The organism is Mycobacterium sp. IDUB_17 (assembly GCF_055419465.1).
Map to the genome: position 1 here is coordinate 1045219 of NZ_JBVAXS010000002.1, position 56100 is coordinate 1101318.

58 protein-coding genes and 3 tRNA genes (2 of these 61 cut by a window edge) are annotated in these 56100 nt (G+C 66.0%); 39 read left to right on the top strand and 22 right to left on the bottom strand.

The features are described 5' to 3' along the window. Positions 1–242 carry the 3' end of a PEP-utilizing enzyme gene (locus ACZYZ7_RS12250; RefSeq protein ID WP_463741006.1) on the top strand. It extends 1966 nt beyond the left edge of the window, so 242 of the gene's 2208 nt are visible here — the last part of the coding sequence; the start codon falls outside the window, past its left edge; its stop codon occupies positions 240–242. Positions 243–261: 19 nt separating this feature from the next. Here the strand turns inward: ACZYZ7_RS12250 and ACZYZ7_RS12255 are convergent, their stop codons facing one another. Next, entirely contained in the window at positions 262–1512 is a 1251-nt protein-coding gene (locus tag ACZYZ7_RS12255; RefSeq protein ID WP_463741007.1) for an MFS transporter, read from the bottom strand. Then, positions 1509–1985, bottom strand: coding sequence for a MarR family winged helix-turn-helix transcriptional regulator (locus ACZYZ7_RS12260; RefSeq protein ID WP_463741008.1), 477 nt, complete (start codon positions 1983–1985; stop codon positions 1509–1511). Before ACZYZ7_RS12260 ends, ACZYZ7_RS12255 begins: the two co-directional genes overlap by 4 nt. 133 nt (positions 1986–2118) lie before the next feature. On the opposite strand from ACZYZ7_RS12260, the gene ACZYZ7_RS12265 reads away from it, so the two are divergent. Continuing rightward, on the top strand, positions 2119–2958 hold the full coding sequence (locus tag ACZYZ7_RS12265) for a hypothetical protein (RefSeq protein WP_463741009.1): 840 nt from the start codon (positions 2119–2121) through the stop codon (positions 2956–2958). Positions 2959–3031: 73 nt separating this feature from the next. Here the strand turns inward: ACZYZ7_RS12265 and ACZYZ7_RS12270 are convergent, their stop codons facing one another. From ACZYZ7_RS12270 to ACZYZ7_RS12285, 4 genes are all read right to left on the bottom strand, one after another. Then, positions 3032–3742, bottom strand: a complete 711-nt coding sequence (locus tag ACZYZ7_RS12270) for a crotonase/enoyl-CoA hydratase family protein (RefSeq protein ID WP_135452792.1) — start codon at positions 3740–3742, stop codon at positions 3032–3034. Between the two features lie 23 nt (positions 3743–3765). Next, positions 3766–4617 carry a hypothetical protein gene (locus ACZYZ7_RS12275; RefSeq protein WP_135452793.1) on the bottom strand — a complete coding sequence of 284 codons (852 nt, stop codon included), beginning with the start codon at positions 4615–4617 and terminating at the stop codon, positions 3766–3768. Positions 4618–4687: 70 nt separating this feature from the next. Then, positions 4688–5677 carry a phospholipase effector Tle1 domain-containing protein gene (locus tag ACZYZ7_RS12280; protein WP_463741072.1) on the bottom strand — a complete coding sequence of 330 codons (990 nt, stop codon included), beginning with the start codon at positions 5675–5677 and terminating at the stop codon, positions 4688–4690. A gap of 240 nt (positions 5678–5917) precedes the next feature. Further along, positions 5918–6643 (bottom strand): MBL fold metallo-hydrolase, encoded by a 726-nt coding sequence (locus ACZYZ7_RS12285; protein ID WP_463741010.1) that lies wholly within the window; start codon positions 6641–6643, stop codon positions 5918–5920. 170 nt (positions 6644–6813) lie between these two features. Here ACZYZ7_RS12285 and ACZYZ7_RS12290 point away from each other — a divergent pair, with 170 nt between their 5' ends. From ACZYZ7_RS12290 to rplA, 13 genes are all read left to right on the top strand, one after another. Further along, entirely contained in the window at positions 6814–7263 is a 450-nt protein-coding gene (locus tag ACZYZ7_RS12290) for an RrF2 family transcriptional regulator (protein ID WP_463741011.1), read from the top strand. Next, on the top strand, positions 7260–8495 hold the full coding sequence (locus ACZYZ7_RS12295) for a globin domain-containing protein (protein WP_463741012.1): 1236 nt from the start codon (positions 7260–7262) through the stop codon (positions 8493–8495). Before ACZYZ7_RS12290 ends, ACZYZ7_RS12295 begins: the two co-directional genes overlap by 4 nt. A gap of 110 nt (positions 8496–8605) precedes the next feature. Continuing rightward, positions 8606–8678 (top strand) — tRNA-Thr (locus ACZYZ7_RS12300). Between the two features lie 39 nt (positions 8679–8717). Then, a tRNA-Met gene (locus tag ACZYZ7_RS12305) sits at positions 8718–8791 on the top strand. 45 nt (positions 8792–8836) lie between these two features. Beyond that, the gene (gene rpmG, locus ACZYZ7_RS12310; protein WP_003881823.1) at positions 8837–9004 is read left to right on the top strand and encodes a 50S ribosomal protein L33; all 168 of its coding nucleotides are present in this window, start codon (positions 8837–8839) and stop codon (positions 9002–9004) included. Between the two features lie 9 nt (positions 9005–9013). Further along, entirely contained in the window at positions 9014–9478 is a 465-nt protein-coding gene (gene hadA / locus ACZYZ7_RS12315; RefSeq protein WP_135452797.1) for a (3R)-hydroxyacyl-ACP dehydratase subunit HadA, read from the top strand. Next, positions 9478–9906, top strand: a complete 429-nt coding sequence (gene hadB, locus ACZYZ7_RS12320) for a (3R)-hydroxyacyl-ACP dehydratase subunit HadB (protein ID WP_135452798.1) — start codon at positions 9478–9480, stop codon at positions 9904–9906. Before hadA ends, hadB begins: the two co-directional genes overlap by 1 nt. Positions 9907–9920: 14 nt before the next feature. Beyond that, positions 9921–10430: a (3R)-hydroxyacyl-ACP dehydratase subunit HadC gene (hadC, locus tag ACZYZ7_RS12325; protein ID WP_135452799.1), complete on the top strand. Its 510-nt coding sequence runs from the start codon at positions 9921–9923 to the stop codon at positions 10428–10430. 177 nt (positions 10431–10607) lie between these two features. Beyond that, a tRNA-Trp gene (locus ACZYZ7_RS12330) sits at positions 10608–10680 on the top strand. A gap of 70 nt (positions 10681–10750) precedes the next feature. Further along, on the top strand, positions 10751–11218 hold the full coding sequence (gene secE / locus ACZYZ7_RS12335; protein ID WP_450071414.1) for a preprotein translocase subunit SecE: 468 nt from the start codon (positions 10751–10753) through the stop codon (positions 11216–11218). Positions 11219–11245: 27 nt separating this feature from the next. Then, the gene (gene nusG / locus ACZYZ7_RS12340) at positions 11246–12049 is read left to right on the top strand and encodes a transcription termination/antitermination protein NusG (protein ID WP_135452801.1); all 804 of its coding nucleotides are present in this window, start codon (positions 11246–11248) and stop codon (positions 12047–12049) included. Between the two features lie 70 nt (positions 12050–12119). Next, the gene (rplK, locus tag ACZYZ7_RS12345; RefSeq protein WP_450071324.1) at positions 12120–12551 is read left to right on the top strand and encodes a 50S ribosomal protein L11; all 432 of its coding nucleotides are present in this window, start codon (positions 12120–12122) and stop codon (positions 12549–12551) included. A gap of 73 nt (positions 12552–12624) precedes the next feature. After that, positions 12625–13332 carry a 50S ribosomal protein L1 gene (rplA, locus tag ACZYZ7_RS12350; protein WP_044516013.1) on the top strand — a complete coding sequence of 236 codons (708 nt, stop codon included), beginning with the start codon at positions 12625–12627 and terminating at the stop codon, positions 13330–13332. Between the two features lie 73 nt (positions 13333–13405). On the opposite strand, the gene ACZYZ7_RS12355 is transcribed toward rplA, so the two are convergent. The 7 genes from ACZYZ7_RS12355 to ACZYZ7_RS12385 form a co-directional block, all read right to left on the bottom strand. Then, the gene (locus ACZYZ7_RS12355; RefSeq protein ID WP_450071323.1) at positions 13406–14632 is read right to left on the bottom strand and encodes an RNA polymerase sigma factor; all 1227 of its coding nucleotides are present in this window, start codon (positions 14630–14632) and stop codon (positions 13406–13408) included. A 6-nt stretch (positions 14633–14638) separates the two neighbouring features. Further along, a complete protein-coding gene (locus ACZYZ7_RS12360; RefSeq protein WP_450071322.1) occupies positions 14639–15334 on the bottom strand; it encodes a YciI family protein in 696 nt (231 codons plus the stop codon). Between the two features lie 104 nt (positions 15335–15438). Continuing rightward, positions 15439–16299 (bottom strand): cyclopropane mycolic acid synthase family methyltransferase, encoded by an 861-nt coding sequence (locus tag ACZYZ7_RS12365; RefSeq protein ID WP_450071321.1) that lies wholly within the window; start codon positions 16297–16299, stop codon positions 15439–15441. Positions 16300–16483: 184 nt separating this feature from the next. After that, a complete protein-coding gene (locus ACZYZ7_RS12370; RefSeq protein ID WP_450071320.1) occupies positions 16484–17362 on the bottom strand; it encodes a cyclopropane mycolic acid synthase family methyltransferase in 879 nt (292 codons plus the stop codon). 161 nt (positions 17363–17523) lie between these two features. Further along, entirely contained in the window at positions 17524–18441 is a 918-nt protein-coding gene (locus ACZYZ7_RS12375) for an alpha/beta fold hydrolase (RefSeq protein WP_450071413.1), read from the bottom strand. Between the two features lie 9 nt (positions 18442–18450). Further along, entirely contained in the window at positions 18451–19818 is a 1368-nt protein-coding gene (locus ACZYZ7_RS12380) for an ABC1 kinase family protein (protein WP_463741013.1), read from the bottom strand. A gap of 52 nt (positions 19819–19870) precedes the next feature. Continuing rightward, positions 19871–20878: an oxygenase MpaB family protein gene (locus ACZYZ7_RS12385; protein WP_450071318.1), complete on the bottom strand. Its 1008-nt coding sequence runs from the start codon at positions 20876–20878 to the stop codon at positions 19871–19873. A 76-nt stretch (positions 20879–20954) separates the two neighbouring features. Here ACZYZ7_RS12385 and ACZYZ7_RS12390 point away from each other — a divergent pair, with 76 nt between their 5' ends. Further along, positions 20955–21554, top strand: a complete 600-nt coding sequence (locus ACZYZ7_RS12390; protein WP_135452809.1) for a TetR/AcrR family transcriptional regulator — start codon at positions 20955–20957, stop codon at positions 21552–21554. Between the two features lie 13 nt (positions 21555–21567). Here ACZYZ7_RS12390 and ACZYZ7_RS12395 read toward each other — a convergent pair whose 3' ends face one another. After that, positions 21568–22167, bottom strand: a complete 600-nt coding sequence (locus tag ACZYZ7_RS12395) for a DinB family protein (protein ID WP_135452810.1) — start codon at positions 22165–22167, stop codon at positions 21568–21570. Between the two features lie 13 nt (positions 22168–22180). After that, positions 22181–22708, bottom strand: a complete 528-nt coding sequence (locus ACZYZ7_RS12400; protein WP_450071317.1) for a DinB family protein — start codon at positions 22706–22708, stop codon at positions 22181–22183. A 61-nt stretch (positions 22709–22769) separates the two neighbouring features. Here ACZYZ7_RS12400 and ACZYZ7_RS12405 point away from each other — a divergent pair, with 61 nt between their 5' ends. Continuing rightward, positions 22770–23741, top strand: coding sequence for a helix-turn-helix transcriptional regulator (locus ACZYZ7_RS12405; protein ID WP_450071316.1), 972 nt, complete (start codon positions 22770–22772; stop codon positions 23739–23741). Here the strand turns inward: ACZYZ7_RS12405 and ACZYZ7_RS12410 are convergent. Beyond that, the gene (locus tag ACZYZ7_RS12410; protein ID WP_135452813.1) at positions 23734–24282 is read right to left on the bottom strand and encodes a nucleotidyltransferase family protein; all 549 of its coding nucleotides are present in this window, start codon (positions 24280–24282) and stop codon (positions 23734–23736) included. The genes ACZYZ7_RS12405 and ACZYZ7_RS12410 overlap by 8 nt on opposite strands. A 64-nt stretch (positions 24283–24346) precedes the next feature. Between ACZYZ7_RS12410 and ACZYZ7_RS12415 the strand changes: the two genes are divergently transcribed. The 4 genes from ACZYZ7_RS12415 to ACZYZ7_RS12430 are packed head-to-tail and all read left to right on the top strand — an operon-like array spanning position 24347 to position 30779. Then, entirely contained in the window at positions 24347–25099 is a 753-nt protein-coding gene (locus tag ACZYZ7_RS12415; RefSeq protein WP_167857737.1) for an endonuclease/exonuclease/phosphatase family protein, read from the top strand. Between the two features lie 18 nt (positions 25100–25117). Continuing rightward, on the top strand, positions 25118–29245 hold the full coding sequence (locus ACZYZ7_RS12420; protein ID WP_450071315.1) for a glycoside hydrolase family 38 N-terminal domain-containing protein: 4128 nt from the start codon (positions 25118–25120) through the stop codon (positions 29243–29245). After that, positions 29242–29859: a DUF7158 domain-containing protein gene (locus ACZYZ7_RS12425; RefSeq protein ID WP_450071314.1), complete on the top strand. Its 618-nt coding sequence runs from the start codon at positions 29242–29244 to the stop codon at positions 29857–29859. Before ACZYZ7_RS12420 ends, ACZYZ7_RS12425 begins: the two co-directional genes overlap by 4 nt. Positions 29860–29876: 17 nt before the next feature. Further along, positions 29877–30779: an ROK family protein gene (locus ACZYZ7_RS12430; protein ID WP_463741073.1), complete on the top strand. Its 903-nt coding sequence runs from the start codon at positions 29877–29879 to the stop codon at positions 30777–30779. Here the strand turns inward: ACZYZ7_RS12430 and ACZYZ7_RS12435 are convergent. Beyond that, complete coding sequence (locus ACZYZ7_RS12435; RefSeq protein ID WP_135452816.1) at positions 30680–31114, bottom strand: winged helix-turn-helix transcriptional regulator; 435 nt, start codon at positions 31112–31114, stop codon at positions 30680–30682. The two genes, ACZYZ7_RS12430 and ACZYZ7_RS12435, sit on opposite strands and share 100 nt — an antisense overlap. Positions 31115–31187: 73 nt before the next feature. Here ACZYZ7_RS12435 and ACZYZ7_RS12440 point away from each other — a divergent pair, with 73 nt between their 5' ends. The 7 genes from ACZYZ7_RS12440 to ACZYZ7_RS12470 all read left to right on the top strand — a co-directional run bounded on the left by ACZYZ7_RS12440 (position 31188) and on the right by ACZYZ7_RS12470 (position 42721). Continuing rightward, positions 31188–31637: an anthrone oxygenase family protein gene (locus ACZYZ7_RS12440; RefSeq protein ID WP_463741014.1), complete on the top strand. Its 450-nt coding sequence runs from the start codon at positions 31188–31190 to the stop codon at positions 31635–31637. Positions 31638–31890: 253 nt separating this feature from the next. Then, positions 31891–32418 (top strand): 50S ribosomal protein L10, encoded by a 528-nt coding sequence (gene rplJ / locus ACZYZ7_RS12445; protein WP_135452818.1) that lies wholly within the window; start codon positions 31891–31893, stop codon positions 32416–32418. Between the two features lie 76 nt (positions 32419–32494). After that, positions 32495–32881, top strand: coding sequence for a 50S ribosomal protein L7/L12 (gene rplL / locus ACZYZ7_RS12450; RefSeq protein WP_135452819.1), 387 nt, complete (start codon positions 32495–32497; stop codon positions 32879–32881). Positions 32882–33083: 202 nt separating this feature from the next. Continuing rightward, entirely contained in the window at positions 33084–34169 is a 1086-nt protein-coding gene (locus ACZYZ7_RS12455) for an ABC transporter ATP-binding protein (protein WP_450071311.1), read from the top strand. 85 nt (positions 34170–34254) lie between these two features. Beyond that, the gene (locus tag ACZYZ7_RS12460; RefSeq protein WP_450071310.1) at positions 34255–34800 is read left to right on the top strand and encodes a hypothetical protein; all 546 of its coding nucleotides are present in this window, start codon (positions 34255–34257) and stop codon (positions 34798–34800) included. Positions 34801–35212: 412 nt separating this feature from the next. Continuing rightward, positions 35213–38722 (top strand): DNA-directed RNA polymerase subunit beta, encoded by a 3510-nt coding sequence (rpoB, locus tag ACZYZ7_RS12465; protein WP_450071309.1) that lies wholly within the window; start codon positions 35213–35215, stop codon positions 38720–38722. Between the two features lie 45 nt (positions 38723–38767). Further along, complete coding sequence (locus tag ACZYZ7_RS12470) at positions 38768–42721, top strand: DNA-directed RNA polymerase subunit beta' (protein ID WP_135452824.1); 3954 nt, start codon at positions 38768–38770, stop codon at positions 42719–42721. Positions 42722–42837: 116 nt separating this feature from the next. Here ACZYZ7_RS12470 and ACZYZ7_RS12475 read toward each other — a convergent pair whose 3' ends face one another. After that, positions 42838–43407, bottom strand: coding sequence for a CHAP domain-containing protein (locus ACZYZ7_RS12475; RefSeq protein WP_450071308.1), 570 nt, complete (start codon positions 43405–43407; stop codon positions 42838–42840). Positions 43408–43485: 78 nt separating this feature from the next. On the opposite strand from ACZYZ7_RS12475, the gene ACZYZ7_RS12480 reads away from it, so the two are divergent. The 6 genes from ACZYZ7_RS12480 (at position 43486) to ACZYZ7_RS12505 (ending at position 49581) form a co-directional block, all read left to right on the top strand. Further along, positions 43486–44238 carry a deoxyribonuclease IV gene (locus ACZYZ7_RS12480; protein WP_463741015.1) on the top strand — a complete coding sequence of 251 codons (753 nt, stop codon included), beginning with the start codon at positions 43486–43488 and terminating at the stop codon, positions 44236–44238. Positions 44239–44302: 64 nt separating this feature from the next. Continuing rightward, positions 44303–45424 (top strand): phosphatase PAP2 family protein, encoded by a 1122-nt coding sequence (locus tag ACZYZ7_RS12485; RefSeq protein ID WP_450071306.1) that lies wholly within the window; start codon positions 44303–44305, stop codon positions 45422–45424. A 96-nt stretch (positions 45425–45520) separates the two neighbouring features. Then, complete coding sequence (locus ACZYZ7_RS12490) at positions 45521–47176, top strand: acyl-CoA dehydrogenase family protein (RefSeq protein ID WP_135452828.1); 1656 nt, start codon at positions 45521–45523, stop codon at positions 47174–47176. Next, a complete protein-coding gene (locus ACZYZ7_RS12495; protein WP_135452829.1) occupies positions 47173–48087 on the top strand; it encodes a crotonase/enoyl-CoA hydratase family protein in 915 nt (304 codons plus the stop codon). The genes ACZYZ7_RS12490 and ACZYZ7_RS12495 overlap by 4 nt, the downstream gene beginning before the upstream one ends. Before the next feature lies 1 nt (position 48088). Continuing rightward, positions 48089–48820 (top strand): PaaX domain-containing protein, C- domain protein, encoded by a 732-nt coding sequence (locus ACZYZ7_RS12500; protein WP_450071305.1) that lies wholly within the window; start codon positions 48089–48091, stop codon positions 48818–48820. Beyond that, positions 48817–49581, top strand: a complete 765-nt coding sequence (locus ACZYZ7_RS12505; protein WP_450071304.1) for a crotonase/enoyl-CoA hydratase family protein — start codon at positions 48817–48819, stop codon at positions 49579–49581. Before ACZYZ7_RS12500 ends, ACZYZ7_RS12505 begins: the two co-directional genes overlap by 4 nt. Before the next feature lie 77 nt (positions 49582–49658). Here ACZYZ7_RS12505 and ACZYZ7_RS12510 read toward each other — a convergent pair whose 3' ends face one another. From ACZYZ7_RS12510 to ACZYZ7_RS12525, 4 genes are all read right to left on the bottom strand, one after another. Further along, the gene (locus tag ACZYZ7_RS12510) at positions 49659–51305 is read right to left on the bottom strand and encodes a hypothetical protein (protein ID WP_450071303.1); all 1647 of its coding nucleotides are present in this window, start codon (positions 51303–51305) and stop codon (positions 49659–49661) included. A gap of 315 nt (positions 51306–51620) precedes the next feature. Beyond that, positions 51621–52127, bottom strand: coding sequence for a MarR family winged helix-turn-helix transcriptional regulator (locus tag ACZYZ7_RS12515; protein ID WP_286174672.1), 507 nt, complete (start codon positions 52125–52127; stop codon positions 51621–51623). 407 nt (positions 52128–52534) lie between these two features. Beyond that, entirely contained in the window at positions 52535–52951 is a 417-nt protein-coding gene (locus tag ACZYZ7_RS12520) for a DUF3060 domain-containing protein (protein ID WP_450071302.1), read from the bottom strand. Positions 52952–52982: 31 nt separating this feature from the next. Next, the gene (locus ACZYZ7_RS12525; protein ID WP_450071301.1) at positions 52983–53372 is read right to left on the bottom strand and encodes a DUF3060 domain-containing protein; all 390 of its coding nucleotides are present in this window, start codon (positions 53370–53372) and stop codon (positions 52983–52985) included. A gap of 132 nt (positions 53373–53504) precedes the next feature. Between ACZYZ7_RS12525 and ACZYZ7_RS12530 the strand changes: the two genes are divergently transcribed. The 5 genes from ACZYZ7_RS12530 to rpsG form a co-directional block, all read left to right on the top strand. Continuing rightward, positions 53505–54089: a DUF3558 domain-containing protein gene (locus ACZYZ7_RS12530; RefSeq protein WP_450071300.1), complete on the top strand. Its 585-nt coding sequence runs from the start codon at positions 53505–53507 to the stop codon at positions 54087–54089. Between the two features lie 24 nt (positions 54090–54113). Then, a complete protein-coding gene (locus ACZYZ7_RS12535; RefSeq protein ID WP_450071299.1) occupies positions 54114–54623 on the top strand; it encodes a DUF3558 domain-containing protein in 510 nt (169 codons plus the stop codon). 81 nt (positions 54624–54704) lie between these two features. Next, positions 54705–55328 (top strand): TetR/AcrR family transcriptional regulator, encoded by a 624-nt coding sequence (locus ACZYZ7_RS12540; RefSeq protein WP_135452836.1) that lies wholly within the window; start codon positions 54705–54707, stop codon positions 55326–55328. Between the two features lie 278 nt (positions 55329–55606). Next, positions 55607–55981 carry a 30S ribosomal protein S12 gene (gene rpsL, locus ACZYZ7_RS12545; RefSeq protein WP_003881867.1) on the top strand — a complete coding sequence of 125 codons (375 nt, stop codon included), beginning with the start codon at positions 55607–55609 and terminating at the stop codon, positions 55979–55981. Beyond that, a protein-coding gene (gene rpsG / locus ACZYZ7_RS12550) for a 30S ribosomal protein S7 (protein ID WP_003881868.1) crosses the window boundary here: on the top strand, positions 55981–56100 show its start. The gene runs 351 nt beyond the window's last position; the window shows 120 of its 471 coding nt (coding positions 1–120); it begins with the start codon at positions 55981–55983; its stop codon lies off the right edge, out of view. The genes rpsL and rpsG overlap by 1 nt, the downstream gene beginning before the upstream one ends.

The window sequence follows — 56100 nt, forward strand, 5'->3', positions numbered from 1 at the left end:
ACCAACTGAGTCCCGGCGAAATCCTGGTCGCCGACAGCGTCGACGTCGGCTGGACCCCGTACTTCACCTACGCGGCCGCCGTCGTCATGAGTACCGGGGCCACGATGTCGCACGCGGCGATCATCGCCCGGGAGTTCGGCATACCGTGCGTGGTGGGATCGAAGACCGCCAGCCGGGTGCTGCGTACCGGCCACATCGTCGAGGTCGACGGGGCCGCCGGACGCATCGTGCGGGTGGCTTGAGCGTCAGACCGTCAGACCGTCAGACCGTCACCGGATTCGGGGCCGACAGCGCGGCGGGTCGGGCAGCGAGGGTGACGAGCAGTGTGACGGCACCGGCGATGACGAACGCCACCCGCACGTTGAACACGTCGGCCGCGCCGCCCAGCAGCGCCGCCGCGAACGGGCGCGACCCGAGGAAGCCGACGAGCCACAACGCCATGATGCGGCCCCGCAGTTCCTCTGGGGCACGCTCCTGCACGACGGTGCTCAGACCCGTCATCGCCCAACCGAAACCCAGCCCCGCGACCGCGAAACCGGCCAGGGCCAAGGCCGTCACGGTGCCCAGCGCCAGCAGGCCAGACCCGGCCACCAGAAGCCACAGCCCGATCGCCGACACCTGGGCAGCGGGCAACCGTCCGCGCATCGAGGCCAGCACCACCATGCCGACGGCCGCGCCGAGGCCGAACGCCGCCGACAACGCACCCACCAGATGGGCGCCGCCGCCAAGCTCCTCTGCCATCGACGGGGTGAGCGTGATCGACGGATCGGAGGCGAACCCGACGGTCGTCACGGCCAGCAGCGCCAGCAGCAGCGGGCGGTCCCGCCAGACGTACGCGAGCGCCGCGCGCACCCGGTAGTCGCCGTCGGGGCTGCGCTCGGGCCGCGCCGGGAAAGTGACCAGCAGCAGGAAGATCGCGAACACCATGTGCAGGCCCGCGCTGATCGCGAAGCCCGGAGCCGCACCGAGACGAGCGGCCAGGAACGCGCCGATGGCCGGGCCCAGGATGCGGCCGATGGTCATCGGAATGCTGTTGAGCGCCATGGCCGTAGGCAGTTCGCCGTCGCGGATCAGGCTCGGCACGACCGACTGCATGGCCGGTCCTCCGATGACGAATCCGAAGCCCACGAGGGTGGAGCCGACGAGTACCGGGACCGCCGCGGCGGTGCCCTGCAGATCGGGGGACAGGGCCAGCCAGACCGCGGTCGAACCGGAGCCGAGGATGCACAACACCCGGCCCCACAGGATCTGGCGAGCCGGGTTGCCGACGTCGGCCCACTTGCCGCTGGTCGGGCTGAGGATGAGCTGGGGCAGGAACTGTGCGACGCCGACCATGCCCACCATCACCGCCGAGCCGGTCGCGTCGAAGATGACGATGGCCGCCACGATGCCGTGCGTCCACACCGCGACGACCGAGAACATCTTGCCCCAGAACAAGGCGCCGAAGACCGGGTCGAACATCAGCCGGAGGGCACCGCGCGGCTGCGGGCGGGAAGTGGCCTGGGCCGTCACGAGCTGATCCCCCGCTCGAAATCGGAGACCAGCTGCTCCAACAGGTCGACGAGTTTGTCTACGTCGGATGAGGGCCAGTCGGCCACGGTCTCGGCGACCATCTCCTGGCGCCGTCCGGTCACGTCGGCCAGGGCCTGGCGCCCCGCGTCGGTGAGGGCGAGCGCGCACCGACGCTGATCCTCGACGTCTTGGGTCTTGGTCAGGAGACCGGCAGCGACGACATTGGCGACGGTGCGGCTGGCGGTGGAGTGCTCGACCGCCATGTACTCGGCCACCTCGCCGACCGATGCACTCTGCCCGGCCTTCTCCCGTTGCTCGACGGCGCGCAACACCCGCAGCGTCGACAGCGTCGGAACACTGCCCGATGCGTCGATCAGCCGGCGCCGCCATCCCGGGCGCTGCCGGACCGTGTGGATGCGCACGAGAAGCTCATCGAGTTGGTTGTAGCGAGGCACCATATGTGCATAGCACATAGATATATTTGAGGCCGCGGCGCGTGCGTGGCCGAACTGATCCGCGTACGTAGCGCCAGGGCGGAAAAACGGTCGAAAAATCGCCGTGGCGCTACACACGTGAGATGTCGGTAGGCCTCGGCACACTCCGCCCATGGGGGATCCATTCGTCGGAAGCGAAGCGCTGGCGTCAGGTGCTCTGACCCGGCATCAGCTGCGAACCCGGTTCATGGCCGTTCATCGAGACATCTACGTCGCCAAAGGCACTCAGCCGACTGCCCTCATGCGCGCCAAGGCCTGCTGGTTGCGATGTCGCGGAAACGGAGTCTTGGCCGGGTTCTCGGCGTCGGCCTTCCATGGGGCGCGGTGGATTGATGCGGGCCTGCCCGCCTACGTCATCAACAACAACAATCGGAGGCCGGCCCGAGGGATCGTCACGTGGGCCGACGCGATCGCGGACGACGAAATCTGCCGGGTCGGCGATATCCGCCTCACCACACCTGCCCGCACCGCGCTCGATCTGGCCTGCAAGTTTCCCGAAGATACGGCAGTGGCGGCCATCGATGCACTGGCGAGAGCGGCCCGGCTGAAGGTCTCTGACATCGAGTTGGCGGCCGAACGCCATTCGGGCCGTAAAGGCATCAAGCGGGCCCGCGCCACGATCGCTTTGGTGGATCCGGGAGCGGAGTCACCGCAGGAAACCTGGTTGCGGCTCTTGGTCGTTCGCGCTGGTTATCCGCCGCCCCAAACGCAGTATCCCGTCTGCAACGAGTACGGCGTGGTGGTCGGCGAGGTCGATCTCGCCTGGCCTGAGCTGAAGATTGCGCTCGAATACGAAGGGCGCCATCACACCGACCTCGACCGGCTCCGCAAGGACATCGCCCGGGTCGACGAGATGATCGAGATGGGTTGGATCGTCATCCGGGTCACTTGCAGGGACGGTGCCGCCAACGTGCTCGGCCGGATCGCCAAAGCTCGCGCCTCGCGTGCGTAGCGCTGTGGCGGAAAAACGGTCGAAAAATCGCCGTAGCGCTACGTACGCGAAGCCAACGCCCAGAAAACGGGGATCAGCCCGCGAATTCCTTTGCCAGTCCGTCGATTCCAGCGCGAATCGCGGTCAGGGTCTCGGCGCGGGCCTTGAGCTTGCTGGCCACATGTGCACCGGTGTTCAAGGTCGCGGCGGCCTCGGCGGCGACCTCCTGAGCGCGGGACAGGACCGCGTCGGCCTCGACGACCTCATCGAGCCAGCCGCCCGCGATCGCCGCATCACCGGTGAACACCGCGGCCATGGCGATCGCGCGCTGAAAAGCCGCCCGGGTCAAGCGCATCCGCATGATCTCGATGGCCGCGATCGGCAGCGTCATCCCGATCTTCACCTCGTTGGCCTGACACCGCGCAGTCGACGAGCCGACCCGGTGATCACCGGACAGCAGCAGGAACGAGCCCATCGCGATGGCGTGTCCGGTCGCGGCCATGATCACCGGGACCGGGAAACTCAGACACCGCACCGACAGTTCGAAGCCGCCGGCGAGCATGCCCAGCGTCGCCGCCACGTCGCCGGACGAGAACACGCTCAGGTCGAACCCGCCGCTGAACACCTTCGAACTGCCCGCCAGCACCACGGCTTTCACCTCGCCGGCCGCCGCGCCGGCGGCCGCCTGATCCAGCGCCGCGTTGATCTCGGCCTGCATCGCAGGCGACAGTGCGTTGACTTTGCCGTCGTCCATCGTGATCGTGGCCACGGCATTGTTGAGCTCGTAGCTCACCAGACTGCTCATCGCACCGATGGTAGTGAGTGGCCTCAGGCCCGATGACGCCTGCCGGACGTTGCCGCCGGTTTGATCAGATCGGTCTCGGGATCGTCATCGTCATAATCGTCGTCGTCATCGTCATGACTGGCCTCGTAGCGGTCGCGCCAGCGGGACCGCACCTCGGAGCCCAAGGAGTTGATGCGGTTGATCTCGTTCCGCAGCGTCTGCTCGTCGCTCTCCTTGGCCGCGTACTGGAAATAGGTCAGCACGCCGCGCAACAACTCCAGCTTCTGCTTCTCCCGGCGCGCCTGGTCATGCGTGGTCAGCAGCTCCATGCGGTCCACCGGCGGCAGCGTGGCCCAGTCCAGCACCGCGGTGTTGCGCAGCTTGCGGCCACTGGGCTTGCCGGGGGAGCCCGGCTCGTCGTAGTAGGTGACCGCGCCATCGAAGCGGGACGCGATGGCCTCACCCAATTGCTTGCGGTCCAGCGCCGAATCCCACACGATGCGCCACTCCTGCGATGGCGCCAGGTACGGGATCTCGGCGGGCAGGTTCAGCGGCACGATGTCGACGAAGTTGTCGTCATAGGAGCTTTCGTACTTGCCGACCGTCGGCGGGTTCGCGAATTCGAACCGCAAACCGTAGGCCGGCCGTTGCCCGTAATTGCGGACGACCAGCTCGACCAGGTGCCAATCGGCACTGCTGGGCTCCATGAACATCGACACGTTGGGCTGGGTCAGCTCGGCCTGCCGGTCCTTGGCTTTCAGATACTGCCGCCACGCATAGATCAACGCGATGACGACGACGACAATTGCCACCCATGCCGCGAGCGCAGTCCATGCACCCGGTTCGAAACTAGCCAACTCACGCCCCCGCTCCGTGACTGAATCGATGATCCCCACCAAGTGGGTATATCACGGACATTCGGCGCGGGCAGCGGTCCGGCTCAGCAAACTCTGACCAAAACCGGCCTCATGACGCGACGGCAGTCAGGATGTCGCGGTGCACGGTCTCGGTGACCGGTGTGTGCACCAGGCGCTCACCGCGGGCCAGCCATTCGACGTCGGCCCATTCGATACGCGCGGGCAGTCGCCGCCAATAGTGCGGGTGCGAACGGAGATACACCTCCACACTCGCGTGCACCTTGGCGTCCAGCGGCGGCCGGCACCGACCGATCGTCGGCGCGGTCCCGGCCAGCGCATCGAGATCAGTGGGGCAGGCACTGTTGTCGACAACCAGCAGCCCCGCGGCAATGGCCCCGTCCAGCATCCAGTCCAGCGCGATATCGGACAGCGGCCAGCACGCGCCGGTGCCGCCGGTGACATCGCAGCGGGTTCCCCGGAACCAGACTTCGTCCAGGCGCTCGCAGTACCGCATGGTCCGGCGCCCGCCATCCACGCCCACCGCGTGCCGGCCCGATTCCACGGTCGGCAGCGGGCCCATCTGCTGTTTGGTGCCCGGAGTGGCCGTCGCGTTCCACAGGCCGACGAACCGCACCGGGACCGCGGGGTCGCGGTCGCCGACGAGTTGCGCCGCCAGCACCCTGATCTGCCGCCAATCCTGCGGCGTGCGCGGGGTGCGGGGCAGTACGTAGGTGGCGAGCGCGTAATCCAGTACGTCGTCGGAGTGGGCCGGCAACAGGCCGACCGTGCCGAGCAGGGTGGCCAGCTCACCGGCGCGGTGTCCGCCCTCGCCGCCCCCGAACACGAAGATCCGGTCCCCGGGATCCCACGCGTCTCCGAGGAACCGGTACGCCTCGACGATGGCTGTCCGGGCTTCGCTGACGGCGTCGCCGCGGCGGCCCGGCGTGATTCTTCGACCGGGTCGCATCGGCGTGCCGCTGTGATACCAGTTCAGCTGATCGGTGTCGTCCAGCAACCGAAACAGCATCTCGGTATTCGATGCGTCACGGAGTCCGGGATGTTCATCTGTGTGGTCGAAGCACAGCACGATGTTCTTCACGGTGACCCCCGGCGGGACTGTCAACTACTACTCGACAATTGCTGACATTTACTTTGCCGGGTATGGCGCCGGATGTCCTGAGTATTGCACTACTCGAATCGCGCAAAATGGGCCATAGTTCCCCTTGCAACCGTTCAGGCAACGAAATCCGTGGCAGACGGCCGATCCTAAGGCGGAATTGCTCCGTTGCGGCGCCGTTAATTCACTGGATTCCGTATTCGGCCCGCCTGGAACGATTCATCAGCCGCCCATCAACATCTTCCATTGCTCAAGGTTTGACGCCCGATACACGTAGTTGCTGCGTTTGACTTCGTCGAGCGGGGCGCTCGGTGCCTCCGAGTACCAGTGCCCGGGGAAGACGGTCGGGTCGCCGGGCAGCTTGGCAAGCGCCTGCAGGCTGCGGAACATGTCGTCGACATTGCCGCCGGGAAAGTCGGTGCGCCCGCATCCGTCGAGGAACAACGTGTCCCCGGCGACCAGGCGGCCATCCAGCAGGAAGCACTGGCTGCCCGGGGTATGGCCGGGAGTGTGTAGCAGCTCGATCTGCACCGCGCCCACCGAAACCTTGTCGCCGTGCACGTGCCCCGTCAGCTCGCTCGGCGCGATTCCGGTGACCTGGGAGACCCACTCGGCCTCGTGGGTGTTGACGTGGACCGGCACGCTCTGACGTTCCAGCAGCTCGGCCAGGCCCTTGAGGGAGAAGCCCGCCATCGTGCCGCCGACGTGGTCGGGGTGGTGGTGGGTGACGAGCACGCCGGACAGGTGCATGCCGTCGTTCTCGATCACGTCGACGAGGTCGTTGGCCGCGTACGCAGGGTCGACCACCACGGCGTCGCCTGTCTCGCGGTCGCCGATCAGGTAGGAGAAGTTGCGCATCTGCTGGGCGATCACGTCGCCCGCCGCGTAGTCGCGACCGGACAGCAACTGCCGGAAGTACAAGCGGTCATCAACCTTGGGCTCGGACATGAATCAAGACTATTCGTGGGCGCTTCGAGGCCCATGACCGACGGTGTGCGGTGCCCTGAATCATCCGCTGCGCGCATCCCCGCAGGTCTAAAAACCGCACGTCACGAAGTGTTTGACCCCACACGGCATAAAACTCGCATCTCAAATGCGGAATTACTAGCGTCAGCGGTATGCACCTCACCCGGTTCACCGACCTAGGACTGCGCACGCTGATGCTGCTGGCCTCGGGTGAGTCCGAGGACCGGCGCATCACCACCCGCACCATCGCCACGGGCGCCAATGCGTCCGAGCATCACGTCGCCAAGGCGGTGTCCAAGCTGTCCGAACTGGGCATGGTGCATGCCCGGCGCGGCCGGGTCGGGGGACTGGTGCTCACGGACGCCGGGCGCAACGCCTCGATCGGCTGGCTGGTGCGCGAACTCGAAGGTGACCGTGAGGTCATCGAATGCGGCGGGGATTCCCCGTGTCCGCTCATCGCGGCCTGCCGGCTCCGCCGCGTACTGGCCGACGCCAAAGAGGCGTTCTATCGCGAACTCGACCGGTACACCGTGACAGACCTGACGGCAGACAACCGCCTGCCGATTGTTTTACAACTCACAACCGAAGGGAATCTCCGATGACCGTCACCAGCCCCGAGCCGTCTGCGGTACGCGACGAACTGGAGCCGCACCACGCCGAGATCGTCTCGGCGACACTGCCTCTCATCGGCGCGCACATCGACGAGATCACCTCGGAGTTCTACCGGCGGCTGTTTGCCAACCATCCCGAGTTGCTGCGCAACCTGTTCAACCGTGGCAACCAGGCCCAGGGTGCCCAGCAGCGCGCACTGGCGGCCTCGATCGCAACGTTCGCCACCCATCTGGTGAACCCCGACCTGCCGCACCCCTCGGCCCTGCTGGCGCGCATCGGCCACAAGCACGCCTCGCTCGGGATCACCGCCGACCAGTACCCGATCGTGCACGACAACCTGTTCGCCGCGATCGTGGAGGTGCTGGGCGCCGACACCGTAACCGCCGAGGTAGCCGAGGCCTGGGACCGGGTCTACTGGATCATGGCCGACACCCTGATCGCGCTGGAGCGGGATCTGTACGCGGGAGTCGGCGTCGAACCCGGTGACGTCTTCCGGCGGCTGCGCGTCATCTCCCGCGTCGACGACCCGTCCGGCGCCGTGCTCGTCACCGTCCGCGCCGCCGAGCCCGTCAACTTCGCTGCCGGACAATACGTATCGGTCGGCGTGACCCTGCCCGACGGTGCCCGTCAGCTACGCCAGTACAGCCTGGTCGGGGCGCCCGGCTCGACCGATCTGACGTTTGCGGTCAAACCGGTCGACGCCGTCGCGGACCAGCCTGCAGGCGAGGTGTCGTCCTGGATCCGGGCCAACCTCTGCGTCGGCGACCTGCTCGACATCACGGTGCCCTTCGGCGACCTGTACAACGGCGGCCGGCCCGATGGCCCGCTGGTGCTGGTGTCCGCGGGAATCGGTGTCACCCCGATGGTCGGCATCCTGGAATTCCTGGCCGCCGAGGCGCCCGATGCCCACGTGCGCGTCCTGCATGCCGACCGCACCGACAATGGCCACCCGCTGCGGGAGCGTCAGCACGAGCTGATCGACGCACTGCCCAACGCCAGCCTCGACCTCTGGTACGAGGACGGCGTCACCGGTGGTGCCCCCGGTGTGCACGCCGGCCTGCTCAAGCTCGACGGCATCGAGCTGCCCGCCGACGCCGCCTACTACCTGTGCGGCGGGGCCGGATTCATCGAGGCGGTCCGCACCCAACTGAGCGAGCGCGGAGTCGCCACCGAGCGGGTGCACTGCGAGCTGTTCGCGCCCAACGATTGGCTCCTGGACTAGCCGACCAGGCAAAATAGCTCCCGGGCGGCCGCGTTGACCTGCGGTTTGGTGCGGCCGCCGGGGAGGTTGTACCCTCTTTAAGGCCCCGCAGCCGCAACGCTGCGGGACAAGCCCCCTTAGCTCAGTCGGCAGAGCGTTTCCATGGTAAGGAAAAGGTCAACGGTTCGATTCCGTTAGGGGGCTCGGTGGACGAGCAGGCGGTGCGCCGACTCGCCTCATCGGGGCGGTGTAGCTCAGCTGGTTAGAGCGCACGACTCATAATCGTGAGGTCGGGGGATCGAGTCCCCCCACCGCTACAGGAACATCAAAGCAGAGCATGATTTTGAGCAGGGAGAACTGACGTGGCGTCGAGTACCGACGTACGGCCGAAGATCACTTTGGCGTGCGAGGTGTGCAAGCACCGCAACTACATCACCAAGAAGAACCGCCGCAACGATCCCGACCGGCTCGAGATCAAGAAGTTCTGCCCCAACTGCGGTACCCACCAGCCGCACAAAGAGTCGCGATAGCAATTCGCCGTGGCTCTATCGACGAACATCGTCGGGATGCACTATCGGCATCCTGAGCACTATGAGGTCGGACGCGAAAAGATCCGCGAGCATGCGCTCGCGGTCAAGAACAACGACGCGTGCTTTCACGATGAGGCTGCCGCAGCCGAGCTCGGACACGACTCGCTGCTCGCGCCTCTGACCTTTATCTGCATTTTCGGTTACCAGGCGCAGTGGGCGTTCTTCGAATGGGCCGAAATCGGTATTCAGGACGCTCAGATCGTCCAGGTCGACCAGGAGCTGAAGTTCCTCAAGCCGGTCAGGGCCGGTGACAAGCTGTACTGCGACGTGTACGTGCACTCCGTTCGCAAGGCGCACGGCACCGACATCATCGTGACCAAGAACATCATCACCGATGACAAGGGTGAGGTGGTCCAGGAGGCCTACACGACCCTGGCCGGGCGTGCGGGTGACGGAGAAGAGGGTTTTAACTGATGGCGCTGCGCGAGTTCAGTTCGGTCAAGGTCGGTGACACGCTTCCGGAGCGCGTGATCCCGTTGACCCGCGGAGATCTGGTCAACTACGCCGGTGTGTCCGGTGACCTCAACCCGATCCACTGGGACGACGAGATCGCCAAGCAGGTCGGCCTCGACACCGCGATCGCCCACGGCATGCTGACCATGGGCCTCGGCGGCGGCTACGTCACCGAATGGGTCGGCGACCCGGCTGCCGTGACCGAGTACAACGTCCGGTTCACCGCGGTGGTGCCGGTCCCCAATGACGGTGTCGGAGCAGAGATCGTCTTCAACGGGCGGGTCAAGTCCGTGGATCCCGAAGCCAAATTGGTCACCGTCGCCATCTCGGCGACCGCGGGCGGGAAGAAGATCTTCGGGCGGGCCGTAGCGACCGCGAAACTGGCGTAAGGAGTTCTGGGCCAATGGCACTCAAGGCTGACATCAAGGGAATGGTCTGGAAGTATCCGTATCCGTTCCTGATCGGCCGCGAGCAGATCCGTCAGTACGCCAAGGCTGTCAAGGCCATGGATCCGGCCAGCCACGACGAGGCTGCCGCCGCCGAACTCGGCCATGACGCCCTGGTCGCGCCACTCACCTTCGCCTCAACTCTGGCGCTACTGGTGCAGGAACACTTCTTCCAGAACGTCGACATCGGCATGGAAACCAAGCAGATCGTCCAGGTGGATCAGAAGTTCGTGTACCGCAAGCCGCTCAAGGCCGGCGATCAGCTGCACGCCATCATGGAGGTCACCTCGGTCGAGGAGCGCTTCGGCGCCGACATCGTCGTCACCCACAACGTCTGCACCGACGATGACGGTGCGGTGGTTCTGGAAGCCATCACCACCATGATGGGTCACGATGCCGACGATTCCATCCAGGTGAAGTGGGATCCGGAAACCGGCAAGGTCATGCGGAAGGCCGCCGGGGAGTAGTTGTCATCAATGGGCGCGATTAGTTTCTGGCGCCCACGCCGGGTACACTCGGAACCCGGGGTTTTTCCCATTTCAGCGCGCTGTCCGTCGGCTTGACCATCGAGCGATCGGAGAGCGCGCGAATTGTGTAAGCCTCGGCGCAGTACGGTGACGAAAGCGCCAGCATGTCACCAACAGAGGGGCGTAGCTCAACTGGCAGAGCAGCGGTCTCCAAAACCGCAGGTTGCAGGTTCAAGTCCTGTCGCCCCTGCTCAAACTGAATACTCGACAACGTGTGGACACTGGAAGGTGACCACGCAAACCAGGATGAAAGGCATGCGGTGAGCGACGAGCGCGAAGGTGCCGGCTCCGCAGACGACACTGGAACCGACGCTGGCACCGATACCGGGGCTACGGACACCACCCACGGCCAGACCGCGGTGGTGACCCGGCCGGTGCGCCCGACCGGTAAGCGGACCCGTCGTGGTGCGGCTGATGAGGCCGACAGTGACGAGGCCGCCGAGGGCGACGCGTCGAGCGACGATGTCAAGGCCGACTCGAGTAAGTCGAAGAAAGCCAAGAAGAACGCGAAGGCCAAGAAGAACGGTCCGTCGCGGAACCCGATCATGTTCGTCGTCAACTACCTGCAGCAGGTCGTTGCCGAGTTGCGCAAGGTGATCTGGCCGAACCGCAAGCAGATGGTCAGCTACACCACGGTGGTGCTGGTCTTCCTGGTGTTCATGGTTGCGCTGATCTCCGGCGCCGACCTTGGACTGGCGCGGCTGGTGTCGCTGGTATTCGGCACCTGATCTGGAATTTGAGAGAGGACTGACAACGTGACTACGTTCGACGGCGACGAGACGGTCGCCGACGAGACCGTCGACGGCGTCGAGTCGCAGACCGACGATCTGACCGAGGGCCAGGAGGCCGTCGAGGCCGATACGGTCGACGAGACGGACGCGGCTCCGGCCGAAGAGGCTGCTGCCGACGAGGCTCCTGAGGTCGACGAAGACGAGGACCCGGCAGTCGCGCTCAAGAAGGAGCTGCGACTCAAGCCCGGCGACTGGTATGTCATCCACTCCTACGCCGGTTACGAGAACAAGGTGAAAGCCAACCTCGAGACCCGCGTGCAGAACCTGGACGTCGGTGACTACATCTTCCAGGTCGAGGTGCCCACCGAAGAGGTCACCGAGATCAAGAACGGCCAGCGCAAGCAGGTCAACCGCAAGGTGCTGCCGGGTTACATCCTGGTGCGCATGGAGCTCAACGACGAGTCGTGGGGTGCGGTGCGCAACACGCCGGGCGTCACCGGCTTCGTCGGTGCCACCTCGCGTCCGTCGCCTCTGTCGCTGAACGACGTGGTGAAGTTCCTGCTGCCGCAGGGCGCGGCCAAGAAGCCCGCCAAGTCCAGCGCCGCCGCCGCGGCCGGTGCCAGCACCGAGGCCACCCTGGAGCGCCCCGAGATCCTGGTCGATTTCGAGGTCGGCGAGTCCGTCACCGTCATGGATGGCCCGTTCGCGACGCTGCCCGCCTCCATCAGCGAGGTCAATGCCGAGCAGCAGAAGCTCAAGGTGCTGGTCTCCATCTTCGGCCGCGAGACACCAGTCGAGCTGACCTTCACCCAGGTCTCCAAGATTTAGTCGCCACAGCGGCTAGTAACAAAGGGCGTTCACGCGCCCTTGGATGAGCAAGTAAAGGAACACCAGAAGCATGGCCCCGAAGAAGAAAAAGGTCGCCGGGCTCATCAAGCTGCAGATCCAGGCCGGGCAGGCCAACCCCGCCCCGCCGGTCGGTCCTGCACTTGGCCAGCACGGCGTCAACATCATGGAGTTCTGCAAGGCGTACAACGCTGCGACCGAGTCGCAGCGCGGGAACGTCATCCCCGTGGAGATCACCGTCTACGAGGACCGCACCTTCAGTTTCGCCCTGAAGACCCCGCCCGCCGCCAGGCTGCTGCTCAAGGCCGCCGGTGTGCCCAAGGGCTCGGGCGAGCCGCACAAGACCAAGGTCGCCAAGGTGACCTGGGACCAGGTGCGCGAGATCGCTGAGACCAAGAAGGCCGATCTCAACGCCAACGACATCGACGCCGCCGCGAAGATCATCGCCGGCACCGCCCGCTCCATGGGCATCACGGTCGAATAGCGAAGCGCATCCCCAGTGGGAGGGCTGGCATCGGCCCGCACCACGACTCCAAGAACACGATTGGATTTCACAAATGAGCAAGAACAGCAAGGCATACCGCGAAGCCGCGGAGAAGGTCGATCGGGACAAGCTCTACACCCCGCTTGAGGCCGCGAAGCTGGCCAAGGAGACCTCCTCCAAGAAGCAGGACGCCACCGTCGAGGTCGCCATCCGCCTCGGCGTCGACCCCCGCAAGGCTGACCAGATGGTCCGCGGCACCGTCAACCTGCCCCACGGCACCGGTAAGACCGCCCGCGTCGCCGTGTTCGCCGTCGGTGAGAAGGCCGAGCAGGCACTGGCCGCCGGCGCCGACGTCGTCGGCAGCGACGACCTGATCGAGAAGATCCAGGGCGGTTTCCTGGACTTCGACGCCGCGATCGCCACCCCGGATCAGATGGCCAAGGTCGGTCGGATCGCCCGCGTGCTGGGCCCGCGCGGTCTGATGCCGAACCCCAAGACCGGCACCGTCACCCCCGATGTCACCAAGGCTGTGGCCGACATCAAGGGCGGCAAGATCAACTTCCGCGTCGACAAGCAGGCCAACCTGCACTTCGTGATCGGTAAGGCGTCCTTCGACGAGGCCAAGCTGGCCGAGAACTACGGCGCCGCCCTCGACGAGGTGCTGCGTGCCAAGCCGTCGTCCTCGAAGGGTCGTTACCTCAAGAAGGTGACCGTCTCCACCACCACGGGCCCGGGTATCCCGGTCGACCCGTCGGTGACCCGGAACTTCACCGAGGCGTAATTTTCTCTGCGCGAGCAGACACAAAAGTGCCCCAGATCTACGGATTTGGGGCACTTTTGCGTCTGCTCGGCAATCAAGGGTTGGCGCATTCAGCGAGCCGACGCCGCAGGAAGACCTGCGCCGGCTCGGAACCGGCGGCTTCACCGTCAAGTGCGATGCGGTACCAGCGCCGGGCCTCTTCGAAGCGGCCCGCCCGGCGCAGCAGATCCGCACGGATCGGTGCCACCGCATTGGTCCGGGCCAGCCGCGGATCGCCGGCCACCTCGTCGAGGGCGGCCAGCCCGGCCGCGAAGCCGTCGCGAAAGCCAACGGCGAGTGCGCGATTGGCTCGAACGACGGGCGAGTCCGTCATCGCGACCAATTGGTCGTAAGCCAGACAGATGGTGGCCCAGTCGGTGTGTTGCCAGGTGGGCGCGGTGGCATGCAGCGCCGCGATCACCGCTTGCGGAAGGTACGTGCCGGATGCTCCCTCGGCCAACCGCAACTGCTCCAGACCCCGCGCGATACGCCCCCGATCCCAATGGCTACGGTCCTGCTCATCCAGCGGGATCAACGCACCGCCCTCGTCCACCCGGGTACGGCGGCGCGAATCATGCAGCAGCACAAGGGCGGAGAGCGCGTGCGCGTCCCGGTTGCCGGGCATCAACGCGCACAGTTCACCCGCCAGCCGCACCCCCTCGTCGCACAGCTCGTCGCGGATCGCCGACGGCCCACCGGTCGACCAGTAGCCCTCGGTGAACACCGAATAGATACAGCCGAGTACGTGCGGCGTGCGCTCCTCCAGAAGCTCCGGCGGCGGAACCCGCAGCGGGATGTTGGCATTGCGAATCTTGTTCTTGGCGCGAGTGATCCGTTGCCCGACCGCGGTGTCGGATTGCAGCAGGGCGCGGGCGATCTCGGTGACGGTGAGCCCCGAGATGAGCCGCAGTGTCAGGGCCAGCTGCGAGCTGCGGTCCAGCGCGGGATGAGCGCAGGTGAACATCATCCGCAGCTCGTCATCGCGCACCGGGTGCAGCTCCCCGTCACCGCCCGACGCGTTCACCTCCTCGTACACCGCTGCGAGTTCCTTTCCGGGACGGGCAGATTCACGCCGTAACCGGTCCAATGCCCGATTGCGGGCCACCGTGGTCAGCCACGCACCGGGATTGGCGGGCACGCCGTCGGCCGGCCATACCCGCAGTGCCTGCGCACAGGCCTCCTGGACGGCGTCCTCGGCCACCGAGAGATCGCCCGACCACCGTGCGAGCGCGGCAACGGCCGGGCCCCACTCGCGCCGAAAGACGCCGTCCAGCTGGATCATCGGCGACTACAGGCCGGAAACCCCGGCCAACTGGCGGACCTCGATGGCTGACGCCGGAATCATCGACGCCAGCTTGACCGCTTCGTCGCGATCGGCGGCCCGCAGCACATAGAAGCCGTTGGCCACCTCGGCCCCTTCGATGTACGGCCCGTCGGTCAGCACCACCTTACCGTCGCGCACCCGCACGGTGGTTGCGGTCGACGGCGGATGCAGCGGCGCCCCGGCAAGGGTCTTGTCGCCGATGGTCTTGGCGAGTTCGCCGTGCTTGGCCGCCTGCTGGTTCCACTCGTCGGTGCCCGGCGTGTTGACGTCCTCGGGCGGCTCCAAGAGCAATGCCAGCCAATCGTTGCCCAGCGGCTGTTCGGGCGCTTGCCAATGGACCATCGGCCACACCTCGACCGCACCGAACTGGGCGACTGGGATGTCGCGGGCCAACGCAAGGGCCTCATCGAGATTGTCGGCCTCGAACACGTAGTAGCCGCACGCCACCTCGGCGCCCTCGGCGAACGGGCCGTCGGTGATCGTCGGATTGTCCGGCCCACCGGTGATGCGGGTGGCGGCGGCGGGCTTGTCCAGCGCGTCGCCCGCCCGGATCGCCGCTGCCGCTTTGGCGTGGAAAGCCTGGAACGCGGCCATGCCCTCGGCCCGCTCGTCGGGTGCGAGTTCCACGTCTCGACTGATCAGTAGTGCGAAGTAATGCATCGTCGTCTCCCGGTGTCAGCGAGTGAGAACCGTCTGTTCCACTCTCTACCTATTCGACGAACGACGGTGCCGGGATGCGACAGGCCGCGCGAGATTGCTTCCGACTACTTCTGCAGCGTGAACTGATGGACGCTGATGTGACCCGAGGCGAAGTACTTCTGGCAGCCGTTGAGGTACTTGTCGTAGCGGTCGTAGACCTCTTGACCCTGGATCGAAATGGCCTGGTCCTTGTGGGCTTCGAGCGCGTCGGCCCAGATCTTGAGCGTCCGGACGTAGTGCGGCCCGATCTCCTGCAGCTGGGTGACCTTGAACCCGGCTTCGGTCGCTCGTTCCTCCTCCATCGACACCGAGGGCAGCCGGCCGCCGGGGAAGATCTCGGTCATGATGAACCGGGCGAACCGGGCGTCTTCGAACGTCATGTGCAGGCCGAGCTTCTGGCCTTGGCGAAGGTCGAATCCCGTGATGTTGTGCAGCAACATGGTGCCGTCGTCGGGCAGCGAGTTGTAGGCCGTCTCGAAGAACGCCGGATAACGCTCGAATCCGAAATGCTCGAAGGCGCCGATCGACACGATGCGGTCGACTTTGTCGTCGAATTCTTCCCAGCCCTGCAGGCGAACTTCGACATTGCGGTCGGTGGACACCTTGGAGAGCTTTTCGATGGCGTATTCACGCTGCTCGCCACTCAGTGTCAGACCGATGACATTGACGTCGTACTTCTCGATTGCCCGCGCCATGCACGCGCCCCAGCCGCAGCCGATGTCCAGCAGCGTCATCCCCGGTTCGAGGCCCAGCTTGCCCAGCGCCAGATCGAACTTCGCGATCTGGGCCTCGTCGCCGGTCATGTCCTCGCGCTCGAAATAGCCGCACGTATAACCCATCGTGGGGCCTAGAAACAGTTCGTAGAATTCATTGGAAATGTCGTAGATCGACTGGAGTTCTTCATATTTCGGTGTCAATTTGGACATATTCGATATGCTCCAAGCTGTAGAGTTCTCCCCGCGAATCTTAGGGTACCGCAGGTCACTACCGCGGGCCTGTTGTCGCCACTGTCAATCAATTTCGTCGGCAAACAAATTTTGCCTGATACGCGATAATTTGTCGGTCGGTGCCTGCGGAAATGCACCGGCTGCGCTTCGTTAGCGAAGGAAATTAAGCGGCGACATGCAGGGTGAACTGGTTGACGTCGATGTACCCGGTCCGGAAGCTGCTCGCGCAACCCGTCAGGTAGCGCATGTACCGGTCGTAGACCTCCTGCGATTGGATCGCGACGGCCTCCTCGCGGCGTTCCTCCAAGTTGGCTGCCCAGATGTCGAGGGTGCGCGCATAGTGCGACTGCAGCGACTGCCGCCGGGTGAGGGTGAACGCGGCCCGCGCGGAGTGCTCCTCGACCATCTCGATCGACGGCAGTCGCCCACCGGGGAAGATCTCGGTCACCATGAACTTGACGAACCGGGCGAATTCGAACGACAACGGCATCCCGCGGTCGATGATCTGCTGTGGTTTCAATCCGGTGATCGTGTGCAGAAGCATCACGCCGTCGGCGGGCAGGGCGTCGTGGGCGAAGCGGAAGAAGTCGTCATAGCGGTCGTGGCCGAAATGTTCGAACGCGCCGATCGAGACGATGCGATCCACCGGCTCGTCGAACTCTTCCCAGCCCGCCAGTAGCACCCGCTTGGTGCGTGGGCTGTCGGATTCGTCGAACAGCTGTCGCACGTAGGTCGCCTGGTTCCGGCTGAGCGTGAGGCCGACGACGTTGACGTCGTAGCGTTCGATCGCGCGCATAACCGTTGCGCCCCAACCGCATCCGACGTCGAGCAGGGTCATCCCCGGTCGGAGGCCGAGCTTGCCCAACGCGAGGTCGACCTTCGCCAACTGGGCTTCCTGCAGCGACATGTCGTCGCGTTCGAAGTACGCGCAGCTGTATGTCCTGGTCGGATCCAGGAACAGGGCGAAGAAATCGTCGGACAGGTCGTAATGGGCTTGTACATCGTCGAAATGGGGTTTGAGTTGCTCCGGTTGTTTTGCCATGCGGCACCTATCGGGAGGAGGCCCACTGGCGAGAGCTGCGCTATGCCACTTCTTGACCTAGCCGCCCCCCCAGGCTGCTTCCAGTGAAGCGTAGAGGCAGTTCGGCCAGCTACCGAGCTTTCCGGTGCCCGGCAAAGCAATTAACGTTGAAGATGCAGAGATCAGGTGGCAATGGCGAAGTTCGTCTTGAGCTCGCCGACGATCTCGTCCCACACGGGTTCGGGGAGCTCATGGCCCATGCCGTCGATCAACACGAGGCGGGCACCGGCGATCGCGCGGGCCACCGCACGGCCCCCGAACGGGCGCATCAGCCGGTCTGAGCGACCGTGGATCACCACGGTCGGCACACTGATCCGCTTGTCGTGGTGGCGCAGGCTGCCGCTGCCGAGGATGGCATCGAAATGCCTGGCGATCCCGGCCGGGTAGTAGGCGCGGTCGTACAGCTCGGCGGCCTGGGCCCTGATCTCCTCCTCCGGAGTCGGATAGCCGGGGCTGCCGTTGATCCTGCTGATCCGAACGGCGTTGTCGATGATGGCTTCTCGCGATGAACTGGCGGGCGGGCCGGTGATCACCGACAGCAGCTGCTTGATGCCGGGCGGCGGCAGCAGCGGCTGGTTGTTGCTGGAGAAGATCACCGCCAGTGTCCTGGTGCGCTGTGCGTACCGGGAGGCGAACACCTGGGCGATCATCCCGCCCATCGAGCCGCCGACGATGTGGGCGGTGTCGATGTTGAGGTGATCGAGCAGGGCGGCAGCATCATCTGCGACATCTTCGAGCGTGTAGACCGACGGGCTGCGCAGGCCCAGAAACGACCGGGCCATCCGCAGCGGCAGCGGGGAGTCCACCCGCTTGCCGGACAGCTTCGTGGACAGGCCGACGTCGCGGTTATCGTACCGGATGACCCGCAAACCCTGGTTGACCAGCTTTTCGCAGAAACCTGTGCGCCACAACAGCATCTGTGCGCCCAAACCCATGATCAGCAGCACGGCCGGATCGTTCGGGTCACCCATGTCCTCGTAGTAGACGTCGACGTCGCCGGGTTCGGCGGACGACTTGGCGAACCCGGTCCGCACCCTCATCCCGGCCACTCAGGCCTCGTTCCCGTCGGCATTGTCTTTGTGTTCGCGGCCGATATCCACCATGAAGTTCGCGAAGTACCCGGTGAGCTGGGGGTCGTTCATCATCTGCCACTTCGGCGCCAGCAGCTTCATGTAGCGCTCGACATAGAGGAACTGCTTGCCGATGAGCACCAGTTCGCGTGGCAGTTTGACGTCGTAGGCATCCGCCAGTGCCGAGAGCTGCTTGCCGATTTCGGCGTAGGACATATCGCCGAGCGACTTCATCGTGAGGGGGGTAGCGAACTTCTCCAGGTCCTTGGCGGCCTCCGCCTCGGGTTTCACCGTTCCCACGGCCCCCATCAGCACCACGATCTTGCCCGCTGCCGCATGATCCTTCTTGACCAGCAGGGCAAACACGAGCTCGCGCAACAACCATCGGGTACGCGGGTCGATGCGGCCCATGATGCCGAAGTCGAAGAACACGATCTTGCCGTCGTCGTCGACGTAGAGGTTGCCCGCGTGCAGATCGCCGTGGAACAGGCCGTGTTTGAGGCCGCCCTCGAACACGCTGAACAACAGGGCCTTGACCAGCTCGGTGCCGTCGAAGCCCTTCTTGCGGATCGCGGCCAAGTCGTCGATACGGACCCCGGTGACCCGCTCCATCGTCAGCACCCGCGGGCTGGTCAGGTCCCAATACACCTGCGGTACCCGGATGTTCTCGCCCAGCGGAGAGGCGTGCATGTGTGACACCCAGGCGTCCATCGACTGGGCCTCCAGCCGGAAGTCGAGCTCCTCGGCGAGATTGTCGGCGAAGTCGGCGACCACGTCCTGCGCCGACAGCCGGCGGCCCAGCTTGGCCAGCTCCACCAGTTGGGCGCCACGCTTGAGGATCTGCAGGTCCGCGGCGACGCGGCGGCGGATCCCCGGGCGCTGGATCTTGACCACCACCTCCTCGCCAGTGTGCAGCGTGGCGAAGTGCACCTGCGCGATCGAGGCGGAGGCGAACGGCTTCTCGTCGAAACTCTTGAACAGGTTCGTCGGCTCGTCGCCGAGTTCCTCGACGAACAGCCTGTGCACCTCATCGGTGTCGGCCGGCGGCACCCGGTCGAGCAGGCTGCGGAATTCGCGGCTCAGCGGCTCACCGAAGGCGCCGGGGCTGGACGCAATGATCTGGCCGAACTTGACGTACGTGGGACCCAGATCAGAGAAGGTCTGCGGCACCTGCTTGATGATCTTCTGCTGCAGCGACCCTTTGCCGAACATGTTGGCGGCGACCCGGACTCCGGTGCGGGTGATTTGCCATCCGGTGGCCCCGATCCGGGCGGCCTCCACGGGCAACGGCACCCGACTCAACCTGGCGACCTCGCGGTGCTTGGTTTTCGGCGGCGTAGTGCTCATAGCTGCAGTGTCTCAAAGGCCACCGTGCGCCCGAAAACATCTGTGCCGTGAGTCACACCGACGCAAACCTTTCTTCGATCTCTTCGCGGCTCAGAACCGGGTCGCTCCCGGGTAGGTAAGTGGGCTCGGTATGAGGGATGGTGGTGCCTGCGGCGACGCGTTTCTGCGCTGCCCGGAACTCCAAGGTGGGGCCCGCCGCGGTGTGTAGTCCATTGATGATCGACCACACCATGGCGCGCCGGCCCGCGCGCTCGATCGGGTTCGGATCGGTGTGCCCGATCAGCTGTTTGGCCCACTTCGGCATGGTGTCACGGATCGCCCAGTCCACGGCGCTCTGTGGCATCGGCAGGTTGGGGCCGGTGGCCATCGCGGCCCCGTGGGTGAGCGCCAACTTGGGCAGGTAGGAGTGTAGGCAGTCCAGCGTCTCGGCCTTGGTTTCCGGCAGGTCGGTGCCACCCAACGCATGTCCGACGCGGATGAACTCCTGGTAGTAGCGGTCAAGTTTCTTACCGCGTAACGGGTTCGGATGGTAGATCTCGTGCGCGGTGGCCAGCCCCCACACCACGGTCGCGTAATTCCAGCGCAGCCAGTCCGGATCGTCGGCGTCATAGGCCGCGCCGTCGGGGCGGGTGCCCTTGATGGTGTGGTGCATGGCGCGCACGGTCTTGGCCACCCGTTCGGCGGTTTCGGTATTGCCGTAGGCGGTGCCGATGAAGAACGCGATGGAGTGGCCCAGTCGCACCGCTGCGCCCTGCGGGTCGATCTGAGGTACTCCGGCCCCGGTTGCATCGCCGTTTTCGTCGCGCTTGACCAGGCGCGAATGGTGCATGCCCATCCAGTAGATCGATGGATCGAGGCGCTCGATGTAGGCCGCGCACTGCAGACCGAAGATCAACGCCTCGGTGTGGGAGTGGACATGCCAGACGGCGCTGCCCGGGCCGAACCAGCCCGGATCGCCTGCCGGCCCGGCGAACTCCATGCCACGGAAGTAGTGCTGACGAATGTCCTTGTCGAACTTCCGCTGCAGCATCTGCTCGAGCACCTGGTGCGGCATGTCCACCGTGGACCCCCTTCTGGTTACGTCCGTAGCCAGAATACATTTTGGGTACGGGTGTGACCAGACTTAGGCTGAGGGAATGTCCAGTCCTACGCGATGGGCCGGCGTGCCGCTGACGGACCGCCGTGCCGAACGTCGCGCACTGCTCGTCGACGCGGCGTTCCGGCTGTTCGGGGACGGTGGGGAAGCCGCGACCTCGGTGCGCTCGGTCTGCCGCGAATGCGGCCTCAACACCCGCTACTTCTACGAGAGCTTCGCTGACACCGACGACCTGCTCGGTGCGGTGTACGACCAGGTGAACGCGGCCCTGGCGGCCGATGTCGACGCCGCGATGGCCGGGGCTGGAGATTCAGTGCCGGCCCGAACCCGGGCCGGAATCGCCGCCGTACTGGGCTTCAGTTCGGCCGACCCGCGTCGGGGCCGGGTGCTGTTCACCGACGCCAGGGCCAACCCGGTGCTGGCCGCGCGACGCGCGGCCACCCAGGACCTGTTGCGCGAGGCCGTGCTGTCCGAGGGTGGCCGGCTCAATCCGGGTTCGGACCCGGTCGCCGCCCAGGTCGGCGCGGCCATGTACACGGGGGCGATGGCCGAGCTTGCCCAGCAGTGGCTGGGCGGGAACCTGGGCGACGACCTTGAGGCCGTGGTGGATTACGCGCTACGGCTGGTCCTGGGCCGCTGATTGCTCAGATCCATCAGACTTCGGCGGGCCGCCAGCGCTTGATCCACTCGGTCTCGGGCCACTGCTCCTCGGCGGCCAGCAATTCGTACATCGTTGCGCGGTCGATGGATTCGCGGATGATGTCGGCATGCCCGGCGTGCCGGCAGAGTTCCTCGATCAGGTGCATGGCCACCCACCGCACCGACCAGTGGTCGACGTCTTGGGGGAACCACGGCACGTCATGGGGGACCGGGACCGCGGTGTCCAGATCCCGTTCGGCGAATACCCGCAGCGTCTCGGCATTCTGGGCCTTGAACGCCTCGAGTAGACCGGCGAGGGTCTCGTCGTCACGCATGACGTGCAGATCGGCGTAGTCGGCCGCCTGTTCCTCGAACGGACGGGGATCCGGCGGCGGGAACTGCGGTGCATACTCGGCGCGGTCGGCCCAGCCCTTCTGTACGGCGGTGACGTGCTTGATCAGACCGCCGACCGACAGCGCGCTGACCGACGGGGTTGACCGCGCCTGCTCATCGGTGAGGCCGTGCGCCACCGCTAAGAAGGCGTTCTGCTGAAAGGCGACGAAATCGATCAGGGTCTGACGTTCGTCGCCGGCGGGTGGGGGCATTCCTGGCATGGCTCAGTTCTCCTCAGCTGTTGTGGGTCGTTTGGTTGGAGTGCACGTAAAGGTCACGGATGCAGGCGATTTCGGCGCCGTGGTGGATTACCTCCCGGTTGATGTGCAGAACAAGTACGGCCATCGGCTCATCGCCGTAGTGCCCCTCCGCGGGCCCGCACGGCTTCTTCAGGTCATCGTCGTCGAGGCTTCTGACCCCGTCGATCCAATGTCGGTAGGCGTCGTCGAGTTGTTTCAGGGCCGTGGCCGCATCGGTGGCGTAAGGCCAGGACTCGTAGTCAGCCGGCGGCCCGCCGAAGTGCGAGTGGTTGCGCATCGCGAACACCCCGACGATCACGTGCGCCAGGCGCCACGCCATGGTGGTGAACGGTTCCGGTTGTGGCGGTGGATAACTGAAGTCGACAGCGCCGTCGGGGTGAACAGTCCAGCAGTCTTTGACCGGTGCCCAGAAGTACTCGTCGTCGGTCAGGCCGTCCAGACGCGGCCTGAGTTGATGGGTCCAATGGAAGTCCAGTTGGTCGGCGAGGAGGTTTGTCCACATAGGACTACCGTTTCATGCATATAGGACAGATTCGGTCCTAAAAGTGCGGCACACTTCTTGCATGGCCGTGAGCACTGAAACCACCGGCCGCGTACTGCAGCTTCTCGGACTGTTGCAGTCGCGCCGGGCCTGGACGGGTGAGGAACTGGCTGACCGCCTCGGCGTCACCACGCGCAGCGTCCGCCGTGACATCGAGCGGCTGCGCGAACTCGGATACCCCGTCCACGCCAGCAAGGGCCAGGGCGGGGGCTATCAACTCGGCGCCGGTGCGGCGCTGCCGCCGCTGCTGCTCGACCCCGACGAGGCCGTCGCGATGGCCGTCTGTCTGCGGCTGGCCGCCGGCGGAAGCGTCGCAGGCGTCGGCGAAGCCGCACTGCGGGCGCTGTCCAAACTCGACCAGGTCATGCCCGCGCGATTGCGTTCGCAGGTCTCGGCGGTGCACGACGCGACCGTCACCCTGGCCCCCAACTCGTCGGACGCGCCCGTGGAACCCGAGGTGCTGATGACCCTGGCCCGGGCCTGCCGCGACCACGAACACGTCAGCGCCGACTACACCGACATCCGCGGCAATCACACCCAGCGGCGGTTGGAGCCCTATCAACTGGTGACCACCGGACGGCGCTGGTACCTCATGACCTATGACCGTGACCGCGAAGACTGGCGCAGCCTGCGGCTGGACCGGATGTCGGCGGTGGCGGCCCGCGGCAGCACGTTCGTGCCACGCGAGGCTCCGGACGCGGCCGACTACGTGCGCCGCTCGATCAGCGCCTCGCCGTACCGCTACAGCGCCCGGGTCCGCTACCACGCCCCGCAAGAGGTTGTGGCACAAAAGTTTCCACCGGCATCAGCCACCGTCGAGGCCGACGGACCCGACGCCTGCATCGTCACCGCGGGCGCCGACGACTCCGAACGCATGGTGCTGTACTTCGCCACCGTGGGCTACGACTTCGAGGTGCTCGAACCACCCGAGGTGGCGACGGCCGTCAGTGCTGTTGCCGCCCGCCTGCACGCCGCCTCGCAGCGGACTACGTGATGCCGAGCCGGTCGACGAGCTCCAGGAACGCGGCGGCGAAGTCGTTGTCGGCTGTCGTGACCCGCACCGCATCCCAGTCGACCTGCTCGCGCACCGCACGGGCCGCCGGCAACAGCGCCGCGAAGTCGCAGTGGTGTTCGTTGAGCGACAACAGCTTCTCCGACACCACCAGAGTCGGCGGCAGGACCGGCATCCGGATCGCCAGCACGTCGAGCACCTCGGCGGATCGCAGCGTCGCCGCGTCCACCGAGGCCCCGTTGAGTTGGTAGAGCACGTCGACCAGGACGTCATCGTCGGGATAGGCCTTGAACAACCAGTCCTCGGGGACGTGCACGATCTGAAACCCGGCTTTGCGCAACGTCACCTCGGCCGCCTCGGCGTCGGCCTCCGCGACCACGAAATCGACGTCGTGCACGGGTTCGGGCGCGCCGTAGACCCACAGCGCGTAGCTGCCGGCGAGCGCGAACTGCGGCCCGTGCGCCTTGAACGCCGCCGCGGCGCGCTTCAGTGCGTCACGAAGGGCGTCGTTGCGGTCGAGCATGTGTGATCCCGGGTCTGTCGGGCGCCGATGGTGGAGCCGGCGCGGTTGTGGGTACTGAGTACCCATGCGGCTGGCGACTTTCAACATCCTGCACGGGCGCAGTGTCCACGACGGCGACGTCGACCTGGGCAGATTGGCTGCCGCGGTGGCCGAACTCGACGCCGACATCCTCGCTCTGCAGGAAGTCGACCTGGATCAGCCGCGCTCGGGCAAGGCGGACCTGACCGCCGTGGCCGCTGACGCGATGAACGCCGTGCACCACCGGTTCGTCGCCGCGATCTCCGGAACACCCGGTGCCACCTGGATGGCCGCCACCGGCCGCGAACAACCCGGCACCGCCGCCTACGGCATCGCCCTGCTCACCCGGTACCCGGTCGAGAACTGGCAGGTGTTGCGGCTCCCGCGGATACCGGTCCGGTTCCCGATGTACGTCTCGGGGATCCGCCGGTTCCGGATCGTCCACGAAGAACCCCGGGCCGCGATGGTGGCCCGCGTCGATACGCCACTCGGCGCGATCTCGGTGGCCAATACCCACCTGTCGTTCGTGCCGGGGTGGAACCGGGTGCAACTGCGGCATCTCGTGCGGGATCTGGGTGGCTTCCCGGGCCCGAGGATTCTCATGGGGGACCTGAACTCGGGCGCGCCGGAGCACTGGCGGCCGCTCGGGGCCGCCCCGACGTTTCCTGCCGACACGCCGACCACGCAACTCGACCACATCCTCACCGACGACCCCACGCTGGCCGCTGCCGCATACGCTGCGCCGCACTTACCGATTTCGGATCATCGGGCGCTGGTCGTCGACATTTCGGTGCCTTGACGTCGTAGGGTTTTGCAGATGCACGTCACGTCAGTGGAGACGACGGAGCTGTTTGCCGGGCCCGAGGATGCCCCTCGGCAGCTGGTTCGGGTGCGATACGAGGCCTGTGCCTCGCCGACGCCCGTGCGGGTCAGCGGGGACGGGCTCTCCGGTGAGGCGATCGCCGCGCCCGGCGACGGCGCCGTCGAGGTACCGGTGGACGTCGAGCGGGGTGTGCCCGGCGAGATCCGGCGCGCCCGGGTGGGCTCCACCGACTTCGCGTTCACCGTGGCGGAGCCGGGCTGGACGATGTACATGATCAGCCACTTCCACTACGACCCTGTCTGGTGGAATACCCAGGCCGCCTACACCAGCGTGTGGACGGAGGACCCGCCCGGTCAGTGCCGGCAGACCAACGGATTCGACCTGGTGCACGCACACCTGGAAATGGCCCGCCGTGTTCCGGAGTACAAGTTCGTGCTGGCCGAGGTGGACTATCTCAAGCCCTACTGGGACGCCCGACCCGGAGACCGGGCCGATCTGCGCCGGTTCATCGCCGAGGGCCGCGTCGAGATCATGGGCGGCACCTACAACGAGCCCAATACCAACCTCACGAGCCCGGAGACCGCGATCCGGAACTTTGTGGCGGGCATGGGTTTTCAGCGTGACGTGCTGGGTGCCGACCCGGCCACCGCCTGGCAGCTCGACGTGTTCGGGCACGACCCGCAGTTTCCCGGGATGGCGGCCGACGTCGGCCTGACCTCCAGTTCGTGGGCCCGCGGGCCGCATCACCAGTGGGGTCCCATGCAGAACGACGGCGACCCCGAGCGCATGCAGTTCGCGAGCGAGTTCGAGTGGATCGCGCCCTCGGGCCGAGGGCTTCTCACGCACTACATGCCTGCGCACTATTCGGCCGGATGGTGGATGGATTCCTCGGCATCACTGGCCGAGGCCGAGGAATCCACTTACACGCTGTTCACCAAACTCAAGCGAGTTGCGTTGACCCGCAACGTGCTCCTACCGGTCGGCACCGACTACACCCCGCCCAACAAATGGGTAACCCAGATCCACCGCGACTGGAACTCGCGCTACGTCTGGCCGAAGTTCGTGTGCGCGCTGCCGTCGGAGTTCTTCAGCGCGGTGCGGGCCGAGATCGACGAGCGCGGGATCACGCCGTCCCCGCAGACCCGCGACATGAACCCGATCTACACCGGCAAGGACGTCTCCTACATCGACACCAAGCAGGCCAACCGGGCTGCAGAGGATGCGGTGCTCGACGCCGAGCGGTTCGCGGTGTTCGCCGGGCTGCTCGGCGGCGCCGACTATCCGCAGGCGGCAATGGCCAAGGCGTGGGTGCAGCTGGCTTACGGAGCGCATCACGACGCCATCACCGGATCGGAATCCGACCAGGTCTACCTCGACCTGCTCACCGGCTGGCGCGATGCCTGGGAGCTGGGCGTCACCGCTCGGGACAACGCCTTGGGCCTGTTGTCGGAGGCGGTCGATGGGTCAGTAGTCGTGTGGAACGCGGTGGCGCACAACCGGACCGACATCGTCACGGTGCATCTGGACGAACCGTTCTCCGGTGCGGTGCTCGACAGCGACGGCAATGACGTGCCCGTGCTGGTCGAGCATGACGGCGCGACGGTGAGCTGGCTGGCCCGCGACGTGCCGTCACTGGGCTGGCGGTCCTACCGGTTCGTCTCCGGGACGGCGCGCGGCTGGAAACCGCTGGCCGGAGACGAGATCGCCAACGACCGCTACCGGCTGCGCGTCGACGCGGCCCGCGGCGGGGCGGTGTGCTCGCTTGTGGACGACGGGCGCGAGCTCATCGCCGCCGGCGGCGTCGGCAACGAACTGGCCGTCTACGAGGAGTATTCGGCCCACCCCCAAGCCGGGGAAGGGCCCTGGCACCTGCTGCCCACGGGGCCGGTGGTGTGCTCCTCGGCCGGCCCGGCCGACGACGTGCAGTGTTATCAGAGCCCACTCGGGCAGCGGGTGATCGTGCGAGGCCGCATTCCAGACCTGTTGCGCTACACCCAGATCATCACGCTCTGGTCCGGTGTGGACCGCGTCGAATGCCGCACCGTCATCGACGAATTCGTCGGCGCGGACCGTCTGGTCCGGCTTCGGTGGCCTTGCCCGGTACCCGGCGCGCTGCCGGTGAGCGAAGTCGGCGACGCAGTGATCGGTCGCGGATTCGGGCTGCTGCACGACGGTTCGGATCATCACGCCGTTGACGCCGCGCAACACCCGTGGACGCTGGACAACCCGGCCTACGGTTGGTTCGGGCTGTCCTCGGCGGTACGGGTGCGCATCGGCGCGGCGGTACGGGCGGTCTCGGTGGCCGAGGTGGTCGCTCCCGACGGTGTGAACCCCCGCGATCTGATGGTGGCCCTGGTGCGGGCCGGCGTCACCGCCACGTGCAGTGCCGCCGACAAGCCGCGGTACGGCGACCTCAGCGTCGACTCCAACCTGCCCGACACCCGGTTCGCTCTCGGCGGTCCGGATGAAAACCCGTTCACCGAAGCTGTTCTCGCCGAAGCGGACGTCGCTTACACCGATGAGCTCAAACGTCAGATCGACGCCACCGGATCGGCTCGGGTGTGGGTGCCTGCCGCCGCGCCGTTGATCGAACACTGGGTGCCCGGCGCCGATCTCCGCGGCGTGCGCACGTTGCCGGTGCTGATCCTGGCCGGCGACCTCGATGCGGTGGTCGATGAGCTGGGGCAGGCCGAAATCGCCGTCACCCAACAGGCTCCCGCGGCGGCCGAGCCGTTCGAGGCCCGCACCGTGGCACTGCTGAACCGCGGTGTGCCGAGCTTCGCGGTCGAGCCGGACGGCACCCTGCACACGTCACTCATGCGGTCCTGCACCGGCTGGCCGTCCGGCACCTGGATCGACCCGCCACGGCGCACGGCACCGGACGGATCCAACTTCCAACTGCAGCATTGGACACACACATTCGACTACGCACTGGTCAGCGGTGCCGGTGACTGGCGGGCCGCGGGGGTCGCACCCAGCGCCGCAGAATTCAACCGGCCGCTGCAGCCGGTGGTCGTCGACTCGGACGCCGGTGGCGGGCTGCCGGCGTGGGGATCGCTGCTGGAGATCGAGCCCGCCGGGTCGGTGCAACTCGGTGCACTCAAGGCGGCCGGTAATCCGCTGGCGTCGGGCAGCGTGCGCAGTGCCGATCCGGTCGACGGGGTCACCGCGCGTCTGGTCGAGATCACCGGTAGTTCCGCAGAAGTCACGCTCCGCTCCGGCCTGCGCGCGGTCTCGGCCGCCGCGAACCTGAACCTGCTGGAGGAGCCGGCGCCCGAGCAGCCTTCGGATCTGAGGCTGCACGGCTACCAGATCGCCACGGTGTCGACCCAGCTCAATCTGCCCAAGGTGGTGCGTGCCGAGCACCGGAGGTTGGCGCCGGAAGCCGAGGCGGCGCAGCCGTTGTATGCCAGGTACTGGCTGCACAATCGCGGTCCGGCTCCGTTGGGTGGCCTGCCTGCCGTCGCATACCTGCACCCCGAAAGCACTGCCGGGCAACCTGGTACAGACGTCGTGGTGCGCCTGACCGCGGCCAGCGACTGCACCGACGACGCGCTGCACGGTCGGGTCAGGTTGTCCGCCCCGCCCGGGTGGGAGGTGCACCCCGCTGAGCTGCCCTATGTGCTGCCGCCCGGGGAACACCTGGAAACCGATGTGGTGCTGAGCATCCCGGCCGGGGCCGGGCCCGGGCTGTACCCGTTGCGCGCCGAACTCGTGGTGACCGGTGGGGGTGCGGCCCTGCCTCCGTCGTGGCGGCAGGTGGTCGAGGACGTCTGCGTCGTCACGATCGGTGAGACCAGCGCCCAGGTGCTCAAGCTGGTGTCCGATCCACATGCCGTCGACGTCAAGGCCGGTGAGACCGCGCGACTGTCGATCACGATCGGCACCGACGCACTCGCGGACCTGACCGCTGAGGCGCACCTCATCAGCCCGTGGGGAACGTGGGAATGGATGGGGCCTGCGGCGGTGGGTGTCGAAGTGCCCGCTGGTGGTACCGCCAAGATCGGGTTCGACGTCGCGCCGCCATCGTGGGTCGAGCCGGGCCAGTGGTGGGCGTTGATCCGGGTGGGCTGTGCCGGGCGGCTGATCTACTCGCCTGCGGTGAAGGTCACGGTGCGATGAACCAGGTGGCTTGGGTGGCGCAGGTGGCCGGAAAACCGGTGTCGATCAAGGAGATCGACGAGAGGGAGGCAACACTGCGAGCAGGAAACCAGGTCTCGGCGCTGCCGCGCCCCGGAACCAGCGAGGGGCGTCAGCTGCGTCGGTGGCTGACTCAACTGGCGGTGGCCGAACGGGTGGTCGACGGCGAGGCCTCCGCGCGCGGACTGTGTTCCGATGGTGTGCCGGCTCTGGGTGAGGTGCTCCCCGACACCGCGGCCCGGCTGGAGATCGGCAGTGTCGCCGCCGCCACGCTGGGCACCCCCCTGGCCCGGGCGGTGTTCGCGGATGTGACTGCGGCGGTCGATGTTTCGGACGCAGAGGTGGCCGGATATCACGCACGCAATCCGCTGCGCTTCGCCGAGACACAGGCCGGGGCGCACGGATGGCGCGCGGGTCCTGTCGCACCGTCCCTTGACGAGGTCCACGACCGGATCGCCGCGCACCTGCGGGCGGCCGCTCGAAGGCAGGCTTACCGGCAGTGGCTCGATGCGCGATGCGCCGCCCTGGTGGAACTCGCCCCCGGGTATGAACACCCCGGTGATCCCCGCCAGCCGGACAACACGCACAAACACTAGGAATGCCCAACGTGACCCTGACTCAGCCGGTGACCCTGGCGCTCGACATCGGCGGCACCAAGATCGCCGCCGGCCTGGTGGATCCCGACGGAAAGCTGGTCCATCGGGCCCAGCTGCCGACCCCGGACGGTGATGCCGAGACGGTGTGGGCTGTCGTCGAGAAGCTGCTCGGCGAGACCATGCGGGCCGCGGACGGAGCCGCGACCGGCGTCGGCGTCGCCTCCGCCGGGCCGATCGATTTGCCCAACGGCACCGTAAGCCCGATCAATATCACTGAGTGGCAACGCTTTCCGATCGTCGAGCGGGTTGCCGGCGTTGCCCGATTGCCGGTGCGACTCGGCGGCGACGGGCTGTGCATGGCGCTGGGAGAGCAGTGGTGCGGGGCCGCCCGGGGTGCGCAGTTCCTGCTCGGCATGGTGGTTTCGACCGGGGTCGGCGGCGGGCTCGTTCTCGACGGCGCACCGTACGACGGCCGCACCGGTAACGCCGGGCACGTCGGCCACGTCGTCGTCGCGCCCGACGGCGGTGAGCTGTGTACCTGCGGCGGGCACGGCTGCGTCGAGACCATCGCATCGGGGCCGAGCATGGTGCGCTGGGCCCGCCGACAGGGCTGGTCCGGCACTGACGCAAAGGCGCTGGGCGACGCGGCAAATCACGGAGATGAGCTGGCCATCAAGGCCTTTCAGCGTGGCGCCCGCGCGGTGGCGGCCATGATCGCCTCGGTGGGCGCGGTATGCGACCTGGACCTGGTGGTGATCGGCGGGGGAGTGGCCAAGTCCGGGACATTGCTGTTCGACCCGGTCCGTGCGGCGCTGGCGGACTACGCCGGGCTGGACTTCCTGCGCGGGCTCCGGGTGGTGGCGGCCGAACTCGGCGGGGACGCAGGCCTGGTCGGTGCGGCCGCCCTGGCGCGTGACTGACGCTTCCGCTTCTGAATCTCCATGTGGGTGCGACCCCACTCGCACAACGCACCTAGCACCGGGCCCAGCGTCTTGCCGTATTCGGAGATCGAATAGTGCACGCACGGTGGCACCGTGCCCGCATCGTGGCGGTCGATGATCCCGGCGTCGACCAGATCGTGCAGATGCCGGATGAGCATGCGCTCGGTGATGTCGGGAATGCTGCGGCGCAACTCAGCGGTGCGCATCGGCCCGTCGGCCAACCGCCACAGGATGGTGCCTTTCCAGCGCCCGTCGATGACCGACAGTGTCGCGTCGATCGGGCAGTCGCCGACCTCTTTCTTGGAAACCGCCATCTCCGGCCCTTCATATGCTGACTAATTTGTCAGTACCTTGTTTTTTGGCAGCTTACTGACCAGGCTCGATGATGTGAAGGAAATCGTTCAGATTCTCGCCGTCATCGTCACCGGGCCGCTGCTGGGCGTCGAGTTCGGGGTCGCCGCGTTCACCAACCCGATCCTGCATCGGCTACCCGACGCCGCCTATCGGCAGGCGCGCGGAACCGGCGCCAAGATCCTCGGGACCGCGATGCCGTTCTGGTACATGGCAGCGGTGGCGCTGATGATCGCCGCCGCGGTGTTCCGTCCCGCGCCCCTGCTCATCGCGCCGGTCGTGCTGATGGTGCTGGTCATTCTGCTGACCCTCACCACGCTCGTACCGATCAACAACCGCGTCGCGGCGGGATTCGGCGGTAACGACGCCGGTGAGGACCCCGGGCAGTTCCACGAACTGGTCCGCCGCTGGGACCGATTGCACTGGTTGAGGGTCGGATTGCTCGCGGCCGCGTTCGTCTGCCTGGTGCTGGCCGGCGGGTGCTGAGGCGCGGCGAGCGTGCTCGTTTTGGCTGACTGGTAGGTGTTCGGCTACTCTGGTCGGGTTCCACCGAAGACCGTCGGTCACCGAGCAATCGGTTGAAGGTCCGGGAAATGTCCCGGCGGCCCACGCAGGAGGACGAGGCTAGACCAGTTTCGTGCTGGGTATATCTGCGCCCCGACCTATCTGCGTCGGGGCGTTCGTCATTTCACGGCCCCAAGTTGGTGGAGCGCCCGATACCCACCACAAGGAGGCATGCATGGCCAAGGCTGATAAAGCCACGGCGGTTGCCGACATTGCTGAGCAGTTCAAGGCGTCGACGGCCACCGTCGTCACCGAGTACCGCGGGCTGACTGTGGCGAACCTGGCTGAGCTGCGTCGTTCCCTCGGCGACTCCGCCTCGTACACCGTCGCCAAGAACACTCTGGTGAAGCGCGCCGCTTCCGAAGCCGGCATTGAAGGTCTCGACGAGCTGTTCGCCGGTCCCACGGCGATCGCGTTCGTCAAGGGTGAGCCCGTTGACGCCGCCAAGGCGATCAAGAAGTTCGCCAAGGACAACAAGGCGCTCGTCATCAAGGGCGGCTACATGGACGGCAAAGCGCTGTCCGTCGCCGATGTCGAGAAGATCGCCGACCTCGAGTCGCGCGAGGTGCTGCTCGCCAAGCTGGCAGGTGCCATGAAGGGCAACCTGTCCAAGGCCGCCGGCCTGTTCAACGCGCCCGCTTCTCAGATGGCCCGCCTCGCCGCGGCGCTGCAGGAGAAGAAGGCTGCCGAAGAGGCTGCTTAACCGCAATCGCTGTCGCGTAACCGCAACCGCACAAACCACCCAACATCTGTAAGAAAAATCAGGAAGGACCATAAACATGGCCAAGCTGTCCACCGACGAACTGCTCGACGCTTTCAAGGAAATGACCCTGCTGGAGCTCTCTGAGTTCGTGAAGCAGTTCGAAGAGGTCTTCGAGGTCACCGCTGCTGCTCCGGTCGCCGTTGCCGCCGCCGGTGCCGCCCCGGCCGCCGCCGAGGCCGCCGAGGAGCAGTCGGAGTTCGACGTCATCCTCGAGGGTGCCGGCGAGAAGAAGATCGGCGTGATCAAGGTCGTCCGCGAGATCGTCTCCGGCCTGGGCCTGAAGGAAGCCAAGGATCTGGTCGACGGCGCTCCCAAGCCGCTGCTGGAGAAGGTCTCCAAGGAGGCCGCCGAGGACGCCAAGGGCAAGCTCGAGGCTGCCGGCGCCAGCGTCACCGTCAAGTAGTCCAAAACTGGACCGCAAGAACCCCCGAATCCCCACGGATTCGGGGGTTCTTTGCTTGTATGAGCTGGATTGATTCGGTCCGGGTCCGGGTACTCCCGAATATTGGGAGACAAGCATGTGTGGGCGGTGCCCCGTGCGCTATGGTGACTCAAGCCACAGGCCGCAGCAGGTGGCGGGGTGAGCCGTAGGCGGAAGGATCTTTATGGGCGTCCAGATCGATGTGACGGGACTGAGCAAATCTTTCGGATCGTCAAAGATTTGGGAAGACGTCACGTTGACGGTTCCCGAGGGTGAGGTCAGCGTTTTGCTCGGCCCGTCGGGTACCGGCAAATCGGTGTTCCTGAAGTCCCTGATCGGCCTGCTGCGTCCCGAGCGCGGCTCGATCGTCATCGACGGCACCAACATTCTTGAATGCTCGGCCAAGGAGCTCTACGAGATCCGCACCCTGTTCGGTGTGCTGTTCCAGGACGGCGCGCTGTTCGGCTCGATGAACATCTATGACAACACCGCCTTCCCGCTGCGCGAGCACACGAAGAAGAGCGAGAGCGAAATCCGCAACATCGTCATGGAGAAGCTCGACCTGGTCGGTATGCCCAATGACGGCCACAAGTTCCCCGGCGAGATCTCCGGCGGTATGCGCAAGCGCGCCGGCCTGGCTCGCGCCCTGGTGCTCGACCCGAAGATCATCCTGTGCGACGAGCCGGACTCCGGTCTGGACCCCGTCCGTACCGCCTACCTGAGCCAGCTGCTGATCGACATCAACGCGCAGATCGACGCCACGGTGCTGATCGTGACGCACAACATCAACATCGCCCGGACCGTGCCCGACAACATCGGCATGCTGTTCCGCAAGCAGCTGGTCATGTTCGGCCCCCGCGAGGTGTTGCTGACCAGCGAGGAGCCCGTCGTCAAGCAGTTCCTCAACGGTCGCCGTATTGGGCCGATCGGTATGTCTGAGGAGAAGGACGAGGCGACCGCGGCCGCCGAGCAGGCCATGATCGACGCCGGCCAGCACGACGGCGGTGTCGAGGAGATCGAGGGTGTGCCGCCGCAGCTGATGGCGACTCCCGGTATGCCGGAACGCAAGGCCGTGGGCCGCCGCCAGGCCCGCGTGCGGGAGATCCTGCACACCCTGCCGCCCGCAGCGCAGGCCGCGATCCTCGACGACCTCGAGGGCACGCACAAGCTGCCGGTGCACCAGTTCGGCGACGAGCCCACCGCGCGCCACCACCGCCCGGTCGAGGACGACGCCCCGACCGGCGCCATCGAGGTGCCTCACCAGAGCTGAGTTTCGAACAAGTCAGGCCGGACCCCGAGGGTCCGGCCTGACTTGTCTCGTGGACACCAGGAGCCGATATGCACGCGCAGCCGCGATGAATCCGCCGCGGACGCAGCCGACGGTGTCCGGTGCGCAACCGGGCGCCGGGCTCGACCAGGTGACCCGCACCGCGGGCATTGCCGGCGTCGGATTGGCCGACCAACTGGCCGCAGCGGCTCGACACAGCACCGAGGCGGGGGTCGCGCTTGCGTCGGCCGTCGGTATCCCGCTGTTGACGCTGGTCATGACCTCGCTGAAGGGCGGGGGGTTGACGGCTTCCTCGGTGTTACCGGCCGTCGTGGTGATGGTCGTTGCCGTCGGCTTGGTCGGGTACTTCATGTACTGGGGGATGCCGACGCGATTCCGCCGGCTGATTCCGCCGGGCACTCCGATCGAGGCCGAGTTCGGGCCTCAGCGGATCGGCCTGCGGCTCGGTGGTTACCTGCAAACGCTGGAGCTCGGCTCGATCAAACGCATCCGGCACGCCGACTGCGCGTTTCACGTCTCCGTGCGAGGGGTGGCGGCCGGGCTGATCATTGCCGAACAGCTCGTTCCGGCGCAGGTGGGCGCAGCGCTCCTGGCGCGTTTCGGCGCGGCGTAGGTGAAGCTCTACCAGCCGTTGCCAGAGCTGCCGCGCGGTCCGGAAATCTCCCACACGAAACCGCGTGTGAGCACTTGACGGAAGGCCATGGACAGGCCAATCTGTTGGGCAGCATGTGTGACGGGTTTAGGGACGCCAGCCAGCGCCAGGTGATCCGTTTCATACAGTGGATGTGTGGTGGTTGAGGAATGCGCCGTTCTGCGCTATTGTTGGACGTTGCGCTGGCTGCATCCTGCCCATCTCATCTGACCTGCACATCGTAGTTCTAGCCTGAGCATTGCTCAGCACCTAGTCCTTAGTGCCGTGCGTATGGGGTTCTGGACGAGCTGAAGTAGGAAACAGTCAGCCGAACCGACGCAGAATCGCGGCCCAGAAGGACGGCTCTTGCTGGCCTTTTCGAAAGTCGCATGAGGTGCTGGAAGGATGCATCTTGGCAGTCTCTAGCCAGAGCACAGCGAACGCTAACACCAATAACTCCGTCCCCGGAGCACCGAACCGAGTTTCCTTTGCCAAGCTCCGCGAACCGCTTGAGGTTCCGGGGCTTCTGGACGTTCAGACGGATTCCTTCGACTGGTTGGTCGGAGCGGACGGATGGCGCCAGAAGGCCGTTGATCGCGGTGAGACCGACCCCAAGGGCGGCCTCGAAGAGGTGCTCGAAGAGCTCTCGCCGATCGAGGATTTCTCGGGCTCGATGTCGCTGAGCTTCTCCGACCCGCGCTTTGACGAGGTCAAGGCGCCGGTCGACGAGTGCAAAGACAAGGACATGACGTACGCGGCTCCGCTGTTCGTCACGGCCGAGTTCATCAACAACAACACCGGTGAGATCAAGAGCCAGACGGTCTTCATGGGTGATTTCCCGATGATGACCGAGAAGGGCACCTTCATCATCAACGGCACCGAGCGTGTCGTGGTGTCCCAGCTCGTGCGTTCTCCCGGTGTGTACTTCGACGACAGCATCGACAAGTCCACCGAGAAGACGCTGCACAGCGTCAAGGTGATCCCGGGCCGCGGTGCGTGGCTGGAGTTCGACGTCGACAAGCGCGACACCGTCGGTGTCCGCATCGACCGTAAGCGTCGGCAGCCGGTCACCGTGCTCCTGAAGGCGCTGGGCTGGACGAGCGAGCAGATCGTGGAGCGCTTCGGCTTCTCCGAGATCATGATGGGCACCCTGGAGAAGGACAGCACCGCCGGTCCCGACGAGGCGCTGCTGGACATCTACCGCAAGCTGCGCCCGGGCGAGCCGCCGACCAAGGAGTCCGCGCAGACCCTGCTGGAGAACCTGTTCTTCAAGGAGAAGCGCTACGACCTGGCCCGCGTCGGCCGCTACAAGGTCAACAAGAAGCTGGGCCTGAACGCCGGCAAGCCGATCACGTCGTCGACTCTGACCGAGGAAGACGTCGTCGCCACCATCGAGTACCTGGTGCGTCTGCACGAGGGCCAGACCACGATGACCGTCCCCGGCGGCGTCGAGGTCCCGGTCGAGGTGGACGACATCGACCACTTCGGTAATCGTCGTCTCCGCACCGTGGGTGAGCTGATCCAGAACCAGATCCGGGTCGGTCTCTCCCGCATGGAGCGCGTCGTGCGTGAGCGCATGACCACTCAGGACGTCGAGGCGATCACGCCGCAGACCCTGATCAACATCCGTCCCGTCGTGGCGGCGATCAAGGAGTTCTTCGGCACCAGCCAGCTGTCGCAGTTCATGGATCAGAACAACCCGCTGTCGGGTCTGACCCACAAGCGTCGCCTGTCGGCGCTGGGCCCCGGCGGTCTGTCCCGTGAACGTGCCGGCCTTGAGGTCCGCGACGTGCACTCCAGCCACTACGGCCGCATGTGTCCGATCGAGACCCCTGAGGGTCCGAACATCGGTCTGATCGGCTCGCTGTCGGTGTACGCCCGGGTCAACCCGTTCGGCTTCATCGAGACCCCGTACCGCAAGGTCATCGACGGTGTGGTCAGCGACCAGATCGACTACCTGACCGCCGACGAGGAGGACCGCCACGTCGTGGCGCAGGCCAACTCGCCGATCGACGTCGACGGCAGCTTCACCGAAGACCGCGTGATGGTGCGCCGTAAGGGCGGCGAGGTCGAGAACGTGGCCCCGTCCGACGTGGACTACATGGACGTCTCGCCGCGCCAGATGGTGTCGGTCGCGACCGCCATGATCCCGTTCCTCGAGCACGACGACGCCAACCGCGCCCTGATGGGTGCCAACATGCAGCGCCAGGCGGTTCCGCTGGTGCGCAGCGAGGCGCCGCTGGTCGGTACCGGCATGGAGTTGCGTGCCGCGATCGACGCCGGCGATGTCGTCGTCTCGGAGAAGGCGGGCGTCGTCGAGGAGGTCTCGGCTGACTACATCACCGTGATGGCCGACGACGGCAGCCGGCACACCTACCGGATGCGCAAGTTCGCCCGGTCCAACCACGGCACCTGCGCCAACCAGCGTCCGATCGTGGACGCCGGGCAGCGTGTCGAGGCCGGCCAGGTCGTCGCCGACGGTCCGTGCACCGAGAACGGTGAGATGGCCCTGGGCAAGAACCTGCTCGTGGCGATCATGCCGTGGGAGGGCCACAACTACGAGGACGCGATCATCCTCTCGAACCGCCTGGTCGAAGAGGACGTGCTCACCTCGATTCACATCGAAGAGCACGAGATCGATGCCCGCGACACCAAGCTGGGCGCCGAGGAGATCACCCGGGACATCCCGAACGTCTCCGATGAGGTGCTGGCCGATCTCGACGAGCGCGGCATCGTCCGCATCGGCGCCGAGGTCCGCGACGGCGACATCCTGGTCGGCAAGGTCACCCCGAAGGGTGAGACCGAGCTGACCCCGGAGGAGCGCCTGCTGCGTGCCATCTTCGGTGAGAAGGCCCGCGAGGTCCGCGACACGTCGCTCAAGGTGCCCCACGGTGAGTCGGGCAAGGTCATCGGCATCCGCGTGTTCTCCCGTGAGGACGACGACGAGCTGCCGGCCGGCGTCAACGAGCTGGTCCGCGTGTACGTGGCCCAGAAGCGCAAGATCTCCGACGGCGACAAGCTCGCCGGACGCCACGGCAACAAGGGCGTCATCGGCAAGATCCTGCCCGTCGAGGACATGCCGTTCATGCCCGATGGCACCCCGGTGGACATCATCCTGAACACCCACGGTGTGCCGCGTCGTATGAACATCGGCCAGATCCTGGAAACCCACCTCGGGTGGGTGGCCAAGGCCGGCTGGAACATCGATGTGGCCGAGGGAACGCCGGAATGGGCGAGCAGGCTGCCCGAGGGTCTGCACTCGGCCCCGGTCGACAGCATCGTCAGCACCCCGGTGTTCGACGGTGCCCGCGAAGAGGAGCTGGCCGGACTGCTCGGCTCGACGCTGCCCAACCGTGACGGAGACGTCATGGTCGACAGCGACGGCAAGGCGACGCTGTTCGACGGCCGCAGTGGCGAACCGTTCCCGTACCCGGTGACGGTCGGCTACATGTACATGCTGAAGCTGCACCACCTGGTCGACGACAAGATCCACGCCCGTTCGACCGGTCCGTACTCGATGATCACCCAGCAGCCGCTGGGTGGTAAGGCGCAGTTCGGTGGTCAGCGGTTCGGTGAGATGGAATGTTGGGCCATGCAGGCGTACGGCGCTGCCTACACGCTGCAGGAGCTGCTGACCATCAAGTCCGACGACACGGTCGGCCGCGTGAAGGTATACGAGGCGATCGTCAAGGGCGAGAACATCCCTGAACCCGGTATTCCGGAGTCGTTCAAGGTGCTTCTCAAGGAGCTGCAGTCGCTGTGCCTCAACGTTGAGGTGCTCTCCAGCGACGGCGCGGCGATCGAGATGCGTGACGGCGATGACGAGGACTTGGAGCGTGCCGCTGCCAACCTCGGTATCAACCTGTCGCGCAACGAGTCCGCCTCTGTTGAAGATCTTGCGTAGATCTCGTCCGAGAATTTCTAGTCCCGAAAGGGGAAAGGGAGTTACGTGTTAGACGTCAACTTCTTCGATGAACTCCGCATCGGCCTGGCCACCGCGGACGACATCCGTAACTGGTCCTTCGGCGAGGTCAAGAAGCCGGAGACCATCAACTACCGCACCTTGAAGCCGGAGAAGGACGGCCTGTTCTGCGAGAAGATCTTCGGACCGACTCGCGACTGGGAGTGCTACTGCGGCAAGTACAAGCGCGTCCGGTTCAAGGGCATCATCTGTGAGCGCTGCGGCGTCGAGGTCACTCGCGCCAAGGTGCGCCGTGAGCGGATGGGCCACATCGAGCTGGCCGCACCCGTCACGCACATCTGGTACTTCAAGGGTGTTCCGTCGCGGTTGGGCTACCTGCTCGACCTGGCCCCGAAGGATCTGGAAAAGATCATCTACTTCGCGGCCTACGTGATCACCTCTGTCGACAACGAGATGCGCCACAACGAGCTGTCCACGCTCGAGGCCGAGATGGCCGTCGAGCGCAAGGCCGTCGCGGATCAGCGCGACGCCGACCTGGAGGCCCGGGCCCAGAAGCTCGAGGCCGACCTGGCCGAGCTGGAGGCCGAGGGTGCCAAGTCCGACGTGCGCCGCAAGGTGCGCGACGGCGGCGAACGTGAGATGCGTCAGCTCCGTGACCGGGCCCAGCGTGAGCTGGACCGGCTCGACGAGATCTGGACCACCTTCACCAAGCTGGCCCCCAAGCAGCTCATCGTCGATGAGGTGCTGTACCGCGAGCTGCAGGACCGCTACGGCGAGTACTTCACCGGCGCCATGGGCGCGGAGTCGATCAAGAAGCTCATCGAGACCTTCGACATCGAGGCCGAGGCCGAGTCGCTGCGCGACACCATCAAGAACGGCAAGGGCCAGAAGAAACTTCGCGCCCTCAAGCGTCTGAAGGTCGTCGCGGCCTTCCAGCAGTCGGGTAACTCCCCGCTGGGCATGGTGCTCGACGCTGTGCCGGTGATCCCGCCGGAGCTGCGTCCGATGGTTCAGCTCGACGGTGGCCGTTTCGCCACCTCCGACCTGAACGACCTGTACCGCCGCGTGATCAACCGCAACAACCGGCTCAAGCGACTGATCGACCTCGGCGCGCCCGAGATCATCGTCAACAACGAGAAGCGCATGCTTCAGGAGTCGGTGGACGCGCTGTTCGACAACGGCCGCCGTGGCCGCCCGGTCACCGGTCCGGGCAACCGTCCGCTCAAGTCGCTGTCCGATCTGCTCAAGGGCAAGCAGGGCCGCTTCCGTCAGAACCTGCTCGGTAAGCGTGTCGACTACTCGGGCCGTTCGGTCATCGTGGTGGGCCCGCAGCTCAAGCTGCACCAGTGCGGTCTGCCGAAGCTGATGGCCCTGGAGCTGTTCAAGCCGTTCGTGATGAAGCGTCTGGTCGACCTGAACCACGCGCAGAACATCAAGAGCGCGAAGCGCATGGTCGAGCGTCAGCGTCCCCAGGTGTGGGATGTCCTCGAAGAGGTCATCGCCGAGCACCCGGTGCTGCTGAACCGTGCACCTACGCTGCACCGCCTGGGTATCCAGGCCTTCGAGCCGCAGCTGGTGGAAGGCAAGGCCATCCAGCTGCACCCGCTGGTGTGTGAGGCGTTCAACGCCGACTTCGACGGTGACCAGATGGCCGTGCACCTGCCGCTGTCGGCAGAGGCCCAGGCCGAGGCTCGCATCCTGATGCTGTCCTCGAACAACATCCTGTCCCCGGCGTCGGGTAAGCCGCTGGCCATGCCGCGTCTGGACATGGTGACCGGTCTGTACTTCCTGACCACCGAGGTCGCGGGCGATCCCGGCGAGTACGTGCCGGCCGCCAAGGACCAGCCGGAGCAGGGCGTGTACAGCTCGCCCGCCGAGGCCATCATGGCGCTGGACCGCGGTGCCCTGTCGGTGCGCGCCAAGATCAAGGTGCGGTTGACGCAGCAGCGTCCGCCGGCCGCCGTCGAGGCCGAGCTGTTCGAGAACGGCTGGAAGCCGGGCGATGCCTGGACCGCGGACACCACGCTGGGCCGGGTGCTCTTCAACGAGCTGCTGCCCAAGGGCTATCCGTTCGTCAACGAGCAGATGCACAAGAAGGTCCAGGCCCGGATCATCAACGATCTGGCCGAGCGTTTCCCGATGATCGTGGTGGCGCAGACCGTCGACAAGCTCAAGGACGCCGGCTTCCACTGGGCCACCCGTTCGGGTGTCACGGTCTCGATGGCCGACGTTCTGGTGCCGCCGCAGAAGCAGGAGATCCTGGAGCGGCACGAGGCCGAGGCCGAGGCGATCGAGCGCAAGTACCAGCGCGGCGCGCTGAACCACAACGAGCGCAACGAGTCGCTGGTCAAGATCTGGCAGGACGCCACCGAAGAGGTGGGTAAGGCGATGGAGGAGTTCTACCCGGCCGACAACCCGATCATCACGATCGTGAAGTCCGGCGCCACGGGTAACCTCACCCAGACCCGCACCCTGGCCGGCATGAAGGGCCTGGTGACCAACCCGAAGGGTGAGTTCATCCCGCGCCCGATCAAGTCCTCGTTCCGTGAGGGCCTGACGGTGTTGGAGTACTTCATCAACACCCACGGTGCTCGTAAGGGTCTGGCCGACACCGCTCTTCGTACCGCCGACTCGGGTTACCTGACCCGTCGTCTGGTGGACGTGTCGCAGGACGTCATCGTTCGCGAGAACGACTGCGAGACCGAGCGCGGCATCATCGTCACGCTGGCCGAGCGCGCTGCGGACGGTTCGCTGATCCGCGATGCACACGTCGAGACCTCGGCGTTCGCCCGGACCCTGGCCACCGATGCGGTCGACGCCGACGGCAACGTCGTCATCGAGCGCGGCCACGACCTGGGTGACCCGGCCATCGACGCGCTGCTGGCTGCCGGCATCTCGCAGGTGAAGGTCCGCTCCGTGCTGACCTGCGCCTCGGCGTCCGGTGTGTGTGCCAAGTGCTACGGCCGCTCGATGGCCACCGGCAAGCTGGTCGACATCGGCGAGGCCGTCGGCATCGTCGCCGCCCAGTCCATCGGTGAGCCCGGTACCCAGCTGACCATGCGTACCTTCCACCAGGGTGGTGTTACCGGTGGCGCCGACATCGTCGGTGGTCTGCCTCGCGTGCAGGAGCTGTTCGAGGCTCGTATCCCGCGGAACAAGGCGCCCATCGCCGACGTCGCGGGCCGGGTCCGGCTGGAGGAGAGCGACAAGTTCTTCAAGATCACCATCGTCCCCGACGATGGTGGCGAGGAAGTTGTCTACGACAAGCTCTCCAAGCGTCAGCGGCTGCGCGTGCTCACCCACGAGGACGGCTCCGAAGGCGTGCTGTCCGACGGTGACCACGTCGAGGTCGGCGACCAGCTCATGGAAGGCTCCGCGGATCCGCACGAGGTGCTGCGTGTCCAGGGCCCCCGCGAGGTGCAGATCCACCTCGTCAAGGAGGTCCAGGAGGTCTACCGGGCCCAGGGTGTGTCGATCCACGACAAGCACATCGAGGTCATCGTCCGGCAGATGCTGCGTCGCGTCACGATCATCGATTCGGGTGCGACGGAGTTCCTGCCCGGTTCGCTGACCGAGCGTGCCGAGTTCGAGACCGCCAACCGTCGGGTTGTTGCCGAGGGTGGCGAGCCCGCGGCCGGCCGCCCGGTGCTGATGGGTATCACCAAGGCATCGCTGGCCACGGATTCGTGGCTGTCGGCGGCGTCGTTCCAGGAGACCACGCGTGTGCTTACCGATGCGGCGATCAACTGCCGCAGCGACAAGCTGCTGGGTCTGAAGGAGAACGTGATCATCGGCAAGCTGATCCCGGCCGGTACCGGCATCGCCCGTTACCGCGACATCCAGGTGCAGCCGACCGAAGAGGCCCGCGCTGCGGCGTACACGATCCCGTCCTACGAGGATCAGTACTACAGCCCGGACTTCGGTGCGGCCACCGGTGCCGCGGTGCCGCTGGACGATTACGGTTACAGCGACTACCGCTAGCTAGTCAAGGAAAAGCCCCCCGTGCGTCAGCGCGGGGGGCTTTTCCTTTGGCGGGAGTGGCCACTTGTTGCACGCCTATCGGAAATTCATGTGCAACAGGTGGCCACTCGGCGGCGTCACTCGTAGCGGCCGAACCCCTGGATCCCCGGGTCATCGATGATCTTGTAGGTCGACAGCCCCAGCCCACCGTCGCGGCCCTCTCCGCCGCCGATGGTGGTCAGGGTGCCGTTGTCGTCGGCCACGACGATGTTGACGTGCTGGTGTTTGGGGCTGGGCTCGTCGTAGATCACCATGTCGCCCGGCTGGGGCAGGTAATCCGTCGGCTCCCAGCGGCCCTCGTTGTGCAGATAGTCGGTGAGCGTCAGGACGCCCGGGATGCGCCAATGCCCGGAGTTGGGGTTGGCGAACGGTTCGCCCGACTCGCGCATCACCCAGCTGGTGAAGTCCGCGCACCATGGCTCGTCGTTGCCTTCGGAGTACTTGAACATGCCTGGTTGCGTCGCGTACTCCTGCGCGACGATGCGCATGACGGCGGCTCGGCCGGGGCTCAGCGACGACGTGTCGACCTGCGGGAACTCCGGTTGGGCGACGTGCTCGCGGTAGCCGCGGTATCCCACCGTCGCGGCCACGGCAGCGACCGTCAGGACAGCCACCGCCACCGCGATGAGCCACGCGCGTTTGTGCATGTTTGCCACACTAAGTCATCGAATCCTCGTCGCCGCGCGGCAGTTTGGGTGTCGGGGCAGCCACCTAGACTTGGCGGTGTGCTCATCGGTTCGCATGTAGACAACACCGACCCATTGGCCGCGGCCGCCGCAGATGGCGCCGACGTGGTGCAGTTCTTCCTCGGCAACCCGCAGAGTTGGAAGAAGCCCAAGCCCCGTGAAGACGCCGAGGCACTCAAGGCGTCGACGGTGCCGCTGTACGTACACGCGCCGTACCTGATCAACGTGGCTTCGGCCAACAACCGGGTGCGGATTCCGTCCCGCAAGATCCTGCAGGACACGTGCGACGCCGCGACCGAGATCGGCGCGACCGCGGTGATCGTGCACGGCGGCCATGCCGACGACAACGACATGGAGGCCGGGTTCGAGCGGTGGGTCAAGGCCCTGGATGCGCTGAATACCGAGATGCCGGTGTATCTGGAGAACACTGCGGGCGGCGATCACGCCATGGCACGGCATTTCGACACTATCTCCCGGCTGTGGGATCGCATCGGGGACAAGGGCATTGGCTTCTGTCTCGACACGTGCCACGCGTGGGCGGCGGGGGAGGCGCTGATCGATTCGGTGGACCGGATCAAGGCCATCACCGGGCGCATCGATCTGGTGCACTGCAATGATTCACGCGATGCGGCCGGTTCGGGTGCCGACCGTCATGCGAATTTCGGTGCCGGGCAGATCGATCCGCAGTTGCTGGCGGCGGTGGTGAAGGCAGCGGATGCGCCCGTTATCTGTGAGACCTCGGAAGCCGGACGCAAGGACGACATCGCGTTCCTGCGCGAGCACGCCGACTGACACGTTCGCGACCTGAACCGTTTTCAACGGCATCGTGACGTAAAGGTGAACTAACGTCACCTCTGTGACCGCGGTTGATGACTCGGTAACCGAAGAAGCGTCAGCGCAATGGGGCGCCGACACCCGCGCCGATCGACTGCGCATTCTGCGATACGTCGCGATCCTGGTGTGGGCGTCGGTCGTGGTCTACCGCACCGTCACCGACGGTTTCGCGTTCAACCGCGAACTTTTGCTGCTCTACATCGCCACCGGGCTGCTGGCGGCGAGCATCGGCCAGGGCAGGCGGATGCTCTATGTGATCCGCGACTGGCTGCCGTTCGCCGCGGTGCTGGCTGCCTACGACCTGAGCCGCGGAGCGGCCACCCTGGTCGGCCGTCCTACGTTGTGGCACTGGCAGGTCGACGCGGATCGCTGGATGTTCTTCGGCACGGTGCCCACGGTGTGGTTGCAGGAACGGTTGAAACTGCTTCACCCGCCGTGGTGGGAAGTGGTGATCAGCACCGTGTACATGTCGTTCTTCATCCTTCCCTACGTCGTCGCAGGCGTGCTGTGGCTGCGTGACCGTGAGGAGTGGAAACGGTTCGTTCGCCTGTTCGTCGGACTGTCGTTCGCGGCGCTGATCATCTACGCGCTGCTGCCCGCCGCCCCACCGTGGGCCGCGGCACGGTGCAGTGCCGATGACGTCGACGGCGGCCCGTCCGGGCCCGGGTGCATGTTCCGATCGGCGCGTGAATCCGTCGACGGAGGACTCCTCGGCACGATGCAGGGCAGTCGGGACGGCGCGCACGACTGGATCGAACGGATCGTCACCCGCGGCTGGGGCAAGCTCAACCTGCACACCGCGACGGCATTGATCGATCAGGGGCAGGCCAGCGTGAACCTCGTCGCGGCCATCCCGTCCCTGCATGCCGGCCTGACCGCTGCGGTCGCGGTCTTCCTCTGGAACCGGGTGAATCGCGGATGGCGGCCGCTGTTGGTGGCCTATCCGCTCATCATGGCCTTCACGCTGGTGTACACCGCCGAGCACTATGTGGTCGACATCCTGCTCGGCTGGATTTTGGCGGCGGTGGTGTTGTTCGCCCTCAATCGGTACGAAGCGCGGAGGGCGCGCGAGGCTGAGGGCGACGAACAGCCCCGGGACAGCGAAGACGTACCGACCGCGGTCGGAGAACTCGACCCGGCCTGACTCCCGGAGCAGGGGCGACTGGCGTGACGCGATGGGCCGCCGAGCCGTCTCATTACAAGTATTGTGCAGTTGTCGGAGATTTGTAACACTGGACGCATGGCTGTTGATCCATCGCTCCTCACGTCCGCGGGCACACACGTCGTCACCAATCAGGTCCCCACGCTGGAGGACTACAACCCCGCCACCTCGCCGGTGCTCGCCGAGGCCCTCATCCGCGAAGGCGGGCAGTGGGGCGTCGACGAGGTGCACGAACTCGGCGCGATCAACGGCAGCGCCCAGGCCCAGCGCTGGGGCGAACTCGCCGACCGGAACCGGCCCGTGCTGCACACCCACGATCGTTACGGCCACCGGATCGACGAGGTCGAATACGACCCGGCCTATCACGAGCTGATGAATGTGGCCGTCACCCACGGCCTGCACGGTGCCCCGTGGGCCGATGACCGTGAGGGCTCCCACGTCGTGCGCGCGGCCAAGACCTCGGTGTGGACCGTCGAACCCGGGCACGTCTGCCCGATCTCGATGACCTACGCCGTGGTGCCCGCACTCCGGTTCAACCCGGAACTGGCCGCCATCTACGAGCCGCTGCTGACCAGCCGGGTGTACGACCCCGAACTGAAGCTCGCGACGACGAAGGCCGGTATCACGGCGGGCATGTCGATGACCGAGAAGCAGGGCGGCTCCGACGTTCGCGCCGGCACCACCGAGGCGACGCCCAACGGTGACGGCACCTACTCGTTGCGCGGGCACAAGTGGTTCACCTCGGCCCCGATGTGCGACATCTTCCTGGTTCTCGCCCAGGCTCCGGGAGGCTTGAGCTGTTTCTTCCTGCCGCGCGTCCTGCCCGACGGCAGCCGCAACCGGATGTTCCTGCAGCGGCTCAAGGACAAGCTCGGCAACCACGCCAATGCCTCGAGCGAGGTCGAATACGACGGTGCCACCGCCTGGCTGGTGGGCGAGGAGGGCCGTGGCGTGCCGACCATCATCGAGATGGTCAACCTCACCCGACTCGACTGCACGCTGGGCAGCGCCACGAGCATGCGCAACGGCCTGAGCCGTGCCGTGCACCACGCCCAGCATCGAAAGGCGTTCGGCGCCTATCTGATCGACCAGCCGTTGATGCGCAACGTGCTCGCCGACCTGGCTGTGGAGGCCGAGGCGGCGACCATGCTGGCGATGCGGATGGCCGGTGCCACCGACAAGGCGGTCCGCGGTGACGAGCGCGAGGCGCTGCTGCGCCGTATCGGCCTGGCCGCCGGCAAGTACTGGGTCTGCAAGCGGGCCACCCCGCATGCCGCCGAGGCGATGGAATGCCTGGGCGGCAACGGTTACGTCGAGGACTCGGGCATGCCCCGGCTGTACCGGGAGGCCCCGCTGATGGGTATCTGGGAAGGCTCGGGCAACGTCAGCGCGCTGGACACCTTGCGCGCCATGGCAACCCGGCCGGAGAGCATCGAGGTGCTCTTCGACGAACTCTCCAGGACCGCCGGGCAGGACCCGCGGCTGGACCGCCACGTCACCACCCTGCAGAACGATCTGCAGGATCTGGAGACCATCACCTACCGGGGCCGCAAGGTCGCCGAGGACATCTCGCTGGCGCTGCAGGGCGCGCTGCTGGTGCGTCACGGACACCCGGCCGTGGCCGAGGCCTTCCTGGCCAGCAGGCTCGGCGGGCAGTGGGGACAGGCCTTCGGCACCCTGCCGACCGGGCTCGACCTGGCGCCGATCCTCGAGCGTGCCCTGGTCAAGGGATGACGGTCGACACGCTGAAGACGATGACCTACGAGGTCACCGATCGGATAGCGCGAATCACCTTCAACCGCCCCGAAAAGGGCAACTCGATCGTCGCCGACACCCCGCTGGAACTGCAGGCACTGGTCGAGCGCGCGGACCTGGACCCGAACGTGCACGTGATCCTGGTGTCCGGGCGCGGTGAGGGCTTCTGTGCGGGATTCGATCTGTCCGCGTACGCGGACGGGACCGGTGAAGCCGGGGGAGGCCGATACGACGGGACCGTGCTGTCCGGGAAAACCCAGGCGATCAACCACCTTCCGGATCAACCATGGGATCCGATGGTGGACTACCAGATGATGAGCCGGTTCGTCCGCGGCTTCTCCAGCCTGATGCACGCCGACAAGCCGACCGTGGTCAAGATTCACGGCTACTGCGTGGCCGGTGGCACTGACATCGCGCTGCACGCCGACCAGGTGATCGCCGCCTCTGACGCGAAGATCGGCTACCCGCCCATGCGGGTGTGGGGCGTTCCGGCCGCCGGCCTGTGGGCGCACCGGTTGGGGGATCAACGCGCCAAACGCCTTCTGTTCACCGGGGATTGCATCACCGGCGCGCAGGCCGCCGAATGGGGCCTGGCCGTCGAGGCGCCCGAACCGGAAGACCTCGATGAGCGCACCGAGCGCCTCGTCGCACGCATCGCCGCCATGCCCGTCAACCAGCTCATCATGGCCAAGCTGGCCTGCAACTCCGCGCTGCTGCAGCAGGGGGTGGCGACCAGCCGGATGGTGAGCACGGTGTTCGACGGCATCGCCCGGCACACTCCCGAAGGGCACGCCTTCGTGGCCGACGCAGTTGAACACGGCTTCCGCGAAGCGGTGCGCCATCGCGACGAGCCGATGGGTGATTACGGGCGCAGGTCTTCCGAGGTCTGACATGCCCGCGCTCACACGGATGACGGCCCGGTCGGTGGTGCTGAGCGTGCTGCTCGGTGCCCACCCGGCCTGGGCGAGTGCCGCCGAACTGATCAGGCTGACAGCCGATTTCGACATCAAGGAACCTACCCTGCGGGTGGCGTTGACCCGCATGGTCGGCGCCGGTGACCTGATCCGTTCGGAGGACGGCTACCGGCTGTCGGACCGCCTGCTGAACCGCCAACGGCGCCAGGACGACGCGATCGACCCGAAACTGCGGGACTACGACGGACAGTGGCAGACACTGGTCATCACCAGTGTTGGCACCGACGCCCGCACCCGCGCTGCGCTGCGGAATGCCCTGCAGCAGTATCGGTTCGGCGAACTGCGCGAGGGTGTGTGGATGCGCCCGGACAATTTGGACCAGGTGTTGCCCCAGGAGATCACCGGCCGGGTGCGGCTGCTGCATGCCCGGGACGAGGATCCGGCCGGCCTGGCCGCCACGCTGTGGGATCTGCCCGGCTGGCGGCGCACGGGCGAGCAGCTACTGGAGGAGATGGCCGCCGCGACCGACGTTCCGGGCCGGTTCGTCGCGGCCGCGGGCATCGTGCGTCACCTGCTGGCGGACCCGGTGCTGCCGGACGGGTTACTGTCGGGCGAGTGGCCGGGTGCTGAACTGCGTAAGGCGTACAGCGACTTTGCCGCCGAACTCGTCGTGCGGCGCGACCGTACCGAACTGATGGAGGCAACGTGACCGAAGCTGTCCGGGTTGAGCGCAACGGACCGGTGACCACCGTCATCATCGACCGACCGCACGCCCGCAACGCGGTCGACGGCCCCGCCGCCGCGGCCTTGTTCGCGGCCTTCGAGCAGTTCGACGCCGATGAGGAGGCCGCGGTCGCGGTGCTGACCGGTGCCAACGGCACCTTCTGCGCCGGCGCCGATCTGAAAGCCTTCGGCACGCCGGAGATGAACCGGCTCGACCCCGCGGGGCCCGGTCCCATGGGGCCGAGCCGAATGGTGTTGTCCAAGCCGGTGATCGCCGCGATCGGCGGCCATGCGGTGGCCGGCGGACTGGAACTGGCCTTGTGGTGTGACCTGCGCGTGGTCGAGGAGGACGCCGTGCTGGGGGTGTTCTGCCGTCGCTGGGGAGTGCCGCTGATCGACGGTGGCACCGTGCGGCTGCCCCGGCTGATCGGGGAGAGCCGCGCGATGGACCTGATCCTGACCGGGCGCGCCGTCGATGCGGCCGAAGCCCACGCGATCGGTCTGGCCAACCGGGTGGTGCCTAAAGGTCACGCCCGTGCGGCGGCCGAGGAACTGGCCGCAGAGCTGTCGCGGCTGCCGCAGCAATGCATGCGGGCGGACCGCCTTTCGGCACTTCATCAGTGGGGCGAATCCGAACAGGCCGCAATGGAATTCGAATTCGCCAGCATCCCCCGTGTTGCCGAGGAGGCCGCCCATGGCGCCGGCCGGTTCGCCGGAGGTGCGGGCAGACACGGCGCGAGTGCCTGAACGAGCCTGACGAATACAAGGCGCTCGGTGGGATAACCCGCCCGAGCACCTTGCATACGTCATGCCGTCAGTCGGCGTCAGTCGGAGTGATCACCACCCGCACGGTGTTTGGCACCGCTGGTGCCTGCTTTGGCTTCTTGCTTGCTCTCGTTGCTTTCCCGCTTGGCCGCGCGGTGTTGCACCTTGGCCTCAGCCCCCGCAGCTTTGGCTTCCTGCTTGGCGGCCCGTTTGGCAGCTCTCGTTGCCAAACGATCGTCCCGACCGGACTTCGCCTCGGTCTTGGCATCCGGCGTTGCGGAGGAGGCGGGTGCCTCTGCCGAACCGGACCCGACCTCGGCACCGTCGTTTTCGGCAGGTGTGCCGGCGGTTTGAGCGTCCACTGCGTTGCGTTGCGGTGCGACCGACAGGGTGACGGTCTTGAGCTTCTCGACCGCTGCGGAGGTGGTCTCCGAGATGCGGTCGACGGTACTGGTGACATCGGCGGCGGGATGGCTCACCACCGCCGCGGTGCCGAGTGCCTTGCGCTGAACCAACGGTGACGCCGTGGGCAGGTCGGTGCCGACATCGGTTGGTGCCGGCGCTACGTCCTCGATGGCGGTGCCTTGCATTTGCATTGCGCCGGGCCCTTGCCAGCCAATGGCTTTGGCGATCGTCTGGGGCACGGTCACGAGCAGGGTTTGGAGCAGGCCCCTGTTCAACACGAACTCTCCGTTGGTGAACAGGCCGGAGGTCCCGGCCCCCATATCGCTGAGGTACCCATTCAGGATCGCGTCGGTGAGTACCGCGGGAGTGTTGATGAGCGAACTGAATGCCGCGGCCGGATCGCCGGCGTTGACGGCGTTGAGAACGTGCTGGGCGCTGTCACCGAATGCGTTGATCGCACCCTCCACCGGATTCAGCACCCCCAACCCCAGGGGCATCATCAAGTCCGGCACTGCGGAGAGCGCGTTCATGACGTTCTGACCCGTTCTCAGCGGGAGCTGCATGATGTTGAGCAGCGGGTTCGCAAAGGCAAAGAGGCGGAACACAACACTGGTGACGACACTCGCCACCCCGGCCACATCGCCCGACTCGAGGTAGTCGAGAGCCATCCGGGCAAGGAACTTCAGCTTGTAGTCCTCATCCGAGGTGAAGAAGCTGATGTAGCTCATGGCGGCAGCGTCGAGCGAGCTCGCGAGAAGTTGTCCGTTGGCCATCTGGTTGGCGATGACCTGCTGCAGGATCGGAAACGGGTCGGCGGCCATCTGGCCGCCGATTTTGGCGGCGTTGTCGAACGTCGTCCCGAAAACCCCCAGCCATTCGGTGAGTGGATCGGTAAGGGATGGATCCTGAAGAAGCCCGTCGGCGAGAGCGGTGAGTTCGACTGGGGCCCAGGAGGAATGGGGTATTGCGACCGGAGCGTCGGCCACTGGTGCCGCCACCGGGCTGATCGGACTCACCGCGATGGCGCCTGCGCCGGCCAGCGCTATACCGGCGGTGAGTGTCGATCGGATAGCTAAGTGCATGGAGAGCTCTCTTCTGTGCGTGATCTTGACAGCGTCAGAAGGTATCCGAAGAAATCGGGTGTCTGGCGGATCGGCGAAATGTTTCTTGTATTGCGCGGGAATCGGCAACGGGAGGTCTTGATGAAAGCCCCAATCAGCGGCTGCGTCCCAGTTTCCAGCAAAGAAATATTCAGAGATTTTTACTTCACTGGAAAAGTACTTTATGGACAACTGCAACATGTTGTACCACATCAGTGCATAGCTGCAAGCAGAAATGAACGATTCCGAGATGCTGATACCTTGTCAATGACGATTAGCTGTGAGGGGGCAATCGAAAATAGCCGCGCATCGGTTTTGCGTTCCGACCGGCTAATGGTGGCAACGCCGAGATGGCCGTCGCTCGATGCAGTGGCAGCGGTTCGGTCGGGCCTACGGAGTTGTGGCCGGCCCTTGATCGTCGATAGTCACGGCCTGGCTTGCGTCAGGGCCATTCACGGAAATGTTCAGGACCGTCGAGCGGACGGTCAGCAAATTTCGGTGACCACTCCCGGCGGGTTACACGCTGTCGAACCACCGGCGGACCGGCGGCAAGTCTGAGTTGATCCGGCGGCAGCTGTCACCAAGTGCGGTCATGCGGCGACGCGAAAGCCGATCCAGGTACAGCTCACGAACGGTTCGTGCGTAGGTGCACGTCGCACGTTGCATGCAGGCCCGGCCGTCGCGAGTGATGATGGCCAGTACTGACCTTCGGTCGTCCTTGTTGCTGATGCGGCTCACAAGTTTCCGTGATTGCAGGCGCTGGATCCGCGCGGTCACGCGGCTGGGCGTCAACGTCAGGCGGTTGGCGAGATCGCTCATCCGGGCCGAGCCGCCGTCCGATTTGGCGAGTGCGTCGAGCAGAAGAAAGTCGACCAGGGTGAGGTCGTGCTCGTCCAGCAGTCGCTGGTAGAGGATCTCGCCGACTTGGGTCGACGATGCGAGAAAGGACTGCCAGCAGTCGTACTCGACTTCGTCCAGGCCGGGCAAGCGGCTTCCGAGACGGTTCGTCCGCGTCTGCTCCACGGTGCGGGACTCTAACAGCCTCGGACCGGTCCTTGCGCACTAAATGAATTTATTTAGCGACTGGGCGTTGAGTGGTGAAATCTGCTGCTGCAGTGCGGAGAATCATTCCTGTTCGGCGTGATGGTCCGCAGGGTGCCTATCCAACGATGGGGATAAGTATTCAAAAGGCGCGGTTACGCAGGCGTCGACCGGTACGGTGTCGGTCGGCACTTGTCGGAAGATCGCACTGTCCGGGGTCAGTCGCTCCCCAGCCGAGAAACCCCGGAAGCGTGCGGGCCGAGGAGTGCAAACATCTTCGGCCGCAGTGTGATTGGCCTCGACGCGAAGCCGCACGCAAAACTGGACGCAGAACACCTCCGGCGGCTCGCCGCCGCCATTGGCCGGCGAAATCCGCTACGGAGGACCGATCAGCCCTTGCTGACCTTGTTGTTGCTGCCGGTGTTGGTGACCTTCGGGTCACCGGCGGAGTAGCTGACGGTGTTGTTCAGCCCGATGATCGTCAGGCCCTTGTCGATCCGCTCGAACGTGATCTTGTTGTCGGATCCGCCGATGTTCACATTGGCGCAGGTGCCCTTCACCGTCAGGGTGTTGTTGGTGCCGCCCACTGTGAGGGATTTGCCGTCGGCGCAGTCGATGTCGGTCGTGGTGCCGACCGACATGTAGTTGATGGTGTTACCGACCTCGACGTTGACGCCGGACGGTCCCGCGGTGGCGCTGGGCGTGTTGGTGTCCGAGCTTTCGGATCCGCAGGCCGCCAATGTCAGTGCAGCGGCGGCGGCAGTGATACCGAGGATCAGTCGGGTGTGGGTAAAACGGGTGAGCACGGTGTGTCTCTGCTTTCTGCGTCGGGCTTGATCAGGCGGGGACGCGACCGATCTGGTTGGTCATCCCCAACTCTCGGCCGCGGTCGACGAGTATCGGATCGCCATTTTTGAAGAAAACGGTTTGGTTGAAGCCGTACACAGTGACGTCGTTGATGACGTTGTCCGCGACGATCACGTTGGACCCGCCCTGCACGGCGATCGCCCAACAGGTGCCCACCGCGGTGATCCGGATATCGGTTCCATTGACGAACAGCGTGCCGTTGTTGCAATCAATGGTTTGTTCGACGCTCTGGCCGGTGATCGTGGTGTCACCGTTCTTGGCTACCGCGCCGGGCGTGCCGACGGTGAGCGCCAGCGGCAACGCGAGCGTGCCGGCTGCCAGCCCAACAAGCATCCTCCGGCCCACAGCTGTCCAATTCACGGTGAGTTCCCCTTCCGATCTGCTGCGAGAAGAGTACGTGGCGCTCTCCCCGTGGCGGTAAGTGTTGACCAGTTTGACGGGCGTTCGCCGACAGGTCGCGTGCGGTGTCGGTGCTGGGTACCGTGTTCAGCAATGCGTCGGTGTGTTGTTCAGGCTGCTGCCGTGGCGGTCACAGCCGTGGTGACCGTCGCGGGGTGTTCGCACACCATCGACGGGGCTGCCCGGCGCGCATCGGCCGATACCGCTGACCCCGACCGCAGTTTCGGATACGTCGACGACCGGTGCGGGCTGCTCGTCGACAGCACGATCCAGGAGATCCTGGCCGCCGACAACGTCGTGCGCCCGTACAGCGGTGCGGTCTGTCAGTACGTCTTGTCACGTAAGGCCCAGCCCGCTCCCGGGCTGGATGCGGGCTCGCCCGCGATGCTCGACGTGATCTTCTCCTGGTTCGAGAAGGGCTCGCTGAAGCGCGAGCGGGCAGTGGCCCGCAGCCGGGACGCGGAGATCACCGACGTCGTGGTCGAGCGGCATCAGGCGTTCGTGGCGCGCCGCGATGTGACGGGCGCGGCGTGCTCGGCGACCGCGGCCGCCGGGTCGGGCGTGATCAGTTGGTGGGTGCAGTTCCGCAGTGCGGGCGCAGCCGGAAACGCCGCCAAGGGCGATCCGTGCCAGGACGCCAAGAAGCTGCTGTCGGCCACGCTTCAATCGGAACTCTGACCCGTGGCGCATCGCTACCTCGCAATGAGGTGTCTGGTCGGCGTCGCAGCCGCAGCGGCGCTGCTGACCGCGTGCGGGTCGACGGACGTACCGCCGGCTCTGGAGTCGGCTCCCGCCGGCGACGGATTTCACGGCGCGGACTGCAACGGCGTCACCGACGCTGACATCGCCGATGCCGTCGGCTCCTCGATGTTCACCAAGGCTGTGGTCAGCGATACCGGGTGTTTCTGGCAGGAGAACTCGGTCCTGGGCACTTTCGGCGCCGGGATGGGCATCTCCACCTGGTGGTACCGGGGGAGTGACATGGACACCGAGAGGACGCTGGAGACCCGGGCCGGCCGCACCCTCACCGAACTGTCCATCGACGGCAACCAAGGCTTCCGCGCGGCGGATGCGAATGTCTGCAGTATCTATGTCGCCAAGGGGCAGGATGTGATCACGTGGTCGATTCAGACGATGAACCCGGCCACGCTGCCTGATCTGTGTCAGGTCACCGAGAAACTCGCCCGGCTCAGTCAGGGCCGGATGAACTGATCTGCGCTGTCAGAGGGGCTACAGTTTCACGGCGACCCCAACGGGGGGCGTCAATCACTTCGATTCGAAGGCAGTGCGTACATGTCAGCTCGGCCGGAGCCACAGGTGGCCAGTGCCCGACGTTCCCAGTCGCGGCCGGCGCGGACCACCAAGCTCAGCCGCGATGCCATCGTCAACGCCGCGCTGACGTTCCTGGACCGCGAGGGCTGGGATGCCCTGACCATCAACGCGCTGGCCGGCCAGCTCGGCACCAAGGGCCCGTCGCTCTACAACCACGTGCAGAGCCTTGACGACCTGCGTCGCACGGTCCGGATGCGCGTGATCGACGACATCATCGAGATGCTCAACACCGTCGGGTCCGGCCGTACCCGTGACGATGCGGTGGCAGTGATGGCCAGCGCCTACCGCAGCTACGCCCACCACCATCCCGGTCGCTACTCGGCGTTCACCCGAATGCCTTTCGGCGGAGACGATCCCGAGTACTCGGCGGCCACCAGGGCCGCGGCCGGCCCGGTCATCGAAGTGCTGACCTCCTATGGGTTGGAGGGCGAGAATGCCTTCTATGCCGCACTGCAGTTTTGGTCTGCCCTGCACGGCTTCGTCCTGCTGGAAATGACGGGTGTGATGGATGACATCGACACCGATGCGGTGTTCACCGATATGCTGCGACGACTGGCCGCAGGTATGGGGCAACTGGAGTCGTAGCGTCTGACCTGGGAATAGGTCGTCGTAAGCGGGTTTGGTTCGGCGCGGCCAGCCCTGGTATTGTGGTAGATCGTGCCTGGCCGGAAGGCGCACGCTGCTGAGTGATTCGCAAGCGTGCCCGCACGCCGGGCCAATTTGCATGTCTATCACGCATCGGAATTCCACCGGTGTAAGCACGTGCGACACGCCCGGACGCGGGGTACGCGGTCGGGGGATAACAGCAGTACAGAGACTTAGAACAGCAAAAAAGAGCAGAGCAACACAGAGAAAGCCGGTACATGCCAACCATCAACCAGCTGGTCCGCAAGGGTCGCCGCGACAAGGTCGCGAAGGTCAAGACCGCGGCCCTCAAGGGCAGCCCGCAGCGCCGTGGCGTGTGCACCCGCGTCTACACCACCACCCCGAAGAAGCCGAACTCGGCGCTTCGCAAGGTCGCGCGCGTGAAGCTGACCAGCGGCGTTGAGGTCACCGCTTACATCCCCGGTGAGGGCCACAACCTGCAGGAGCACTCGATGGTGCTGGTGCGCGGTGGTCGTGTGAAGGACCTCCCCGGTGTCCGTTACAAGATCATCCGCGGATCGCTCGACACCCAGGGTGTCAAGAACCGCAAGCAGGCCCGTAGCCGCTACGGCGCCAAGAAGGAGAAGAGCTGATGCCGCGCAAGGGTCCCGCGCCGAAGCGTCCGTTGGTCAACGATCCGGTTTACGGGTCGCAGCTGGTCACCCAGCTGGTCAACAAGGTTCTGCTGGACGGCAAGAAGTCACTGGCCGAG

Excerpts from the sequence above, each read along its gene's own strand:
- ACZYZ7_RS12460 (WP_450071310.1), top strand. The coding sequence starts at position 34,255 with ATGAATCCGCCGCGGACGCAGCCGACGGTGTCCGGTGCGCAACCGGGC.
- ACZYZ7_RS12355 (WP_450071323.1), bottom strand. The coding sequence starts at position 14,632 with ATGATCCAGCTGGACGGCGTCTTTCGGCGCGAGTGGGGCCCGGCCGTT.
- rplA (WP_044516013.1), top strand. The coding sequence starts at position 12,625 with ATGAGCAAGAACAGCAAGGCATACCGCGAAGCCGCGGAGAAGGTCGAT.
- ACZYZ7_RS12535 (WP_450071299.1), top strand. The coding sequence starts at position 54,114 with ATGAGGTGTCTGGTCGGCGTCGCAGCCGCAGCGGCGCTGCTGACCGCG.
- ACZYZ7_RS12425 (WP_450071314.1), top strand. The coding sequence starts at position 29,242 with ATGAACCAGGTGGCTTGGGTGGCGCAGGTGGCCGGAAAACCGGTGTCG.
- hadB (WP_135452798.1), top strand. The coding sequence starts at position 9,478 with ATGGCGCTGCGCGAGTTCAGTTCGGTCAAGGTCGGTGACACGCTTCCG.
- ACZYZ7_RS12285 (WP_463741010.1), bottom strand. The coding sequence starts at position 6,643 with ATGTCCGAGCCCAAGGTTGATGACCGCTTGTACTTCCGGCAGTTGCTG.
- ACZYZ7_RS12370 (WP_450071320.1), bottom strand. The coding sequence starts at position 17,362 with ATGGCAAAACAACCGGAGCAACTCAAACCCCATTTCGACGATGTACAA.
- ACZYZ7_RS12395 (WP_135452810.1), bottom strand. The coding sequence starts at position 22,167 with ATGCCAGGAATGCCCCCACCCGCCGGCGACGAACGTCAGACCCTGATC.
- ACZYZ7_RS12435 (WP_135452816.1), bottom strand. The coding sequence starts at position 31,114 with ATGGCGGTTTCCAAGAAAGAGGTCGGCGACTGCCCGATCGACGCGACA.
- ACZYZ7_RS12400 (WP_450071317.1), bottom strand. The coding sequence starts at position 22,708 with ATGTGGACAAACCTCCTCGCCGACCAACTGGACTTCCATTGGACCCAT.
- ACZYZ7_RS12455 (WP_450071311.1), top strand. The coding sequence starts at position 33,084 with ATGGGCGTCCAGATCGATGTGACGGGACTGAGCAAATCTTTCGGATCG.
- ACZYZ7_RS12420 (WP_450071315.1), top strand. The coding sequence starts at position 25,118 with ATGCACGTCACGTCAGTGGAGACGACGGAGCTGTTTGCCGGGCCCGAG.
- rpsL (WP_003881867.1), top strand. The coding sequence starts at position 55,607 with ATGCCAACCATCAACCAGCTGGTCCGCAAGGGTCGCCGCGACAAGGTC.
- ACZYZ7_RS12530 (WP_450071300.1), top strand. The coding sequence starts at position 53,505 with ATGCGTCGGTGTGTTGTTCAGGCTGCTGCCGTGGCGGTCACAGCCGTG.
- ACZYZ7_RS12290 (WP_463741011.1), top strand. The coding sequence starts at position 6,814 with ATGCACCTCACCCGGTTCACCGACCTAGGACTGCGCACGCTGATGCTG.
- ACZYZ7_RS12390 (WP_135452809.1), top strand. The coding sequence starts at position 20,955 with ATGTCCAGTCCTACGCGATGGGCCGGCGTGCCGCTGACGGACCGCCGT.
- rplJ (WP_135452818.1), top strand. The coding sequence starts at position 31,891 with ATGGCCAAGGCTGATAAAGCCACGGCGGTTGCCGACATTGCTGAGCAG.
- ACZYZ7_RS12500 (WP_450071305.1), top strand. The coding sequence starts at position 48,089 with ATGCCCGCGCTCACACGGATGACGGCCCGGTCGGTGGTGCTGAGCGTG.
- ACZYZ7_RS12410 (WP_135452813.1), bottom strand. The coding sequence starts at position 24,282 with ATGCTCGACCGCAACGACGCCCTTCGTGACGCACTGAAGCGCGCCGCG.
- ACZYZ7_RS12270 (WP_135452792.1), bottom strand. The coding sequence starts at position 3,742 with ATGAGCAGTCTGGTGAGCTACGAGCTCAACAATGCCGTGGCCACGATC.
- rplK (WP_450071324.1), top strand. The coding sequence starts at position 12,120 with ATGGCCCCGAAGAAGAAAAAGGTCGCCGGGCTCATCAAGCTGCAGATC.
- ACZYZ7_RS12380 (WP_463741013.1), bottom strand. The coding sequence starts at position 19,818 with ATGAGCACTACGCCGCCGAAAACCAAGCACCGCGAGGTCGCCAGGTTG.
- ACZYZ7_RS12375 (WP_450071413.1), bottom strand. The coding sequence starts at position 18,441 with ATGAGGGTGCGGACCGGGTTCGCCAAGTCGTCCGCCGAACCCGGCGAC.
- ACZYZ7_RS12365 (WP_450071321.1), bottom strand. The coding sequence starts at position 16,299 with ATGTCCAAATTGACACCGAAATATGAAGAACTCCAGTCGATCTACGAC.
- ACZYZ7_RS12490 (WP_135452828.1), top strand. The coding sequence starts at position 45,521 with ATGGCTGTTGATCCATCGCTCCTCACGTCCGCGGGCACACACGTCGTC.
- ACZYZ7_RS12260 (WP_463741008.1), bottom strand. The coding sequence starts at position 1,985 with ATGTGCTATGCACATATGGTGCCTCGCTACAACCAACTCGATGAGCTT.
- ACZYZ7_RS12475 (WP_450071308.1), bottom strand. The coding sequence starts at position 43,407 with ATGCACAAACGCGCGTGGCTCATCGCGGTGGCGGTGGCTGTCCTGACG.
- ACZYZ7_RS12415 (WP_167857737.1), top strand. The coding sequence starts at position 24,347 with ATGCGGCTGGCGACTTTCAACATCCTGCACGGGCGCAGTGTCCACGAC.
- ACZYZ7_RS12295 (WP_463741012.1), top strand. The coding sequence starts at position 7,260 with ATGACCGTCACCAGCCCCGAGCCGTCTGCGGTACGCGACGAACTGGAG.
- ACZYZ7_RS12405 (WP_450071316.1), top strand. The coding sequence starts at position 22,770 with ATGGCCGTGAGCACTGAAACCACCGGCCGCGTACTGCAGCTTCTCGGA.
- ACZYZ7_RS12265 (WP_463741009.1), top strand. The coding sequence starts at position 2,119 with ATGGGGGATCCATTCGTCGGAAGCGAAGCGCTGGCGTCAGGTGCTCTG.
- rplL (WP_135452819.1), top strand. The coding sequence starts at position 32,495 with ATGGCCAAGCTGTCCACCGACGAACTGCTCGACGCTTTCAAGGAAATG.
- ACZYZ7_RS12510 (WP_450071303.1), bottom strand. The coding sequence starts at position 51,305 with ATGTTGCAGTTGTCCATAAAGTACTTTTCCAGTGAAGTAAAAATCTCT.
- hadC (WP_135452799.1), top strand. The coding sequence starts at position 9,921 with ATGGCACTCAAGGCTGACATCAAGGGAATGGTCTGGAAGTATCCGTAT.
- ACZYZ7_RS12495 (WP_135452829.1), top strand. The coding sequence starts at position 47,173 with ATGACGGTCGACACGCTGAAGACGATGACCTACGAGGTCACCGATCGG.
- ACZYZ7_RS12540 (WP_135452836.1), top strand. The coding sequence starts at position 54,705 with ATGTCAGCTCGGCCGGAGCCACAGGTGGCCAGTGCCCGACGTTCCCAG.
- ACZYZ7_RS12360 (WP_450071322.1), bottom strand. The coding sequence starts at position 15,334 with ATGCATTACTTCGCACTACTGATCAGTCGAGACGTGGAACTCGCACCC.